Origin of the sequence: Enterobacter cloacae complex sp. XAL002 (genome assembly GCF_049236805.1) — a bacterium.
In the GTDB taxonomy this organism is placed as follows: Bacteria; Pseudomonadota; Gammaproteobacteria; order Enterobacterales; family Enterobacteriaceae; genus Enterobacter; species Enterobacter intestinihominis.
In genome coordinates this window covers 1-51192 of record NZ_JBMKJN010000023.1, presented here as the reverse complement: position 1 = coordinate 51192, position 51192 = coordinate 1, and the positions used below count along the sequence as shown (strand labels likewise).

Genomic DNA, 51192 nt, shown 5'->3' with positions numbered 1-51192 from the left:
AACTCAGAGAGATCCTGCGAAATCAGTGTGACCATCCCGGTATCGTGCGGGCGAGGGGAGACTTCGCTGAAGATCACCTCGTCGCCGCAAACAAACAATTCCACGCCGAACAGGCCGTAGCCGCCCAGCGCCAGCACCGTTTTGCGGGCGATCTCCTGCGCGCGTGCCAGCGCCAGCGCGCTCATTCGCTGCGGCTGCCAGGATTCGCGATAATCGCCGTCTTCCTGGCGATGACCAATCGGGTCGCAGAAATAAACACCGTCCACGGCGCTGACGGTGAGCAGGGTAATTTCAAAATCAAATTTCACCACGCCTTCTACGATGACGCGCCCGGCACCGGCACGGCCGCCCTGCTGGGCATAGTCCCAGGCTTTGTCCAGCGAGCTGCTGTCGCGGATAAAGCTCTGCCCTTTGCCAGAGGAGCTCATTACCGGCTTAATGATGCACGGGTAGCCAATCTCCTCTACGGCCTGGAGAAACGCAGCTTTATCCCCGGCAAAACGGTAGCTGGAGGTCGGGAGCTGTAATTCTTCTGCCGCCAGGCGACGAATGCCTTCCCGGTTCATGGTCAGTTTTGCCGCTGTGGCACAGGGCACCACGCGCTGGCCTTCCTGTTCAAGGGCAACCAACATCTCAGTGGCAATGGCCTCAATTTCAGGTACCACGAAATCCGGTTTTTCGTCGGCAATTAACGCCCGCAGGGCATTACCGTCAAGCATATCGATGACGTGCGAGCGATGCGCGACGTGCATGGCGGGCGCATTCGCATAACGGTCCACCGCAATCACTTCCACACCCAAACGCTGGCATTCAATGGCCACTTCTTTACCCAGTTCACCCGATCCCAACAGCATGACGCGCGTCGCGGCAGGACGCAGAGCGGTTCCTAAACGAGTCATAAAAATCCCCCTGAAAAAGATGCGGGCAGTATAAACGAAAACGTTTGCGTCTGTCTTGTATAGGGATAACCCGGACAGGGGAGAAATTTGCGCTTCTTTAGCACTGACAGACATTTCCTGACACCCGCTCGCTTAGGCTGTGAAGGTTACGCACTGTTACGTGAGGAAAAATATGTCAGGCTGGATGAATCAACTGCAATCCCTGTTGGGACAAAAAGGCTCGTCGTCCGGCGAGCAGGGTCTGAGCAAGCTGCTTGTGCCGGGTGCGCTCGGCGGGCTGGCCGGTTTGCTGGTTGCTAATAAATCATCGCGGAAACTGCTTACCAAATACGGTACCGGCGCGCTGCTGGCGGGCGGAGGGGCTATTGCAGGCTCCGTCTTATGGAACAAATACAAAGACAAGGTGCGCAACGCGCATCAGGATGAACCGCAGTACGGGAAGCAGGTATCGCCGTTAGATTTACGCACCGAGCGTCTGATCCTCGCCCTGGTCTTTGCAGCCAAGAGCGACGGGCATATTGATGCCAGTGAACGTGCCGCAATTGAACAGCAGATGCGGGAAGCGGGCGTTGAGGAGCAGGGCAGGGCGCTGGTGGCGCAGGCCATCGAACAGCCGCTCGATCCGCAGCGTCTGGCGCAAAGCGTGAAAAACGAAGAAGAGGCACTGGAACTCTATTTTCTGAGCTGTGCTGCCATCGATATCGATCACTTTATGGAGCGCAGCTACCTGAACGCCCTGGGTGATGCGCTGAAGATCCCACAGGACGTTCGTGAGGGAATTGAGCAGGATATTCAGCAGCAGAAGCAGACCCTCGCGGGCTAGAAGGCCATGTTTCGCTTGCATCATACGCGTGTTTTGCCAACCTTATAGGATGTAAAACGAAAAAGTAAGAATGCCATGCCTCCAAAAGCCCGACGTACTCCTTATGCGATCACCACGCATGGCGATACGCGTATCGATAACTACTACTGGCTGCGGGACGATTCTCGTTCCCGGCCAGAGGTGCTCGACTATCTGCACGAGGAAAACGACTATGGCCGCCAGGTCATGGCCAGCCAGCAGGCGCTTCAGGATCAGCTCCTGAACGAAATGGTGCAGCGTATCCCCCAGCGTGATGTCTCTGCCCCGTGGTGCAAAAACGGTTATCGCTATCGCCATATTTATGAGCCGGGAAACGAATATCCCATCTACCAGCGCCAGTCTGTGCTAAGCGCCGAGTGGGACGAATGGGAGATCCTGCTGGATGCTAACAAACGTGCTGCCCACAGTGAGTTTTATACGCTGGGCGGCATGTCCATTTCCCCCGATAACGCCATTATGGCGCTGGCTGAGGATTACCTCTCCCGCCGCCAGTACGGTTTGCGTTTCCGCAATCTTGAAACGGGAAACTGGTATCCCGAAATGCTGGATAATGTCTCCCCCGATTTCGTCTGGGGTAACGATTCAGAAACGGTCTACTACGTTAAAAAGCATGCCTCAACGCTGCTGCCTTATCAGGTCTGGCGTCATACGGTGGGGACCGATTCCGCCGACGATGAGCTTGTGTATGAAGAAAAAGACGAGACGTTCTACGTCAGCCTGCATAAAACCTCGTCTCGCCACTACGTGATTATCTTCCTTGCCAGCGCCACCACCTCTGAGGTGCTGCTGCTGGATGCCGAACTGCCGGATGCCCAGCCGCTGTGCTTCCTGCCGCGCCGTAAAGATCATGAGTACAGTCTGGATCACTTCCAGCACAGCTTTTACCTGCGTTCGAACCGCGAGGGCAAAAACTTTGGCCTTTATAAAACCAAAGTGCGCGATGAACGGAAGTGGGAAGTGTTAATTCCTGCGCGCGATCAGGTGATGCTGGAGGGGTTCACCCTGTTTACCGACTGGCTGGTGGTGGAAGAGCGTCAGCGCGGACTGACCAGTATCCGCCAAATCAACCGCAAAACCCGCGAAGTGGTGGGCATTGCGTTCGATGACCCGGCTTACGTGACGTGGATCGGCTTTAACCCGGAACCGGAATCGTCCCGCCTGCGGTACGGCTATTCGTCAATGACTACCCCGGACACGTTGTTTGAGCTGGATATGGACACCGGGCAGCGTCAGGTGATTAAACAGGCTGAGGTCCGGGGATTTGAGTCGGAAAATTATCGCAGTGAACACCTGTGGGTGACCGCGCGCGACGGCGTTGAAGTCCCCGTGTCTCTCGTCTACCACAAGGATCACTTCAACAAAGGTAAAAACCCCATCCTTGTCTACGGTTACGGCTCCTACGGATCCAGCATGGACGCCGATTTCAGCAGCAGCAGGCTGAGCCTGCTCGACCGCGGTTTTGTTTATGCGATTGCCCATATTCGCGGCGGCGGCGAGCTGGGTCAGCACTGGTATGAAGACGGAAAATTTCTCAAAAAGAAAAATACCTTCAATGACTACCTTGATGTCTGCGATGCGCTGATCGCGCAGGGTTATGGCGATCCGCAACTCTGCTTTGGCATGGGGGGCAGCGCCGGAGGCATGTTAATGGGAGCCGTGGTAAACCAGCGGCCTGAACTGTTTAAAGGCGTTATCGCTCAGGTGCCGTTTGTGGACGTGGTGACGACCATGCTGGACGAAACCATTCCGCTGACCACCGGGGAGTTTGAGGAGTGGGGGAACCCGCAGGATGAAACCTATTACCGCTACATGAAAGAGTACAGCCCGTACGATAACGTCGAGGCGAAAGCCTATCCGCATATGCTGGTGACCACCGGCCTGCACGATTCCCAGGTGCAGTACTGGGAGCCCGCGAAATGGGTGGCGAAGCTGCGTGAGCTAAAAACTGACGATAATCTGCTGCTGCTGTGTACCGATATGGACTCGGGGCACGGAGGGAAATCAGGGCGATTTAAATCCTCTGAAGGGGTGGCGCTGGAGTACGCCTTTTTGATTGGCCTGGCGCAGGATACGCTGCCAGGCCGCGCGGGAACTCAGGCTTCGCCTAAATAATGCTTCAGCGTCAGGCGCAGTTCCGGGCTCATTCTGTCGAGGTTGTTGTACAGCCAGCGCAGATAGCCCGGATCGTTGTCCGCCACTTCCGATACCGGTTTTCCACGATATTTACCGAACGTGAAGGTGGTCAGTAGGGCGGGGCGGCCGGTAATGGTCGCCATATCGTCCGGCGTCCAGCCGGAAATATTCATGATATCAATCAGGAGCGCTGCGGTGATGTAGCAGTCATAGAGGGCGCGGTGATGATGCAGCCCTTCCGGCGTCCGCACGCTTAGTTTGCGCGACTTATACAGCGCCATATTGCTGTATTTGATCCCCGGCCACAGACGGCGCGCCAGCTTCATGGTGCAAATCCATTCACCGGGCATCTCCGGCAGCACGCGGCGGTCAAAGCTGGCGTTATGGGCGACATACCACTGGCTACCGTGGTAAAGAGGGATGATCTCTTCAATCCACGGCTTATCCGCCACCATCGATTCCGTAATGCGATGAATTGCCATCGCCTGCGCACTGATAGGACGGTCCGGGCGCACCAGGTGGCTCATTGGATTGACTATCTTTCCGTCAACCACGTCGACAGAGGCGACTTCCACAATTCCACCCTGCAAATCGCAGGTTTCGGTATCGATAACGCGCAGCATTGATCGCTCCTGATCCTAAAATGCCTAGCCTAATGGAATGATATCCCCTTGCCAACCCTGTCGGCCCAAAGAACCGGTTAACAGCAACTCTCCCTTATCGGCACGCACGATCAACTGACCTTTTTCATCCCATAACGCGCTACCGCTGCGCGCGTTCGCCATTAATACCGCGATGGCGTACTTATGCGCGAAGCGTTGTAACGAACTGATGGATTGCCGCCAGCGTTGCTCACCCACCGCCAGGCTGCTGGTGAACAGCGTTGCCTCTGGGTCCAGTTCCGGGGCGTCAGCCTGATTATCAACGATGGTTAACCGTTTATTGCCAGGAATAACACCCGCACCGTTACCCTGGGGATAACGCCGGATGGTCGACAGGTTAGGGGTGAAAAGCGCGAGTCCTTTCTGTTGCTGGAGCGTAATACCGGCAATCACCGTGATGAAACGTGACTGCGCCGCGTGAAGGAGGGGGGCAAGCTGCAAATCGTCAGGGGGTGGGGGTAAGGTTGTTCCGCCAGGGCCAGTAAGCGAAAGCTCCGGAAAGACGACTAAATCGCACCCATGTGAGGCAGCCTCGTCAATAAAGTGCAGGTGATGTTTTACGTGCTCATCAACACAGTTGTGCCGCGGAGCATACTGAGCCGCGGCAATAGTCCATCGTGACATCGTGACTTCCTTATACACTAAGTCGCTGGGATTTTAAGATTACACCTAAATTTATCAGGGTTTTCTTATCCTGCCACATAACGCGTAAGGAAGTGTAACGGGACGTTAAGCTTATTTAACTTTAGGTTCGTACGGCAGGCGCGAGAGATTAACGGAGGCGAGGCGATGCGCAATAAGACGTTCGCGGAACCAGTCGCGCAGATGCGCGGGTTGTTCACGCTCTACCACTTCAGCCACGACGGGCATGTTGTAACGCTCTTTGAATGCGACCCCCGCGGCGGCGAGATCGACATTCACTTTGTCCATCTCGTCCTGAGGAAGGGCGGCCAGGTTAACGTTCATTTCCTTCTCCTTTTTCTGCGGCGGCAACGTTACCGCGATTGTTCAACGATGACAAGGGAGCAAAGGATGTTCCTCGACTCGTTAATTATACAGAGTTATTCTTTAGCATTCAGGCATAACGAAAAGGAATGATTGTGATGCACTTTACCCCTTCCCGCGTCGCGTGTGCGCTGGTGTTTCTGCTCTCTTCGGCAATCGCGCCATCAGCTCTGGCCCATGCGCACCTTAAGCAACAATCCCCGCAGGAAAATACCGTCGCGACGGCACCCGACGTCATTACCCTGAATTTCTCGGAAGGCATTGAACCTGCCTTCAGCGGCGTCGTGGTGACGGACGCGCAGCAGCACAAAATCCAGACCGGCGCGGTGAAGCGTGACGAGAAGGATAACGCAAAGCTGATTGTTCCTCTTGAGAAACCGTTGACGACCGGCACCTATACGGTGGACTGGCATGTGGTCTCCGTGGACGGCCACAAAACCAAGGGCAGCTATCACTTTAGCGTGAAATAGTATGCTGGCCCTGAGCTACGTAGCGTTTCGCTTTATCCATTTTGTTGCGCTGATACTACTGTTCGGCAACGCGCTATACAGTGTCTGGTTTGCACCGTCTTCGTTGCAGCGCCTCATGACGCAGCGTTTCCAGCGCCAGCAGAATATCGCGGCCTTAATCAGCCTGATGGCTGCTCTGCTGATGTTCGGCCTGCAAAGTGGGTTAATGGGCAACGGCTGGGGTGATGTCATTCGCCCGGCGGTCTGGCGCAGCGTGCTGGGCACGCAGTTTGGTGGCGTCTGGCTGTGGCACATGGTGCTGGCCGCTGTGACCGCGGGCGCTGCATGGCTTACCCCGCAAAAGGGCTCACGGCTGTTACTGCTCGCGATGGGGCAACTGGTGCTGCTGGCGGGCGTGGGACATGCCGCGATGAACGGTGGCGCGCCGGGTGCGTTGCATCGTCTGAACCATGCGCTTCACCTGCTCTGCGCCGCCACCTGGGTGGGCGGTTTACTGCCGCTGCTGTTCTGTATGCGGCTGGCGAAAGGCCGCTGGCAGCCAGCCGCTATCTTTACCATGATGCGCTTCTCCCGCGTGGGGCATTATGCCGTGGCGGGCGTGCTGCTGACCGGGATAATCAATACTCTCTTTATTGTAGGCATAGACGTGCCGTGGGAAGCGCCTTATGTACGGCTGTTGTTGTTCAAATGTGCGCTGGTCATCATGATGGTGGCAATTGCGCTGGCGAATCGGTATTTTCTTGTGCCACGCTTTCGCCCTGATGCCGGGCGGGAACAACAGATTTTTATCAGGATGACACAGGCAGAAGTGGTGCTGGGCGCGCTGGTACTGGCGGCCGTCAGCCTGTTCGCGACCTGGGAACCCTTCTGACAAGGTTTAATAACTTATGAAAAAGACACTGCTTTCTCTTTTACTTCTCACCTGTGCCAGCAGTGCGCTGGCCGCGCCGCAGGTCATCACCGTCAGCCGGTTTGAAGTGGGTAAGGACAACTGGGCATTTAATCGTGAAGAGGTCATGCTCACCTGCCGTCCCGGTAACGCGCTGTATGTCATCAATCCCAGTACGCTCGTGCAGTATCCGTTAAATGACGTAGCGGAGCAGCAGGTTGCCAGCGGGAAAAGTAACGGACAGCCTGTCAGCGTGATCCAGGTGGATGACCCGGCAAACCCCGGGCAGAAGAAGAGTCTGGCACCGTTTATTGAGCGCGCTAAAAAGCTCTGCTAGCCGTCAGGTTTCCAGTAAAAAAAAACCGCAGGTGCTTGTAAAAGCTCTGCGGTTTTTCACATTTAGTGATGTTCTGACGCTTTTTTTCAGACCACTTTTACTGTGGACTGGAAAACCTGACGTCGTCATCTATTCTTAAAGGGCAAGGCGATTGAGCCTGCATTAATGCCAACTTTTAGCGCACGGCTCTCTCCCAAGAGCCATTTCCCTGGACCGAATACAGGAATCGTATTCGGTCTCTTTTTATCTATTTGTTTTTCAAAGGTTTTTTCGGCCTTAACACGAAATCCCCCGAAAATTACTCGAATATTCCATATCCTGTCTAAACCATAACATACTCTGCACTGCGTGCGTCCAGGTATTTTTTGGTCATTGTTAAATTTTTGTGGCCGAGTAAACGCTGAGCAAATTCTTCTCCGCGCTCCTTTTCATAGAGCCTGCTCGCCAGACTTCTGATCTCATGGAAAGGAGGTGGGTTAGGTCCGAATTTTAATCCGGTCGAATCCCTTATCTCTGCAAAGGCCTGGGTGAGTCCGTCAGGAGTCAGCGGCCCCGGCTTTCTTCCCCCGCGGCGGACCGGAGAGTAAAGCATGAAGTCGGAGGGGTTGTTTATCCGGCATCGATCAATGACATCCTGCAACACAAGCCCGGCGACGTCCAGCCTCAAATCAAGGGGGAGCGCCAGTTTATGTCCTGTTTTCTCCTGCGTAACGAAAAGCCTCCCGTCTTTAATGTCACTGAACCTGAACATTGAGATATCCTCCCGCCGCTGGCCGGTGACCAGTGCTAGATCGCATGCGTTTGGCGCCCATTCAGAATGAGTTAACGCAGCCTGGCGGATGACCGTGAACTGTTCGAGCAGCAAGCGTTCTCGCTTAACTTTCGGTGTCGGCGTTCGCGTCGGTTCTGCCGGGTTCCTGTCGACATGTCCTTCCACAATCGCCTCCCTGAAGATGTCCATCAGAACAGACCGTAGCCCGGAAGCCATGCTCTTTTTATCGCAGAGAATGTACGCTTCAAGAAATGAGGCGATGTCCTTGGTCGTGACAGAAGCGAGGGGGATTTTGCCGAACTCTTCCTTAATGGTGGCGATCTGGTTTCGCCTGACCTTCATCGTGTTTGGTTTCAGCTCACGCCGTTCGAGAATTACCTCGTAACGCTCCAGCCATGCGGCCACTGTGAAAGTGGGCACGTCTTTTATGCGATCCAGGAGAGAAGAGGGAAGGTAATTCTGGTCGATGTAGTTGTTGGCCTCAATGGCCTGGGCAACAGCATCCTTGCGATCAATCCGGCCAAGAGAAATCTCCTGCCCGGTCACCGGATTGCGCCAGCTGTAAAGTCTGTCTCTTTTACGATAGGTCAGGTTACGGGGCAGGTTAGCGTCGTAACGTACTGGCCTTTTCGCCATGAGTCAGTCTCTCCAGTAAGGTGCCGCCGGACGGCAGTTTGGTGTGTTTCGGTTTAGCGCGCAGATTCTTCTTGCGCGGATCCACGTAGATAGCGTCAGGCTGAACCTTATATTCCTTTCCGTGCAGCTCCGGCGCGGGATAAATTCGCCCCTCCCGCGTCCATCGACGCAGAGTAGAAAGGGAGGGCGGAGTCGTGTAGACCTCAGCAGCCCATTCCTGCAAGTTGAGAAGCTTAGCCATGAGAACTCCTTAGCCACCTGGCATTATATGCGAGGCCGCGTTGACGTGTTGATTAATCGAAATCAGGTAAAAAGAAGCCCGGCGCGGGGCCGGGCAAAAGGGATCACGAGGTGGCGCTTTCGCACCCAATAGCCAGCTCATAACTGGCTATCAGTTGCGTCATGGTTTGATGTGAAGGCGCGACTCGCCGTCTTTCGGCTCCGGCCACTGGCGAGCCATATTCACCTTCAGCTTTTCTTCAAGCGCCGCGGTGATTTGCTCATCGGTGATACCGGCGCGCCGCTGTGCGTCCCACAGCAGGAACTGCATATCAGCCCATTCGCTGAGGTCGCCGGGATCGGCAGCAGCTTCCAGCGCCTCTTTCGACAGATGCTTCAGCGGCCCGACGGGGCCGACGTTGCCGAAGGTCTTTTCTGACCATTCAGCGTGGCGCCGCCGGATCAGGTTTCTGGTGAACTGCGATTTCTTCGATTCGTAAAATTTCACGCTCTCTCCTCACGCCGCACGCTGGGCGCGCAGCTTCTTCAGGTGTTCTGCTGTTTCTATTTCTTCGGCGATCCGCTCGGCCTGTGCTTTGGTCAGCGGTTCAAATTCGTGCTGAAAGCGGCCCATGCTGGCGATGCAGGTGCGACCGTTGCGGATGTAGTGGATGACTTCGTGAGTAGCGCGGAGGATTTTGCAGGGCGCGCCGTGGGGATCGGCGTACCAGGTATTAGGCTGGATTATCCTGAACATTGGCTGACCCCTGTAGAGTAAGGAATACGACCATCGCTGCTCTAAGTGGGTTGGCGTGAACATGCCCATCGCCGGAATAAATCATCTGAACATCGTCGCCAGTGGTCCCATCAACCGCGGTATCATCAGGAACGCAAAGCCACTCGTTGTCCGCATTGATCAGGCTTAGCTTGTGACCAACAATGATCGGCCATGCGTCAGCTACGTTGTTGCACGGGTCGAAGAAGAATTTGTTACCTGATTTATTCTTTGGCTTCTCGAATTCATATCGGCGCTCATCGCTCATGAAAATATCAGGAACGACTTCTTTGCAGCCTAATGCGAATGCCACAAGCTTATTAATATCTTTGTCAGTCAACTTGCTGTAATCCATCATATCCCCCTCTGCTTATTCTTCAACTCGATGACGCCCTGGCACTCCGCGCACGTCTGGCATCCGGGAACGGCAGCGCGCCGCGGCTCGGGTATTGGTTCGTCGCATTCTTCACAACGTTCAGCTGATACGGCGTTACGGTCGATGCGGTGGGCGGAAAGGGCAGCGTTACGCTGAAGCTCTTCAATCTCTGCTGCGGTATCGATGATATCGGCCATGGTCAATGCTCCCGGAACTGTCGGTTAATTCGGGCGAAGGTAAACGCCAGCAATAAAAAAGGCCGCTTTAGCGACCTGGTGATTAGTGCCTTCATGCTGCACCGCCTTCATTCTTCTCGGCTTCGACCGCCATCTGCTCAAGCCGTCGCGATAACTCGGCGGCCAGCGTCTGGAATTCTTCCTCGGTCGCCACAGGGATCGGCACAAAGCGAATCCCGATGTGCGCGAGGTGGTTGGCTATTTCGAGGCTTTTCCTCAAATCAACTGGTGATGCTCTGTTCATGCTGCACCGCCAACGTTTCGCAGCCAGATGCAGACGGCGCCATCTTCCGTTTCGTGAATTGAACCGACAAACCAACCATCACCGGCTGGGGGTTCGGGCTGCCACGCTGAGATGTCATAACCGTCCACATCGGGATCGACATCATCCTCATCGCGGTACTCCACTTTCCACTCAAGGGCGCTCTTATCCAACCAGGCGTTAAATTCATCAGGTGAGATAGACTCGCGCCCATCGCAAAATTCATCGTAAAGCGGGTGAGTCCAGTAGCCGTATTGGTCGCGTTCGACGGGTAGGGCTTTAAATTCTGTTGTCATGATTAACTCCGTGGTTAGCAAATTCACCGTGATAGTGTTCTCTGTAAACTCTCAGGCTTTCTTCTGCCTCCTCTACGGAGTCAAACCAGCCTATAACAACCCTTTTACCGCCAACCTGACAGCGAGCTCTCCAGCTTTGCATTTTCTTATCCCACCCAACCCCCTTTACCCCTGAAATGCTGTCCTTTCTGACATACTGATTCATCATGTTCTGTGAACGAGAGGCGAGCCTAAGATTTGATATTCTGTTATCCGATCTGTTGTTGTTTACATGGTCAATTTGTTCTTCCGGCATAGAGCCATGAACATAAAGCCACGCCAGTCTGTGAGCTGAATATTTAACCCTATCTACCTTTATGTAGGCATAGCCTGTGTAATCTACAAACCCAGCAACATCACCTGGATGCATGCAATAGGCGGTAGGGTTTAGCCAATAAAAAACCCCTGTTAAGGGGTCGTATCGAAGCACTTCTTTTAGCCTGTTTTGCGTAAGGGTCATTGCTCAACTCCAAACCTTTTGTTCAAGCGGCCAGTTTTGACGACGAACTCCAGGAGGCTAACTCCCAGAGCTTCAATTTTCTTGTGGTGCTTGTTGATGATGGGAGGCACCGTTTCGTTCCAGTTAGGCTTTGGCTTCTTGCGCATGGCCTGCTGGATTTCCTCGGTGCAGCGGCGGCAGGCGGCGCGGATGGCGTTTTCATTTGCTGGCGTCATGCGGCCTCCCGGCGGGCGAGAAGTTTCGCCCCGAAAGCCATCAACTCGTCCCGGTCCACAGTTGCGAAGTGGCAGTGTGTACGCGGGTACGGTCGCCAGATGATTAGCATGCTACCTTTGTTATTTCCCGATACTGGCTTACCGGTGACCGGGTTGATAAATGCCAGCCGCCCGGCGGTGATGAAGCGAACCTCGCTGGCGGTCTGGATAGCCTCCTTAAACCAGCCAACCGATGTGTCTGCCGGAACCAGCATGACCGTGCCGATCTGATTTGCGCTTTCGGTAGCGGCCTTCTTAACGAACGGTGTGATGTCGCTGTATGGCGGGTTCATCCAGACGTAGCCAGGTACATTCAGGTAATCAGCCCAGGGAGTCTCCAGTGTATTCTGCTCGGCGGTGATGAACTTCCGGCACAGTGCGTTATGAGGCGCCGCGGCGGCATCCAGTTGGAAGCAGAACTCAGCATCAAGGGAAGCGAAGAGGGCTGGTGGAGTGCGCCAGAGGTCGCGCTGATCCGCTGGCGTGTTGCTGCCGGTGTAATCGGTCATATCAAACCTCGAAAGCAAGTTGTGGCGTGAACCGATCGCGTTCAGCGTCGTAATTCAAAGAACTTGCAGAGTTAAAGGCTTCAATGCGTTCGACCAGCACCGCAGCGCGTGTTTCTTTGCTTGCCGGCGCGTAGGCTGATTTATCCCACGCTTTGTCGATTCCGATATTGCGCGCCACATTAGTACTGTCGGCTGACGACAGTGGGATGTGTCGGAATATATCGGCGTTCAGCATGCGCAGGCCGTGAAGCTTTGTTATCGGATACCCGTTTATGTCGACAACGTGACGGATGAGATCGCGTAACTTTGCCCGACATGAGCGCGGGCGCTTTGCGTCGTATTCACCCATGCTACCGATGCATACGCGCGGAAATTCCCGACACAGGCGGAAGAAACGTTCATCTGGCTCGTTCATGTGCCACACCGGCGCGCCGACTACTTTGCCGTGCGGCCACTCGGCGATTAACGCGTCGTTCTCTTCACTGGTCCCGCCGATCACGTCAGGGATAACAGCAAAAGCAAAGCGTGGGTGATTCATCCAGCGACCTACAAACGCGTAGTAGTCATTCCAGTTAACAACGCGCTTTTTCGTCCAGAAGCTGAATGCACCGTTATCCAGCGCGAAAGACTGGGTGACTTCGCTGGCCAGGGCTAATTGGCCGGGGTTAGCGAAGGAGATGAAAGCGTGCCTGCCTTTCCATGCCTTCAGGGCGCATGTGTCCGGCGTAATAGGGCCGCCGTGAAAATGAATCATGCCGCCTCCTGCCTTTCCCGATATTCCTCAGCGAGCCGCTGCGCCTTTAATGGATTGCTGACCACTTCACCCCATGGCATTAGCCAGCCGTTACCAATGAAGGGAAGGCACAGTGTGCCAACCCTGATGTCGTCGTGAGCGTGAGTCATAGGATGGACTCCATTTCGTCGATGTAGAGGCCCTGAGCAATCAGGCGGCTACGGCGGGCGGCACGTTCAATGCACTCCTGCCGTCGGCCTTCCTGTGACTGCTCTATAGCGCGCCGGGTGAGCAGGCGCGATTTACCTTGTGGCGTTACGACCTTTGGCTTCGTGACCAGGTCGAATGTCCGGTCGCAGATTCCGTCGTCGTTGATCCATTTTTCCGACTCAACGATCTGCGCTATCTGCCCTGAGCCGCGGGTAATGCCGTTGGCTACCCGGTTAAACTCGATGAGCGTTACGCCAAACTTCTCAGCGATTTCACTACCGGTGACCGGGCGGCCGCGCGTCTGAATCATCCAGATAACGCGCTCACGGAGGCCGGAGAATTGCCCGGTTCGCCCGGGCCGGCGGTAAAAGGGTGTGCGTTTCATGCTGCACGCTCTGTGATTTTCTGAATTTCAGATTCCAGATCTGCAAGGAAGCTCTTAACCTCAGACTCGATTTCGCGCGCCAGCTCTTCATCGAAATTAATGCGCTTCTTGAAATAGGCGAGGTCAGGCGGCAGGCGATCATCGAAACTAACGAAATCACACCATTTCCGCCCGGTGCACATCATCTGCGCATGCATTTGCAGCATGTACTGGCGCTTTGGCTCGCCAGTTTTCAGCGTTTCAAGATGGGTCCAGGTGTTGGGGCATTTGATTTCGATAAGCCCGTCGTCGTTGACAAGTCCGTCCGGGCTGGCTGCGAATCCGGGTATGGTTGGGTGATCGATGAGCCCAACTTCAGTGATTGCCGCATCGAACTCATTCAGGGCGTACATTTCGCGCGCCACTGGCTCAAGTTCAGTGCCGCGCATCATCGCGGCATTCGAGAACCCTTCCTCCAGCTTCCCGGTCAGCCGTTGGCAAATCAGCTCGGCCATGTAGTTCTGGCGGCTGGTGGAGTAGCCCGACTTAGTCCGGGCCATGACATCAGCCAGGCGACTCGCTGTGACCTTGCCGCAGCGCGCAGCAAACCATTCAGGGGTGCGTTGCTCCATCATTCAGCCTCCGTCTTTGCGACATTGACAGGTTCGGCGTTGTCGACAGCAAGACTCATGTCATACATGCGTCGCTTCTCAACTGCGCCGATCACCTGCTTCTCTTCAGCGCTCAGCGCCACCCAGAACTCCTGGTACTTAACGGTTCCAAGGCGCGCGGCGGACTCACCTTTTGCGATCAGTTCCGGGCGGCGGCTATCTGATTCATGGCCCGCATGAACCTCTGCCGTTGTTCCTTCAATTACTCGCTCTGCCTCGTCCTGGTCGAAGATGCCAGCGAAACCAAAGGCCAGACGCGCGCACTGGATCAGCGTCTTGTGGCGAAGCATGCGGGTAGGGTGGGACTGCCATGGCTGAGTGTTGCGTTTGCACTCTCCCATGTACTCGGTGACGATGGTCGGGTGTTTACGGTCTTTGCGGTAAATCTTGCAGGTGCACGCGCCTTCCTCCTTGTCGTAAGAGAACTCCATGCCGTCAAACTGAGGATGCTCGTTGATAATGCGAGCCCATCCATCAACGCCGACGACCGGGACAATCCCGCCTTTATCTGGGAAGGCATAAATCTCTTTTGTCCATGGGTTCAGGCCGTACTGGTTGGCGACGATCAACAGGGCTGTAAACTGCTCGTCCGTGACGTTGCCACCTTTGAACGCTGTATTCTTAAGCGTATTCATCAGGTCTGTACCGGCATCCATGCCGAGGCGTGCGGCAAGTTTCCCGGCCATGGTGGAAAGTGCAGTACTCATTGTTAAATCCCTCAAAAATTAAAACGGGCAGCCGGTACGGTGTTCCCAGTCGTATTCCGCCTGGGCGTAAGCAACTGCCGAAATGAAATCGTTGTAGGCTTCGCCAGCTTTATCGCTGCGAAGTCCTTCGTATGGGCTGGAGTCAATCGGGATCGTGAAATGGAAGAGGCCGGACGGCTCTTTCGGCATCATGTCGATGATTTGCTGCGCCCGGTCGTCGATCCACTTATCTTTCTCGTCGTCGAGCTGCTGCTCAACCCAGCGCCGATCTTCGATTCGGTCGTAAGTGAGATATGCGTTCATGGCTGAACTCCTGAAATTTGGATGTGCAAAGCCCGGTACAAATTGGCTACCAAAGCGCGTGAATTTGATGATTTATTGCTGATTGGCTAAATTCATGACTCCACCATTAAAGAGGTTGCGATCATGGAATTTATTGCTTTCAGTGAAGGGGACGTGGTTGCAATATCAGGTGATGATGATGAATGGCTTGTGGAGCAATTCCATCCTGATTCTCCCGATACTGACGTTACTATCTATAACCTGAGGACTGGTGACTATATTTCTCAGAATTACAAGGATATGCGGCGAAGGATAGTCAGGGTAATCAGGCATGAGGAGTAATTACTGCGTCGAAACCTGACGTCCGCGATACCACGGCATGCCAGCAGCTCTTTTCATCTCTTCGTTGGCTTCCATCCATTTGGCGCCATTGCGCTGCGCTTTGGCGTCACGAGCTTTCTGCTGCGCAAGCCGCAGCAACTGATGATTGATAGTCATACCTTCACCTCAACCTGTTTCAGGAGGCCAGCAACATGCATCTGCCAGCGGTTCAGAGTCAGCTTATCGCGCGGTGCCGATAGCGACGTCAGTTGCCACTCGTTCTCGTTGATCTTTTTGGCTGTGTACTGCTTGCCGTTGTGGGTGACTGTCATGATGCCTCCCGGGCGCGAAGCATTGCGTCGGCAATTAAAAATGACTGTTTAACTATTTCAGGCGCAGCTAATCCCCAAGTGTCAGGGTGAGAGCAGATTCCAGCCAAAGCCTTTGCTGCGAAGTAGTCCCGCACGGTTAAACCTCGCCCTCCAAAATCTTCGCTATCCCATGAGTTAATTTCAGGAGTGCATACGCCTGATTGTGGAAACGCTGGACCGCCAGTTTTGTTGCTCATAAATCCTCTTGGCCTTATCGCGGCGAACGGAACGGTTAATACAAGACCTCTGCGCAAGCGAACATTCAAACAATATTGGCGGTGGATGGCCGCCGGTTGTCATAACGAAACAGGCTCTTTGAACCCGTTTGGGTATGAAAAAAGCCGCTGGTTAGGCGGCTTGATATCTGCGAATGGAAAGAACCGGGCATCGCGTAATTCCGTCTACCCTTTCCCATTTCAAAAGTGGAAGGCGAAAAACCTCAAACGTAACCTTTCCAACATAATCGTTCTGAAAATCCTTTGTTCCCACAGCCCATACCTTTTCGAATCTGCGCTCGATGCAAAAAGCTGAGGACCAACCGAATTTTGAGCCAGCACTGATGGCTTCTTTTTTTGTACGAAATGTGGGGATAATGGAAACAACCTCATCAACCTTAAGGCTAAGGCGATGATTTTCTTTGAAGCTTATGTATATAGAGCCCACAGCCTTACCCTCTGTCGTTATCCGCTGATGCGGGAGAAATGCTTTGGCGCTGGCTCCCCACAATGAAGCAGGGAAGGCCGTCGTCGCCTTGGTGAGCCATTACCTCACCAACTAGCTGATAACCATCTGCCAGCCCAAAGCACTTCGCCACACTCTCGCAGTGGCCGCGCTCATGCCCTTGAGACCTTGTCGCTCATCGCCGCTTATAACCGGTGCGCTTCTGGCGTTCGCGCTGCTTTACCGGCATACTCTTTTCCTCGATTAACCCTGACCAGCGGTATGTCGCAGTTCGGACCTGCGTCTGGCTCTCATAGAGACTCGGGGCCACATCATTACTGCGGCTTGGAAGTGCGGTCTGTCCGCTTTAGTGCTTCATTTGAGTTTCTCCTCTAATTTTTTTATTCAAATTTCAGCTGGTCACACCGGCTCTCCATTGCCCGTTACACCCCTCGCACTCCCCGTCACCTGCTGAAATTCAAGTGGCGGCTCTAAGCGGTCCTCTAACTCCACTTCGCCGCTGGCTAACTTCGCTCAGCTGTCGATGTTTCGTTTCGATGGGGTAAATTTAGCGTGATGCTAAATTATGCGCAATAGCAAAATGCTAAATTCTTGGTGGGTTTTATTTAGCGTATTGATTAATAAGCGATTAAAAATTTACAGCTCAGGGATTTTGGACGTAAAAAAGCCCGCGCGATGGCGGGCTTGAGGGGGTTTGCGTGAGGTTATGGGATGTTTAGTATTTTGGCATCAACCACAACGCCGATAATTTTGCAGTTTCCATTAACCTCTAGCATTGGATATGCGGGGTTAAGTGGCTTAAGGAAGCGTCTGCCGGCATCGATTACAAGCTTCTTAAAGGTCGCTTCGTTATCGCCTTCTAGCTTCGCGACAACCAGCTTTCCGTTGCGCGGCTCGACTTCAGGATCAACAAGTATCGCTGCTCCCTCGGGTATGCTCAGTCCGGCCGGGGAGGTCATAGAATCCCCTTTAACGTCCAGCCAGAATGAATCTTCTGAGCAGTCAACAGTCGTGTCATACCAGCGATCTATCGCTCTTCGGTGATAAGGTTCTACAGCTTCCATCCATTGCCCCGCGCTAACCCAGCTGATAACAGGATAACTTCCTTTTGTCTCGTTCAGTCCTCGAAATGCAACGTTCGAAGGTTCTTCACTGGCGTGTAAAACATCCATCCAGCCAAAAGGCAGATCAAGCGCAGTTTCAATTTTGCGAGCCATCTTATCGCCGATATTGCGGTGAGGGTGTGGTCCCAGTAGCTGGCTAAGCGCAGCCGGACTTGTCTCGATGAGCTCGGCGAACTGCGCCTTGGTCATTCCAGACTCGTGCTGACGCTTCTCGTACAGCGCTTCCAGGTTGGCTTTTCTGATTTCTTTATTTTCCATACCTGCATTGTTACTGCTTTTAGCAAAATGATAAATGCGCAAATTGCTAAATGATGCTTGCGTAGTATTTAGCATAACGCTAAACTCCAAATCAAACGACTCACCCGGAGACACCAATGAGCACTGAACTACACCGCTGGCGCAAGGCCGCCACTACCGACGAATGGGCGCAGCTCGCAAAGTTGGCTAACACGACGCCAGGTTACCTGGACCAGATCGCCTACGGAAATCGCCGGGCATCTCCAGAAATGGCATCTGCTATCGAGAAAGGCACGAAGAATTTTCACCGCCAGGCTCCGGTCCTAAAAGAAAGCCTGGTATTCGCATCGCCGCGTGATACTGCGGCCTAACCACGAAAGGGAAAGCAATGCATTCATTTGCGTATCAACACAATACCGGAATACACCCGGGAGCGGTGATAAACCGCGCTCAACCTAAGGCGGCGCCAGACCACGAAAAGATCCGCGATGCGGTCCGGGCATGGTCGTCGGCGCTGGACAATCAGGACGTCGTTTCGGCGCTGATCATCAACGAATACCGGGAGCAGGGCGGGACCGCCATCAGCTTCCCGGAAGACATTAGCAGGGCGCGCCAGAAGCTGTTCCGCTTTCTGGATAACCGTTTCGACTCTGAGCAGTACCGCGAGAACGTGCGCCAGTTGACGCCCGCAATCATGTCCGTATTGCCGCTGGAGTACCGCAACCGCCTGGCGCCGCAGAACGACACGATGTCGCTGATCGCCTCTGCGATGAAAGAGTGTGCCGAGGCTAAACAGGCCGTGCTGCTGGACGCTCCAGAGCATCAGAAGCTGAAAGAGGTAAGCGAAGGTATAGCGTCGCTGTTCCGCCTCATGCCTGAGCAGGTAGGGCCGTTGATGACGATGGTTACATCGATGCTGGGGGTTATGTGAGAACTACAGAAATGGCGAAAGCCGGTCTGCGCGAACAGAACCGACTTTCTGGTGCAAAAACGAGAGTAGTTGCAGGAGGAATAATGGCAAAAAATCCACGCTATTACCATACCGCTGTACATAAAAACATAACCCGCGACCGCTTCATCCGCTCGGTTAATCCGATTGTGGCAGAGAAGATGCGCGCCATTCTGGAAGAACTGAAACGTAAGGAGAGTGGCCGTGGGTAACGTATCCAATTTAGCCGAAGCCAGAGAGGCCAGAAGGCTCCAGAAACCGCGTACGAATGGCGGTAAGGGGTTTGCCTTGCTGCACCGTAAAATTATGGATGTGCCGTTCTACAAGGACGCTGAGGCGGCTCATTTATGGGTTCATCTGCTCCTGCGCGCTAATCACGAACAGACAATGGTATCGACTGATGTCGGCGATGTGATCTGCGAACGCGGAGAGTTCATTACCGGGCGCAACACACTGGCAATGGAAACCGGTTTAACCGCTGATCGCGTTAAATCACTGCTCCGTAAATTCCAGAATCTGGGCATGATCACCACAAAATCGAACAACCGGTTTACTGTTCTAAAAGTGGTCAAATATGACGAATATCAGTCAAATTTTTGTCCAGCCGATGTCCAGCCAGTGTCCACCCAAAACTCAGTCGTACCAATGCCTGTGGAGGATGTGTGTCCAGCAGATGTCCAGCCAGTGTCCACAGATAACAATATATTAAATAACTCTCTTACTAACGTAAGAGAGTGTGCATCAGCAGCAGAAAAACCAGAGCAGAAAAAACCGTCTCTCAGCTGTGAGCAGGTAGTCGAGGTTTACCATCGCGTACTGCCTGAAGCGCAGAGCATCAGGATCCTGACTGACAAACGCCGGGCTCTGATTCGCTCGTTCTGGCAGAAGGCCGGGAAAGTAACTCAGCAGCTGGATGGCCATAAATTCACCTTGAGTGACTGGGAATCCTATCTGAGCTACATCGCCACCAACTGCCGCTGGATGCTGGAAAACCGCCCAGACCAGCGCACGGGACGCACATGGCGCCGCAAGGCTCTCGAATACTTCCTGAACGTGGATGTGTATGCCAAGACGCGCGAGGGGGCCTGTGATGACCTCTGAAATCCTGACCGTACCTCACAACGTCGAAGCAGAGCAGAGCGTCATCGGCGGACTCCTGCTGGACGACGACAACAGCGAGCGTGTTCAAAAAGTGCTGGCAATGCTCAAGCCTGAGTCGTTTTACAGCCGACCTCACCAGCTGATCTTTGCCGAGATGCGCCAGATGTTCCGCGACAACAAGCCAGTCGATGGTCTGACATTGTTCGACGCGCTCGAAGGCAAAGGGCTCGCGGAGCAGGTAGGTGGCTTTGCTTACCTGGCGGAGATCGCCAAGAACACTCCAAGCGCTGCAAACATCGTGGCATACGCAGCATCAGTCCGGGAAGCCGCAATGGAGCGCTACGGTATCAACCGCCTGACCGAAGCTACTGAGCTGCTGTATTCCCGCAACGGCATGAGCGCTACGCAGAAGTACGAGGCCATTCAGGGGATTTTCACCCAGCTCGCAGACCATTCAAAAACCGGAAGTCGCCGTGGGTTGCGGTCGTTCGGGGATGTTATGGATGACTGGGTAGCGGATCTGGAGAAACGATTTGACCCCTCAGGCGAACAGCGCGGGATGAGTACCGGTATCCCGTCACTCGACCGGCTGCTGGCGCCGAAAGGTCTGGTTAAAGGCTCTCTGTTCGTGATTGGCGCAAGGCCAAAGATGGGCAAGACAACCCTGTACGGGCAGATGGCGATCAACTGCGCAGTTCGTGAGAAAAAGCCTGCGCTGATGTTCAGTCTGGAAATGCCAGGCGACCAGATCCTCGAGAAACTGGTTGGTCAGAAGTCCGGCATTAACCCGAGCATTTTTTACATGCCCGCTACGGATGACGCCGATGACCAGTACCAGGGCGACTACGACGGCGACTTTAAGAAGGCGATCTCCACGGCCGGGAGACTGAGTGAAATCGACATGCTGTACATCGACGACACTCCTGGCCTGTCACTGGCGCATATCGTTACCGAATGCCGTCGAATTAAGCGCGAGAAAGGCTGCGTAGGCATGATTCTGGTTGACTACCTGACGCTGATGACCGCCGAAAAAGCCGACCGTAATGACCTGGCCTACGGGATGATCACCAAAGGTCTGAAGAATCTCGCCAAAGAGCTTGGCTGCGTCGTCGTACTGCTGACCCAGCTCAACCGCGAACTGGAGAAGCGTGTGAATAAACGCCCGTTGCCGAGCGATTCCCGCGACACAGGGCAGATTGAGCAGGACTGCGACTACTGGGTTGGTATCCACCGGGAAGGTGCTTTCGATGACAGCGTGCCGCCGGGAGAAACCGAGTTAATCCTGCGACTCAACCGCCACGGCAGTACCGGAACGGTTTATTGCAATCAGATCAACGGGGCAATTTACGACACAGACCAGCATGCAGCCGCCGCAGAACGCCGCGGGCGTGAGCAGCAGCCGAAAAAGAAAGGGGGGTTCTGATGACCATAACAATCCGTGGGCAGATTCTTGCAGCCCTGCGTAATAACCCGGGCCTGAACAGTGCTCGTATTGCCATCATGATCGGCATGACCACCAAAAAGATTTCCGGCCCGCTAAGCACGTTGTTTGCAGACGGCCTGATCGAGTTCGAAGGCAAGCACGGCCAGCAGCTGTATCGGCTGACCAGCTACGGCATGAAGTACGCACCGGAAATCATACCTGCCATGCCGAAGGGTAATTCGAAGCTGGTGCAGCGCACAGAGACAAACGTGATCTGCCAGGAGTGCCGGAACAGTCCGGCGATGAGAAGGGTATTGATGGTTTGGGGGAGGGTGGGGGTATGAAAATCGAAGATATCAAAAACGTTGCGGTGTTCTTCAATATGAACGGCAAGACAGTAGCGTTACGAATGGATGCTGAGCAGAAGCGGATCGTCGCATTAATGGCGCTGAACACGGCTGATGCTCGGGCAGAACTGATTGAAGTGCCGCACATGACTTTACCAGCAGACCCAGCCATGCAGGAGGCCGCCCAATGAGCAACATCGACAAACAGGCGCTGCGTCAATTAGCCGTGGACGCCAAAGAATTGGCAATCATAAAGCGTTACACGAAAGGTATCGAAGCGCATAAGAAATTCATCGCTGTAATGACTCCCGCAACTGTGCTGGCGCTGCTGGATGAGCTGGAAGCCGCAGAGAAGCGGATTGCTGATCTGGAGGCGAGCCACGGCAACCTTCGTGAGGCAATGGCTGGTATTCACAACACAATCACTGGCGGAGGTGCTCATACGCCGCTGGCAGCCATTCTGAATGCATCCAAACGCGCCTATGAAGAGTCGGCCGCCGCAGCCGGAGGTGACGGTTGATCTGAACTATATTTAATCTGCATTTCTTAGACAGAGGGTAAAGCATGAGGAAAAGGTATCATGTTGAATTTGAGTATGACGATAATCCACATGAGTTTATTGCATTAGTAGATATTGACGATGGAGATTCTGAGCCTGTTATTCTCGGCAAGATTCTCGCAGAAGTTACTAAGGAAGCAGATAGAATTTATGGTCTTGGTGGCCGAGGTGCATTTAGATCACTAAAGGTCTATGAGGAAATTTCAGAGTAGCTATAATCCCCTCAAATCATCGAGGGGATTTTAATGTCTGACTGGAACATAGCAGCAAAGCCGCAAGAAGAGCGCGTCAAGGTTAACGTTGACCTTGCTGCCTCCGGCGTGGCGTACAAAGAGCGCCTGAACATGCCTGTTATCGCTGAGGTGGTAATGCGCGAGCAGCCTAACGAGTATCAGGAGTACTTCCTCGAGAGGCTGCACCATTACCGCGAGCTCAGCTTGCAGTTGCCCAAGGTAAGCGACACGCGTTATGTAGAGATGGCTGATAAGAGTTCGAAGATATAATTTTATGTCCATTGATTTTGTGAGCGAGCCATGAACACAAAATATACCGATGATGTTTTGCTCTCGGCCCTTAGAAAATGTATTGCGTTACGTGATGAATTGAACTCTCTTGGTTTTACCGATAATGGTGGGGCCATTCACTCAGTGGAGCGAGTGCTGGAGTTATTGTGCGTAAGACGAAAATATTCCCTCACACATATTAATAGCCTTAAAAAGTCACTCATTGCTGAACGTACTTTAGGGGCTTCTATGGCCTTATCTGAAGGTCAAAGTGTCCGAATAGAGCACGTTCACCCGATAAGGGAATGGACCAGAAGCGTCATTGATAAGGTTAATGCCAATTGCTCTGATGACGAATTACTGTCGTACATTGATGAGAATTACCGATTAGTTCTTGTTTCAAAGGACGAAGCTAGGTCTCTCGACAGAAAAAACAGAAGCAAGATAGAAGTTAACCGGCTAGAAAACGCGGGATTGGTTTTGGATCCAAAATACCCGCCTATGCGACAGAGATAAAAAATAACAATTTTTGATTTTCTGAAATCAACCCGCCATAATCATGTCATCGGAGCCTGAACAACTCCGGTGACTTCTGCGCATTTAAGGGGACTTAAATGCGACCACAATCTGAACTCCTCACTTTGTCACAGATGCAGAAATGCACCTGCGATATTCTGCATTCTGCGGTTTCCGTTAAGGAGGCCGTATGATTCTGCCAGTAGACGGTATCAAACTCCATCGCGGTAACTTCGCAGCCATCGGCCAGCAGATTCAGCCATTACTGGATGCCGGGCAATGCTTCCGCCTTCAGGTTAAGCCGTGGAGCGAGAAGCGCAGCCTGTCGCAGAACGCGCTCAGCCACATGTGGTACACGGAAATTAGCGAGTACCTCATCGCCCGCGGCAAGACCTTCGCTACTCCTGAGTGGGTCAAAGACGCGATGAAGCACACCTATCTCGGCTACGAAAGCAAAGACCGGGTAGACGTCGTATCCGGCGAAGTTACTACCGTGCAATCCCTCCGCCATACGTCAGAGCTGGAAACCGGCGAGATGTACATTTTCCTGTGCAAAGTCGAAGCCTGGGCGATGAACATCGGCTGCCACCTGACTATTCCGCAGAGCTGCGAGTACCAGCAGTTGCGCGATAAACAGGAGGCATGATGTCTACTCCGCTTTCCCGCGTCATCACCAACGAAATCTTCCGCGTTCCGGCGCGCCGCAAGCGTAAGCCCGCGGTTAATCCGTCCGACATCCCGACGATGAAAGACTACACCGCCCGCCTGGTGGATCAGAAATGGCTGCGTCTCGCGGCACGGAGGGCGCATGGCTAATTTATGCAAAGCGGCACGCGGCCGCGAATGTCAGGTGCGGATCCCCGGCGTATGCAACGGCAATCCTGAAACCTCAGTACTGGCTCACATACGTCTTGCTGGTCTATGCGGGACCGGAATCAAGCCGCCTGACCTGATCGCCACCATCGCATGCAGCAGTTGCCACGACGAGGTTGATCGCCGCACCCGTCTGGTCGATGCGGAATTTGTAAAGGAGTACGCGCTGGAAGGCATGGCTCGCACGCAGGTCATCTGGCTTAAAGAGGGGCTCGTAAAAGCATGAATGAATACCGCATCAGCCTCCCGTGGCCGCCAAGCAACAACCGCTACTACCGACATAACCGCGGGCGCACGCACATCAGCGCAGAAGGGCAGGCGTACCGCGACAGTGTCGCCAGAATCATCAAAGACTCAATGTTGGATATCGGCCTGGCTACACCCGTGAAAATCCGCATTGAGTGCCATATGCCGGATCGCCGCCGCCGCGACCTGGACAATCTGCAAAAGGCCGCGTTCGACGCCCTGACGAAATCTGGGTTCTGGCTCGATGACCAGCAGGTCGACTACTACAGCGTGAAGAGGATGCCAATCGTCAAAGGCGGCAGGCTTGAACTGTTCATCACCGAACTGGAGGCCGAATGAACCACACAGACTTCCTGCGGTACCAGGCAGAAAGCGTTAAGCGCGCCAGCATGCCGCCAGTAGCAAAGTACAGCCAGACCAAAACCAATCAGCCACAGAAGGAAGCCGCATGAACAGTCAGCAACTGGAATACATACGTCAGCAGCTCATTGTGGCGACCGCAGATCTGAGCGGGGCGACGAAAGGGCAGCTGGTAGCTTTCGCCGAAAACGCGCAGTTCACCGCGACGGCGCGCAGCCGGGGGCGGAAGAAAATAACCAACCCGGTCACCGGCCGGAAGGTTAACCCCGACGGCCCGGCGATGAGTGGCAGCCAGTCACGCGCTAAGGGATCATCCATCGCGCTGGTCAGCCCGGTGGAGTTCGGTACCGCGTCGTGGCGCCGGGCTGTGCTGTCGTTGGAAGACCACCAGAAAGCTTGGCTGTTGTGGAACTACAGCGAGAACGTTAGCTTTGAGCATCAGGTGGCGATCACTCAGTGGGCGTGGGCAGATTTCCGGGAGCAACTGGGCGCGAAGAAGGTGGCCGGCAAGACGATGGAGCGACTGAAGAAGCTTATCTGGCTTGCGGCGCAGGACGTCAAAGCGGAGCTGGCGGGTAAGAATGTGTATCAGCACCAGGACTTGGCGGCTCTCTGCGGCGTTAAACCTGATAACTGGTGCCATAACTATGCCTACTACTGGCGGGATATGTGTGTCATCTTTAAGCGGCTTGATGAAGATTCCCTTCGTTGTACTGTGAGAACACGTTCACAACAAAAAGCGACTTTTTCGCAGCAGGGTATTGCAAAAGTCAATTAAATAGCATACATTTCATGTAAATCTGATATCGTTGCCATAGCTTTGATTGAACACTAAATTTTTAACCTCGCTCCGGCGGGGTTTTTTGATATGATACTCCAAAAATAAGGAGAACATCATGTCTTGGCTGGGAATACCTTTTAATTACTTTAACGATTCAATTATCGAATCCACTGCCATAAGTATTAGTAAGTTGCCCGCAATCATTGTAGAAAGTGGCTTCGGTTGGGATTCGGTGTTGGGGTCACTAATTGCAGGGGCCATTCCAGCCTGGATTGCATGGCGGGCCATAAAACATAGTCAAATTTCGCTTAGATACCAAATAGAGATAAGCAATTTTAATTTGTGGGCGCATGAGTTGCGCGATGCGATTAGCAATTTGGTGTCTCGCATCATCAATATATCAAATATCGTTCAGGAAATAGAAGATTGTCCTAATAACTCTGACGGTGAGCGTCGTATTGCTGAGTTGAGGAAAATATTATTTGATATTGGACGTGATATAACTTACCAGTCATCTAAGTTATCTCTTTTAATTCTTCAAGACTTCCCGGACTCTGATCCAGACTATTTGAAGATAAAATCGGTGATTGAAGAGGCTAGGAAAGCCGCTAAAGAAGGTGATCTGCATATCTTATTTGGAGAGAAACTTAATGATAGATGCGACGAAGTTCTGGCTGCAGCAGGTTCCCTCATAACAAAAAAAGCCCTCAACATTTAATTACTAATTAATAGGCTCGCCTCAGCGGGCCTTTCTCTATTTCAGGCCCCGGAAATCACCCTCATCACGCCTTGATGTAAAATTTCAGCCAGAAGGCCTGACCCTTTCAAACACACAGCACCCGCTAACTACGCGAGGTGAGAGCATGTATCGCATGGAAAAAATAACCACTGGTGCTGCCTATGGCGCTTCAGCCGGGAGCATCCTCAACGGCATGCTGAATGCCTACAGCCCCGAGCAGTGGAACGCTATCGGCGTGCTGGTGGGTATCATCATTGCCGTACTGACGTATCTGACAAATCTCTATTTCAAGATCCGCGAAGACAACCGCCGCAGCAGGAGCCGAGATGAACCCGACACTCAGGAATAAGCTGGTGGGTGCCATTGTTGGCGGATCCGGAGCAATCACCATTGCTGCAGTAATGCTGGGTAATGCGGATGGCCTAGAGGGGCGGCGCTATTACGCCTATCAGGATGTGGTCGGCGTCTGGACTGTTTGCGATGGGCACACCGGTGCCGACGTTCGCCGCGGTCACCGCTACACCGACAAAGAGTGCGACAACCTGCTTAAGGCAGATCTGCGAAAGGTGGCAAATTCCATCGACCCGATGATTAAGGTTCTCATCCCTGAGCCTACTCGCGCCGCGCTTTACTCTTTCACTTATAACGTTGGTTCTGGTGCCTTCGCCAGTTCCACGCTGTTGAAAAAGCTGAACGCCGGAGACGTGCCTGGGGCATGCAAGGAACTGCAGCGCTGGACGTATGCCGGTGGCAAGCAGTGGAAGGGGCTGATCACCCGGCGCGAGATTGAGCGTGAAGTTTGCGAGTGGGGCCAGAAATGAGCCGATTAACCGCCATCATCTGCGCTGTCGTTATCTGCCTGCTAGTTTCCATGGCCTGGGCGATTAATCACTACCGCGGCAACGCCATAACCTACAAAGACCAGCGCGATAAGGCGACGGTCCTGGCAAACACATCGGAGGCGATCGCCAGCAACGTGATCACCACGATGAACCTCGTCCGTGACATTTCACAGGCTACCCAGAATGCAAAGAACGAACTGGCCCAAAAAGGCGAGACGCGCATTGTCTACATCAGGCAGGCGCTTGAAGGCGATCCGTGCGCTAACCAGCTTGTTCCTTCTGCAGCTGCTGACAGCCTGCGGGAATACGCAGACAGTTTACGTTCCAGCCCCGGTGGTGCCAATAAGCGCTGACCTGACAGCAGACACGCCGATTCCCGGAATGGCCGTGCCATTCACTTGGCAGGCAAGTCTGGAGTTAAACGCTCAGCTCTATACGGCGCTTGGGCAGTGCAATCTGGATAAAAGCGCAATTCGTACAATAGAATCAGAAAGAGCTAAGGAGCAAGAACTCCAATCTCAACGCCAGTCCAAGTGAAGATGGCTGCGAGGATGATCATTAGCTTTATCCTATTTGGAGTATCCGGTGACCCATACGTGTAATTTTCGGCAATACTACCGTCATCATTGTAACGCTGCGCAACATGTTTCTTGATTTCGTCAGGTTCTCTTTTGCCTATTGAATTTGCAAAGTTCTTAAAGCTGTTGATGAAATCCGAAGTCAAAAGTTCGTTGTTAATGTGATGGGCTGCATGGTTTCTTATTTTATTCATTAACATGAAACCTTTATACGCACCCTCAGGCATACCAAGCTTGAATGCCAGTTGTGCCTTTGATGCGTAATTCATCTGCAGTTTCACTTTGTCGACTGGCTCGTCTGAAAAGAGATCTTTTGAATTCAGTGCACCCGCAAGAAACGCCTCTAGGTAGGTTTCAGAAATCAGGTGTAACCTAAGAAAACAGCCCAAATCATCCTGAGAAGAAAAAGTAGCAATCATTGCTTCTCGTACAGATATGTCATCGAAAATAGTGCGAAAAATTATAGCGTTCACTTTTGCCTCATGCCGCGGAGAAATCATTATTATGCCTCAGGGCTTAAGGCACGTGCATCACTATATTTGGATAATCCCCAACAGTGGAGAAAAAGGCCCTCAATGTCTGATACCTACCAAATCACGTTAACCACCCAAACAGGCGAAACCTTCACGGGCAAGATGTCACGACGTCAGCCTGAGCTGGTAAACGGGTTTGTGCCGCTGGCGACGGAAACTGGACAGTGGCTGTATTTCGCGCCTGCCGATGTGAAGCGCGTGGAGTTCACGCCAGTACTGGCTGACGAGACCGAACAGCCGGAAGAAACGGAGTAACTAAGCCACGCGACGTCCGATAGAGACTGGCAGGGGTATCAATATCTCCCAGAATGGCTGTTGTGAAAATGTCGTGCCAGACCAGTAATGTTCAATCTGGTAGGTATAGACGAGGCACGAATTATCTCTAATCAATAGCGACATATCGCCTCTGTGAACTAAGTTTTCGTCTGCGTCAACTTCGTAAATTGGAGAGCTTGGATTTCGAAATTTAGCCCTGAAATCCTTTGCATTCTCTAGTTTTTCACATGCAAAGAGACACTCGTAGCGAGAAGGGGTGTTAGGTCGCATAGCTCTTCTGTAAAATTCAAGACCCCAATCGATGGAGAAATTTATATCCCCAGCAATGGCAGAGGCAGATAGGAAATAGCCATTACCATGATGTGAAACCCCACGCGGGAACAGCGCTGTTACCATGGCTTGCAACTCTACAGGCTGAATAGATGGCTTCACTGGATTAATAAGCATGCCTTGTGAATAGTAATTTCCTGCATCAACTGTGTAATACGTAGTCATAAGTTACCCAAGGAAAAATTAATGGCACTCACCGACAAGCAAGAAATGTTCTGTCGCGAGTACCTCATCGATTTAAACGCCACGCAAGCGGCTATTCGGGCGGGGTACAGTGCAAAGACAGCTAACCGCACTGCGTCCGAAAACCTGTCAAAACCTGACATCCATTCCAGAATTGCCGAACTTAAAGCGCAACGCAATGATCTGGTTGGCATAAATGCGACATACGTCCTGAATCGTCTCGTCGAAATTGACCAGATGGATGTGCTCGACATCCTCAAAGACGACATGAGTCTGAAGCCAGTAAGCGAGTGGCCTTCATCCTGGCGGAGATATCTTATCGGCTTCGATGTGGCTGAGATGTTTGAAGGCCGCGGGGAAGATCGTGAAATGGTCGGGCTTCTCAAGAAAATTAAGTGGCCGGATAAAGTTAAAAACCTCGAGCTGCTCGGGAAGCACGTTGATGTGATGGCCTTCAAAGAACAGGCGACGCATGAGCATACGGGTAAGAACGGCGGCCCTATCGAAATGGTGACTCTGACTAAAGAAGAGTACAAGGCTGCACGGCAGGAGATGATGGAGGATGACGACTGCTGAGCAAAAGGCTTACGCCCGTAAGGTTGAATGCGAAGAGGATGGGCTTTACTTCGCGCGTTACTTCTTCAAGCAGCGCACCGGCGGCAAGATGATAGTCGCGCCTCACCACAAGGTGATTCAGCAGACACTGGACCGCGTTATTGACGGTGAGATTACGCGCTTAATCATCAACGTCCCCCCTGGCTACACGAAAACAGAACTGGCGACCATCAATATGATGGGGCGAGGGCTGGCACTCAATAACCGCGCTCGCTTCATGCACCTGTCCTATTCGCACAATCTGGCCCTGCTGAACTCCTCGACAGCACGCGGTATGATTAAGTCACAGGCCTATCAGGCTATGTGGCCTATGGCGCTGCGTGACGATGCTGACAGCAAGGCGATGTGGTGGACCGAACACGGCGGCGGCGTTTATGCGTCATCTGCTGCCGGACAGGTTACAGGCTTCCGTGCCGGACACATGGAACCAGGCTGGCAGGGCGCGCTGATTATCGATGACCCGGTTAAGCCGGATGACGCCTATTCTGATACTGTGCGAAACGGCGTCAACAACCGTTTCAACGAGACAATCAAATCACGACTGGCGATCGAGACGACGCCGATGATTGTCATCATGCAGCGGATCCATTACCACGACCTGAGCGGGTATCTACTGCGTGGCGGGAGCGGCGAGAAGTGGCATCACCTGAACTTGCCTGTTCTCATCGATAACAGTTGCAGCTACGAAGAAACTTATCCGGAAAACACCCACGCTATCCCTATTGACCACGGCTTGCCTGATGGCTGGCTGTGGCCGTTTAAGCACAACGAATCGCACCGCTTATCGCTGTTTTCTCACCGGCGCACCGCGGAAGCCCAGTACATGCAGAACCCTAAACGCTTCAACGCGGAGGGGGCGCTGTGGAACGAGGAGATGATCAGCGCCGCCAGGGCGCTCAACATCACTGAAGAGTTGTCGCGAACGGTAATCGCGATTGACCCGCAGGCTACGAACAGCGAAGAAAGTGATGAAACGGGTATCGTGGCCGCCAGTGTTTATGGCACCGGAGATCGCAGGCAATACTCTGCTGATGGAGATTACAGTGGAAAATATTCACCCAACGGCTGGGCGACGAAGGCGATGGAGGCTTACGACATTCATGAGGCTGATGCGATCGTCATTGAGACCAACCAGGGCGGCGACATGGCTGAGGACACTCTTAGAAACGCCGGGTTTAAGGGCCGGATTATCCGCGTCCACGCCAGTAAGGGTAAATTTGCCCGCGCGGAGCCAATTTCAGCACTCTATTCGCAGGGGCGGGTTGCCCATCATGGCAATCTCTACAACCTCGAAAATCAGCAGATGGAATACATCCCAACCACTGCCAAAAAATCACCCGATCGGCTTGATGCTCTCGTGTGGGCAATGACCGAGCTGAGCGGGCAGACAGTCGGCGCAGTTTTCTTCTAAGGAGCATCGCCAGTGAGCGAACAAGATAACGGCCTTCAACTGGCTGTGAACAACCTCGCCACTGAAATGCGGCGAGCGAATTACCTGAATGCCATCGGTATCGGTGGCGGAAACACAAAGCGACCGACGCTTTACCAGGAATTTGGCTACCCACGCACGATCACCTTCAGCGACTTCTACAACATGTACCGCCGCAACGCCGCCGGGTTCGCAGTTGTGCACCGTCTGCTGGAAGGTTGCTGGCAGGACTATCCTGTCATTGTTGACGGTGATGAAGCGCAGGAGGCTGAGGAAACAAACTCCTGGGAAAAGAAAGTCACCAAGTATATGAAGAGGCTGTGGCCGAGGGTGAAGGACGCCGATCGCCGCAATATGGTAGGGCGCTACTCCGCGCTTCTGCTGCAGGTGAAAGATAACCGGAACTGGGATCAGGAAGTCGACACGGCTTTAGTAAAACGACTCGGCGAGTCAGCGCTGGTAAAACTTATCCCGGTATGGGAGCCGCAGTTAACTGTAGCCGAATGGGATAACGACCGTCAGTCTGAAACTTTCGGCCAGCCGAAGATGTTCAACTTCAACGAGCAGCCAGTTGGTGATGAGCCTTTTGTCGGTCCGATGCGCGGAGAACCGGTACACCCGAGCCGCGTTATCCTGTTCTGCGAAGGATCTGAAGACGACAACGTGCTGTCCGGCATCCCGCTGCTGGAGGCTGGATTCAACAAAGTCCTCGATATTGAGAAGATTTCTGGTGGTGGTGCTGAAGGATTCCTGAAGAACGCCAGTCGTCAGATGGTAGCAGAGTTCGATAAAGAGACCGATATCGCCACGCTGAATCAGCAGGCAAAAGATTCTGGATATAAAGACCTCGGGGAAGCGTTTGAGGATAAATTCAAACGTATGAACAGAGGTACCGATGCGGCGGCTGTCATGCAAGCCGGGAGGCTTAACGTCCTCTCGGTTACGCCAGGTGATCCGGGACCAACCTGGGAAGTCACTGCGAACGAACTGGCCGCCTCCGTGCAAATCCCTTTCACAATCCTGTTCGGTCAGCAGACAGGGCGACTGGCGAGCGACGAGGATAAAACGGACTGGGCTATTCGACGCAACACGCGGCGCAATGGCTTCCTGACAGACCGCATCACCGCGCTGCTTGAACGCTTCTGGACGCTTGGAATTATCGACCCGCCAACCAAAGGCGAGGTCACCATCTCCTGGAGCGACCTGCTGGCGCCAGGCGAGAAAGAGAAGATCGAGAACGCGTCTAAGCTGGCCGACATTGTGCAGAAAACCACTGGCTTCTATGGCGGTGAGCCGCCGATTACAGCCAATGAACTGCGCGAAGTTGTTGGGCTTGACCCGCTGCCGGAGCCAAAAGAACCACCAAAACCGGACGAGAAGGTGACTACCGATGATCCACTGGCCGATGACACCAGAACAGACGGCAAAGGTGGGGCTGCCGATAGTTCCGCGCAGCAAGGTTGACCCGACCCGATCGGCAAAGCAGGTGACCGCGATGTTCCGGGATATCGAAGAGCGGTATCTCGGCATCAAGCGAGAACTGAAAGCTCTGTTAGACCAGCGCCTGACCGGGCGAGAGCGCGAGGTAAACAGCCATAACTGGCACTTCCTGTGCCACGACCACGGCGCGGACATGCGGCTCTACCAGGTCAACGCCGGCAAGTTCATCTACGACATGTCGGCGCAGGAACTGGCTGACCTGCTGGAAGCAGTGCAGGGCATTCTCGATGATTACCTGCTGGATGGCGGCGAGCAAAACCTCTGGGCGATGGATTACGTCGTCGCAGAAGCACAGCGCGGCACGCTGGAGGCCTTCAACAACCTCTCGCAGCAGTCGCAGATATACGCCAGCCAGACGTCGCTACAGCAACTTCTAAACAGTCCCGGCTATCTGAATCAGATAGCGGCGGCCAGACTGACAACGTTCAGTGACTGGAAGGTTATCAGTGACACCGCCCGCGGCGACCTGACCAACATCATCACCGATGCAGTAGCGCGCGGCGTGAATCCTCGCGAGACGGCCAGTGTCATCAGCAAGCGCCTCGATGTGTCTATGTCGAAGGCAAAGACCATCGCTCAGACTGAGCAGGTCGGTGCACTGCGGCAGGCACAATGGAGCGAAACCGACTGGGCTGCTGACCGGCTGGGGCTTAACACCGGCCTGCTGTGGCTATCAGCACTCAAGCCCACTACGCGCAGCTGGCACGCCAGCCGTCACGGCAAGGTCTACACCACAGAAGAGGTGCGGGACTTCTACGCAGAGAACGGCAACCGGTACAACTGCTACTGCAGCCAGATTCCGGTGCTGCTCAACGACGACGGCAGCATTTTCAACGAAGGGCTGGAGGATAAGCTGGCGAAAGAGCGCAAGCAGTGGACGAAAGCGGAGGCGGCTTGATGTATATTTATTTGCAGTTTTCTCATTGAGGGTATCGCAATGGCAGTTGCTCCAGAGTCCGGCATGAAAGTTAAGTGGCGCAGCGTCTACTGGCCGATTGGCGAGTGGGTAAATGAAGAGGGTGATATTGTAGAAATCACTAAAAACTTCAGAGCGAAAAGCGACGATGGTGAAATATTGGTTGTAATGAATAATGAAACATCAGGTGGTGGACATGGTGAGCCGGCTATTACATCACCAACGCCATCATTCATTCATGCTGACACGTTAGATTCACTGCCACATCCGCCAGGTTTTATTGAAATCAAATAAATTACAGGTCGCTCAGGCGGCCTTTTTTATTGCCTGAAATCCACCAATGAGGACGCTATGTGGCAATTATCCTATGACCTTAACTTCCCAATCCGTGGCTGGGTTTATTCAAAACCTTTAGAAGTGCGCTGGGATAATGGAAGCGTTGAGGATGTGCGTTTATGCCATTTCTTCCCAGTAAAGCCAACTAAGAAGCAACTCCGCCAGGCTCGCAAAAACAAAATCCATTAAGAGGACACAACGTGAAGCTATCCAGCATCCACGTTAAATCCCTCGCCATCAACGCCTCCAACATCTCAACGACCACCATCAACGGCCAGGAACACTACGTCATTCGTGGTGCGGTCCCGATCGTCGATGACATCGTGATGAATGGCGGCCTGTACCCGGCGGAGGAGATTAACAACAGCTACCAGACGATGGAGCGCAAGTTAATGCCGATCGGCCACCCGATGGTGAACGGCAAATACGTCAGCGCCAACGACCCGCAAGCGGTCAACGATTACTACGCCGGTGCATGGGCTCAGAACGTCAGCAAGGCCAACGACAAAGTCGTGATGGACGTTTACGTCAATAAGGCTGTGGCAGATACCAAGCCTGACGGGAAGCGCCTTATTCAGCGCCTGGACGACATGATTTCCGGCAATAACGCCGACCCGATTCATGTCTCTACCGGTCTGCTGCTGAACAAAGAGCAAAAGGCAGGTGAGTCGAAGCAGAAGAAATACTCCTGGGTCGCTCACAACATGCAGTTCGACCACATCGCGATCCTGCTCGACGAGCCAGGCGCCGGTACGCCGGATGAAGGTGTCGGCATGTTCGTCAACGCTGACGGGCAAGAGGCCGATGTTGAAGCGACGAGCCTCATCGATGCAGCCAACAGCATGAAAGACGGCTGGTGGAACAAGGTGAAGTTCTTCATTAGCAACGCTTCAGAGATGTCCTTCGACGACATCTACCAGGCGCTGCGCATGTCCATCAGGCAGGACGACAAAAAGTGGCGCTACGTCGTCAGTGTCTGGCCTGACCATTTCGTTTACGAAGAGGATGTCGAAAACGCCAAGCCGAAGCTCTTCGACCAGAAGTACCTCATCTCTGACAAAGTCGTAACGCTTGTCGGCGATCCAGTAGAAGTCGTGCGCAAACCAACTGAGTACGAAGTCAAAACCAACGGAGAAACAAACCCGATGAAAGAGAAGATGATCGCCGCGCTCAATGCCGCAGGCGTTAAAACCGAAGGGCTGACCGACGATCAGGTCTGGGATGCCTACAACCAGCAGATGCAGAAGAAAGCCGGTGGCGGCGACCCGGCAGGCACTCCGATGAATGCTGAAGCCATCACCGCAGCAGTAAACATGGCGATCGGGCCACTGACCGACAAAATCAGCCACCTGGAAACTCAGCTGCAGGCCAACGCGGAGAAAGACACCGCCGAGAAGCGCCAGGCAGTGAAAGCCAAGTTCCCGTTCATGACCGAAGCGGCGATCAACTCACTGGCTCCCGAAGCGCTGAACGACATGTTCTCTCAGTGCCAGACGAGTACCGGGCTCAACCCTGCATTCCAGGGTAACGGCGCACAAAGCGAAATCCTTACCATGGAGGCACCTGAATAATGGCTCTCGCTCCTCGTTCCCATACCGTAATCGCGGGCCCGGCCCGTAAGAATGACCCGCAGGTCATTGAAGCGCTCTGCAAAGTTGCAATCCTGCCAGGTTCACTGGTCGAACTCGATGCGACCGGTCAGTGGATTTACCACGCAACAGCAGGCGGCACTGGCGTACCTCTGGTGATGCAGCACAACTACATCGGTGGTGGTGATATCCGTGACGCAGTGCCAGCCGGTGATACTGGCGCGGCCATCATGTGTGAAGACGACGTTGATTACCACATGCGCGTCAAAGCCGGTGAAGTGCTGCTGGAAAATGAAGGCCTGGTGTCTGCAGGTGACGGCACCCTGGCTAAATCGACCGCCCCTACCACTGACCACATCCTCTTCTACTCACGCGAGAAATACACCGTTGGCGCTGAAGCCCAGCTAGTGAAAGTTCGCAAATCAGGGAAAGCAACCGCATGAGCATGATCGTATTTAACAAGAAACTGGTTACCGACTATAACCAGGTAAAACAGGCGTGGAACCAACTGCTGATGCAGCGTGAGTCCTTCAACATCAACCAGAACACTATTTCCGCCCAGTATGGCGGTGCGCTGGAAGTTAACCAGGCAGCGCTTATCTCCAAAGACTACTGGCGTGAAGTGGACAACATCACCACCCGAGTCTTCCGTAATGACGAAGGCAATGGCCTGCTGGATGATCTGCTCGGTCTAGGTACGCCGATTTCTATCGGCAAGACGGCTGCGCTGTATCGCGTTTCCAGTGATGCTGGCAAGGTTCATCGCACACTGACGGGCCACGTTCCGGAAGAACTGGATAAAGTCATCTACGACGAAGTTGGTGACCCAATCCCGATCTTCAACACCGGCTACAGCCGTGAATGGCGTGAGTGGAACGGCATGCAGTCAGAAAACCTCGACGCGATGGCTGATGATCAGGAAGCGCACGTTGCGGCTATTCGTGAAGACATGGCTGACTACATGCTGTCAGGCGATGCGAAGGTGAAGGTGAAAGGGTATGTCGGCGCAGGTATCACCAACCACGCCAACACCAACCAGGTGGATCTGAGTGCGTCTGGTCTGAATATCGACCTGACCACTGCTACCCCTGACGAGATGGTAGCTTTCTTCACCGGCCCGTTCGCGAAGCTTCTGGATGATAACTACGTGCAAGAGAAGGTGAAGGTTTGGGTATCGCCTGACATCATGCGCAACATGAGCAAGCCGTACTCCTCCGCTGCCGGCTTCAAAGAAGGCACCGTGCTGGAGTACATCCTGCGCTACGGCCGCATCGAGTCTGTTAACCAGACCTTTAAGCTGACCGGTAACCACTTCATCTCGTACGTGCGCAACTCGCAGTACATCAAGACGCGCATCGCCGCGCCGGTGGGTACCTTCATGATCCCGCGCCAGAATCCGTTCGACAACTACAACACTCTGGTCTGGAGTGCTGTCGGTCTTCAAATCAAGCGCGATTTCAACGGTCGCTCTAAAGTGTTCAACGCACAGGGTTAAGGGGCTTCGGCCCCTTCTCTACGGGAGAGAGCATGAAAAAGTTAAAGGTCGAGAAGACTGGCTGCTGGGGAACAATTAACGGCGTATTCCAGCAACTGCCAGTAGGTCATGAGTTTGTTGCGATTGACGTTCCACCGGCTTTCGCTGGTCGCGTATCGGTGGTGGGCGAAGTCGAAGAGCAAGAGCTTGAAGTTGCCACGCCTAGCGCTGACGATAAAACCGCAGAGCAGGCTGACCCCTCCGCTAAATCGAAAAAGGCGAAATAACCATGGCTGACCCAATCACAGCGGCAGACGTGCAGGCGTTCCTCGGTGAATTGGGTTACTCCATCCCGGGCGTGCTGCTGGAGCCGATTCTCTGCGTGGTAAACAAGATCATCCCGTGCCTCGATGGCGCGGGGTATGACGAGTGCACCGCGAAGCTGATCCTGATGTATGCCGCCGCGCTTATGGCTACTTCGTCCGGCGCGCGCCGCATCAAATCGCAGGGGGCGCCGTCTGGCGCGTCCCGCTCGTTTGAATATGGTGACGACAGCATTACCTGGCTGCGCGACTCGCTGGCCCGGCTTGATACCAGCGGTTGCACCGGTGAGTTACCGATCAGCGCTGGTAATGGCGTCGGCCTGTTCATGGTGGTCGGGGACTGCTGATGACGTACAAATCAGTTAAGCACGGCCTGCCGCGTTCGTTCACGCGCGTCTGGGTGATGACCGACACCGGGCGGGAGACTACCGGCTACGTCAAATCGGACGGCGAGTGGTTCATTAACTGCCCTCGCATCCGGGCGACTGGCGCGAAAGTGCTGAGGTGGAAAGATGGCTGAACGATATGAAGTGCATGCGTTTAAATGCGATGGCTCTACGCACTTGTTTGTCTGGGTTAATTCAACGGGAGTGAAGTTTTATTCATTTGTCGGAGAGTCATACGGCATCTGCAAAGACATGTTTATGAAAAGAGCTAGCGCTGAACTGATGGGGCGGCATTCAGGATATTTGCGAGGGCTGGTCGGATTAAATGATTCAATCATTGCGAAAGTGGAGACTTTTACCATATGAGCAGCGTTGCGAGCTGGAGTTACACCGCCACGGCGACCATCTGGCGCAAGCTTGAAGGCAATGACGAATACGGCGATCCGCTTGGCTATGCCGAGCCTGAGCAAATCCTCTGTGATTACGAAGGCGGGCTCAGCAAGAAGTTAGCCAGCCTGGGCGCTGAAATCGTCGTTAAGAACACCGTCTGGACAGAGTTCGCGCTGGCGTCCGTCGGTGATTACCTGCTGATTGGCGAGTCAACCGAAGCTGACCCGGTTGTGGCCGGTGCCGACGAGGTGCGTCAGGTTATTCGCTATGCCGATACGTTTGAGCGCCTTGCGGATGATTACGCCATCCTGACGGGAGTGTAGCCATGGGCATCAAAGTACGCGGCGTTAAGCAGTCGAAAGCCGGGCTCAACCGCATCATTAATGACGTCAAAGGGCGAAAGGTCGTCAGGGCGCTACAGTCAGCAATGATAATCGGCAGCTCCCAAGCCGCGCTTTATACGCCGATCGACACCTCAACGCTGCTTAATAGCCAGTATCGGGAGTTGATTAACAACGGCGTTCGACTCACCGGGCGAGTTGGATACACCGCTAACTACGCCGTATTCGTTCACGATCCTAATGTGCCGCAAACCTTCCGCCGCGCCACCGCTCAGAAAGAGTTCCTCACTAAAGGATTTGAAGACACCCGCAGCCAGATTGATGCCGTAATGCGCAAGGAGCTTTCAGTATGACACCTGCCATGTATGAGCGCGTGCGTAACTACTTCGTTGATGCCGGGCTTACCACTGGCTTCATAGTTCAGTTGCTGGCTTGGGACGACACAACGAAGTTAACCGACGCATTCATCGTGTTCCGTCCTAACGGCGGTACCGACATTCGAAATGACCTCGGATCGGACCACTACGTGCTGGTGGATGTCATTTCCGCCAAGGATAAGCGTCGAGCAGCCGCTGAGAAGGCTCAGGAAATCATCAATTATGTTGAACAGAACGACATTACCGACGAATGCCTTGGGCTGATTCAAAACCTCGGCAATGTGCCCGCACCTATCCTGACTGAAGAGGGCCGCCTGGTATTCCGACTCCAGTTCATGTGCGTTTACGGCGAATAAACCCATCACCAACCCATCAGGCTGCCATCCGGCGGCCTTTTTTAATTGAGAGGTACACATGCAAGGCTGTGCTAATGATTTTGGCAAGCTGATCGGGAAAGTAGCTGTGCTACGCATGGCCTTTGGCTGCCCCGATGCAGTGCCAGCGCTTTCCGAGTGGAAGCGTCTCGGCGCTATGACGACCAAGGGCATCGACTATTCGATGAATACCATCAACTCCGAGGCAGATGATGCCAAAGGGCTGGTGGAGAACCTGGTCAACAACATGGATCTGACGATCTCTGGTGAAGGTGAGTTTCGCAAGTCTGATAAAGATAACGAGATCGGCGCGTGGCGTCTGTCGAAGTATATCTTTGACGAAGTCCAGGCCGGTCGTCAGCCCAACCTGTGGGTGCGGTTCGACTTTGCGGGTGAGAACGCCGGTACTTACATCCAGGGTTACATGAACACCACGTCATGGTCTGGTGATTTCGGTACCAACGATATCTCCACCTTCTCCGGCGAGTGGAAGGTCTACGACGCTGACACCGTTGTGTTTGAAGTGGCTGACTCTATCGATGTCACCGGCGTTGAAGTTACCCCTGCAACTGCTTCTCTGGCCGTTGGCGCAACCCAGCAACTTAGCGGCTCTGTTCAGCCAACCGATGCGACTAACAAAGCGATCACTTGGACGACTTCGGCGGCATCTATTGCCACTGTCAGTTCAACCGGCCTGGTAACGGCAGTCTCCGCTGGCACCGCGACCATTACAGCTACAACCGCAGATGGTGATTTTACCGACACCTGCGCTGTTACCGTGACCGCCGCACCGTAATCACTACAAAGGGCGGCGTGCTGCCCTTGATACTGGTTATGGAGAGCGATATGACCCCTTTGAAAGAAATTGGCGAGTGCCTGATTGGTGCTGGCGGCCGTGAATACTTCTTCCGTCCATCGTTCCGTAACATGACTCGGATCGGCGAACCAGAACATATCGTCCGCACTTTCTATGCGCTGTTCAATGAAGATGTAGCAAAGATGCTTGAGGCGGCGCGCGAAATTCACAGTGCGATACCAGAGCATCAACGCAGATTTTACGCCCACTATTTCGGTGACGTTTCGCTGCCACGCTGGGCACTTGATGCAGCAGGCTCTGCCGCGTTTGTGCGTGAGGCATTGCTCTCGGCTATTAACGTCATTCAGTCATGCTGTGACGAGGACGTTTCTGAATTGACAGGCTGGCACGAGCCATCACGCACTGGAAGGCGTACGTTTGTATGGCGCCGTGGCGCTCTCCCGCCTGAGAACCTGATTCTGATAGCTCAGTCGCTGATCATGCATGGCGTTATCGGACGGGCGAAGGTTCGTAAGTTGCAGAAGCACGAAAGCAAGGAATCGACGCCGGAGTTTCATGCGACTGAATACATCATGGCGGCGCGCAACCATTTCGGGATAAGCAGGGAAGAGGCTGAAAACCTTACCATGACCGAATTCGCCATGATGCTTAACGCCAAATACCCTGACCAGAAAGGCTTCACCAGGGAAGAGTACGACGCTGTTATGGAAGATGACGATCGCCGTTGGCAGGAAATGATTGAGCGTGAAAAATCAGCAAAGAAGGCGGCCTGAGTTAATAATGGATGTACCAGCCCCGCCCGACCGGGCGTATGATGGCATGACAAAAATACTCAGGGGATAAGAGTGAAGAAAATACTTTTGGCTTTGGCGATTCCATTGGTTCTGGCTGGCTGTAAGCCGGGCGAGGAAAAGGCAATTTCTCTGGCACAATCTGAAGTTTCAGCCAATCTACTGGATCCTGGCAGCGCGCAATTCCGCAACGTGAAAGTTGTGAAGATGACAGATGCCGATGATGGCCGTGTTAACGCAGTTGTTTGCGGGGAAATTAACGGAAAGAACGGTTTCGGTGCCTATGCAGGGTTCCATCCTTTCTTTGTTGAGCTGAAAATGAAATCGAAGGGGATGCTCTCAAAAGGCGTCGACTACACCCTTGGTGATCACTTCCTCAGCTCGAAAGATACGCCTCCACCGCCGGCCTACACAGAACGATGCCAATAAACGACACGAATAACTAACCCACCACTCGGTGGGTTTTTTTATGCCCGGAGAAAACTGATGTCTGAGAAAGCAGGCGAGATTTATTACGACATCGAGGCCGATGTATCTGGCTTGCTCAAGGCCCAGGGAAAGGCCAATAAGTCGCTCGACTCCATCGGCAACTCGGCGACCAATGCAGCCAAAAAGATGGATGAGTTGCAGACGAACATCAACCGCGTCGCCGGGGCAATTGCCGCCTCACTCGTAGTTGACTGGGGTAAGGCGTTTCTCGTTGCTGCTGACAACATGAGCCAGCTCAACGCGCGTATAGAGAGGCTCACTGGTAGCGCAGCGACAGCCTCGCAGACTATGCAGAGTCTGATGCGCATCAGTTCGGCAACGGGTGGTTCGCTACAGGATACAGCAAAGCTGTGGGAGACTCTCAGCACGGCGTTGCGTGATACTGGAGCGACGAACGGCCAGGTCATCCAGCTCACCGAAACCCTTCAGAAAATAGGTCGCATTGGCGGATCCTCATCAGAGGAAATGGCGAATGCGCTGCGCCAGTTCGGGCAGTCAATTTCCTCCGGTACGGTTCGGGCGGAGGAGTTCAACTCCATCCTTGAGCAAATGCCGGAACTGGCGCGCCAGATTGCCGCCGGGATGGGTGTAAGCATCGGAGAGCTTCGTCAGCTGATGCTGGACGGGAAACTGACGGCAGAAGATGCTCTTAACGCCATTCAGAAGCAAACCGGCTCAGTCAATGCAGAGTTCGAGAAACTCCCGCGCACGCTTTCACAGGCCAATACCGCGCTGACAAACTCATTCCTGTCGATGATCGACTCTGTTAACCAGGCAACAGGTGCGAGTAACGGCCTGGTGGCAGTCATCGATTCAATGACTGCTGCACTCGACCGGCTGGTGGGTAAAGCGGCGTCGGCAGATGCTCAGATATCGGATCTGAACAGCACCGCTGAAATGTTTACTCGCCGCGCGCGCACCTGGTCATGGCTTGGGCTTGATGGCTGGGAGGCGCAAAACAAAGCGCTGGCCGGGCTGAGTAATAAAGCCGCAATGCTGGTTGGCGACCTGGCCGCTGTTTCCAAAGCATCACAGACCGCGGCTAACACAAAGCCGATCGAGATTAAAACGACCGCCTCAGCTACTGGCAGCAAAGCGAAAGGCGGAAAGTCTGCGGCACAGAAAGAAGCTGAGCAATACGCCAAAGCTCAAGAATCTGTTAATCAAAAGCTGGATGAACTGAGGCAGAAGGCCGAGCTGTCAGCTGGCAGTGTTGGTGAACTGTCCAGAGCGCAGGCCGTGCTTAATGCGCAACAGTCTCTCGGTAACACAGCCACGCAGGAACAAGTTCTGCTGGCTGGGCAACTGGCAGGAAAAGCCTGGGACAATGCCAACGCATTGCGTGAGCAGGCCAAGGCTGAACGGGAGCGCACAGAGGCTGCAAATAAGTTCAGTACCATCCAGGGTAAAACCAGCAAAACTGCCGGGCTGGATAGCCAGTACCAGAAAGACATCGCTGATATCCAACAATACGCCCAGCTTTACCCGCAGAAGATCGGTGAGGCTGAGGCCGCGCGTGCAGCCATCGAGCAGCAGTATCGTGATCAGCGTAACGCTGCGATGTGGGAAGAATGGGCGCAACAGAACGCGGCCACTCAGGCAGCAGCGGCGGCATTTACCGCATTCGGCAATAATGCCTCTAACACTCTGACTGGTCTTATCACCAAAAGCATGGACGCTGAAGAGGCAGCTAAATCTTTAGGAAGAACTGTTTTAAATAGCCTAGTAAACACATTTGTGCAGATGGGCGTCGAGTGGGTTAAGTCGGCCATTATGGGCCAGACGGCCACTACCGCGGCGGTTGCAGCATCCACCACCGCACAGGTGGCAGGCATCGCAACCACGACAGCGACTTCGACGGCTGCGGCTGCGGCTACTACAGCGGCATGGACTCCAGCGGCCATCATGTCCTCCGTGGCTTCATTCGGTGGCGCAGTGGCTATTGGTCTTGGCGCGATGGCTGGCATCCTGGCACTGTCAGGAAAACGTAAAAACGGCGGCCCCGTCTCGGCTGGTGGGATGTATCAGGTCGGCGAAGGTGGCATGCCAGAGATTTACCAGGCCAGCACCGGTAAGCAGTACATGATACCGGGCGACAATGGCAGGGTGATCAGCAACAAGGAGATGACTGCAGGCGGCGGAGGGGTAGTTATCAACATCCAGAACTACACGTCATCGTTCGTTGATGCACAGGCTGGCACTGATGCAAATGGTGGGCTTACCGTTGATGTCATTGTTGCAGACCTGAACAACGGCGGGCCAATCAGCAGCGGTATAACCAGTAACTTCAATGTTAAACGCACGCCAAGGGGGCAGGGCTGATGCCAATTATCGACTATCCCGACTGGCTGCCGCTGGCGCAGAAGGCCAGCAAAAACATGACGCTCGATACCGGGTTCCAGACCGATCAGCCAGCGGTCGGCCCGGCTATCTTCCAGAACCTTACCGACGACCTGAAAGTGACCTGGTCCCTCACGTGGATTTTCACCTTGGCGGAAGACCGAGCATTTCAGCAATGGTTACGTAGTCCCAACTATCTTCACGGCGGTCTTTATTGGTTCAGAATGCCGATAAATCTTGGCGGAAGTGGCTTGCAAGTTCAGGAGCTTCACTTTACGAAAGATGGTTTCCCTGTCCAGACCAATATTTCTGGCGGGGTGGTGACATGGACAGGAACCGTTATTGCCAACCATCTGTACAACGCTGACGACGAGTTTGACGACGTAATTGTTGAGCTGCCGCCGCCGTGGCCTTCAGTGCTTGATATCGTGGTGACTGGCTATCCGGACGGACGCGATCCAGAAAGTCTTCCGAGGGTTCCCTGATGCCTTCATATCGTGAATATAATCAGAAGCGCCCGATTAGCGGCTGTTACAACACCATCACGTTCTATCACCCCTCCTTTGGTTACGTCCGCCTCGTCGACAAACAGTTCTTCCCGAAGACGCTTGGCGGCCAAACGTACACGCCTGCGCGGTTTGAAATCGAAGAGAGCCAGCAGAGCGGAACTCCGGTAATCGACGCATCGGTGAAGCTTGGGCGACTGTCTTCAGATATCAAAACGCTGATGAAGAAGTGGAGTGGTGTTTCCAGGCTGTCGCCTATCACGGCAACTCGTCAGGTTTTCGATAGGGTTGATACCTCTACGCCAATGAAGAATTGGACATTATTTGTAAAAACTGTCGATGTTGTTTCAGATAACGCATCAGTTACTTTATCAATGACAAACCCGCTAAATAACAACATTGGCCAACCATATGATCCAGTCGAATACACGGGACTTCAGTACCTCTGATTTTATCAGCCGGATGATCGGCGTGCCGTGGTCTAACCGCGCCTGCTCATTCGAAAAGACTGATTGCTGGGGGCTGGTGGTGCTGTATTACCGACACGTTCTCGGCATTGAGCTGCACCAGACGCCGGGTTACGAAGCCGGGGAAGATTTCTTCACCTGCTATCTGGGAGACGTCGTTTTCTGGCGCAAGGTCGATAAACCGGTCGAGGGCGGGATATTCGTCGGGTACCGCGGCACGCAACCGGCACACGTTGGCCTGGTACTGAACCGGCAGGCGCTGCACTCGCGTGGAGAGAACGGAAGCGTACGCATGGATTCGTTGCTGGTCATTCAGCGGGCATTCACCAAAGTGGAGTTTTTCGAATATGGCGCTGGTTGAGATATCGAATTTTCCAGGAACGCCTAAGCTGCGTTGCAGGGTGCCAAACGGCACCCTTTTTTATGACTGGCTGGCGGCCAATGACGCTAATTTTCACCGCGATCTGCTGATCGTCCGCAACGGCGTAAAGCTGGGCGACGATGATGAGCTGGCGTTTGAGTTGAGCGAGCTGGACCATATCCAGATATTCGACCAGCCAAAGGGCATTGTCGGCGACATCCTGAGCCCGATCTTTAAAGTGGTTGGTCAGGTATTTTCGTTCCTGGCGCCGAAGCCGGCAATCGCGAACAACGGCGGTAATACCGTCGACTCACCGAACAATAGCCTGACCGGTCAGACAAACACGGCGCGCGTATATAAAGCCAAGCCGGACATCTACGGACAGATCCGTTCGTTCCCGGATTTGATTCAGGAATCGGTGTTCGAATACGTGCACCAGACGTCCACCGACGGCGGCCTGAAGTACGTTACAGAGTGGATGTGCATCGGAATCGGTAAATACGATTATGAGTCCGTTCGCTACTCAGAATCCAGCCTGGGCTCTCTGGCCGGTGCCGAATTCCAGTTCTTCCAGCCTGGCGAAGTAATCCCGCAGATCGTCGAGGGATACGGATTCGATGACGTTGACGGGCAGGAGGTTCCCGGGCAGAACGAAGCCAGCGACTTCCCTATCGAAACAGCAACGGCAAACACGGTGGTCAGCGGCACCTATTCCGGCGGCCAGATAGCGATGAAAATCGTGAAACAAGCTGAGTTCGACTATTTCATGGGGCTGGTTCTGCCGCACGCGGTTACCTTCACCATCAACGTGACGTACAGCACCGCCTCCGGCAACGTTACTACTGATGCAACATTCTCCGGCACGCTGATCTCCGCCGTTGAAACAAACGACGGCGCGGTTGTTGACCCGGTGCGCTGGTACACGTTTACGATGAACCAGCTGGAGGGGCCGCAGGACATCCCGGCGAATGCCACGATCAACACCACGAAATTCATCCTCAACGATAACGAGGCGCTGGTGGTTGGGCCGTTCTTCTCTCCAGTTGAGTCAACCCAGTTGTGGCTTCATACGCAGTCCAGCCTGGGCGGTAAGAAAGAAACGAACTGGAAGGTGGTCATCTGGAAAATCGACGACGACTACAACCAGGTGCCGGGAACGCAGCAGACGTTTACTTACCGGCAGACGACGCCGCACCAGTCGACGAGCGAGGTGTTTTATCGCACTGACAAGATCACTCCGACCGGCGGGCTCGGGAAATACGCGGTCAGCTTCCAGCGCACGGATAACTCCGGTGACGCGTCACTGCTCAAGGTCGAAGAGATCCACAGCATCAACATCAGGACAAACGTCGTTCACCCGACCGACACGCTTGTACGGGTGAAGGTGAGGGCGACAGAGAACGCACTTGGCAGCCGCGAGCGCAAATATAACGCGCTGGTGACCCGCCACACTATCACGTACAGCCTGGACACGCAGACGGTGGATTACACGCTGCGTCCGTCGCGCTCGTTCGCTGATGCGGTGGCGCATACCTGGCTCATTATGGGCGAGCAGCCGGTAAGCAGCATTGACCTGTACGGGCTGTACTCGATTGCCGAAAGCCTGCCTGATGAGCGCCTGGGTTACTTCGACTACACGTTTGACGATGAGAATGACTCTCTCGGTGACCGCGTGCAGGCGATCTGCAACGCGGCTTCAGTGGTGGCGTACTGGGATGACGGCGTGCTGACCTTCACTCGCGATCAGAAGGTTGACTACCCGGCGGCAGTATTCAACCGGGCCAACATGAAGACGGACGAGTACAAAATGACGTACGAAGCTACTCTTCCAGGCGGTTATGACGGCGTGCAGGTGTCCTACGTCCACCCGACCACGAACAATAAGACGTACATCAACTATCGCGTGCTAAACGGCGCCATCGTCGAACAGGAAGCGGAAAATCCGAACAAGCTGGAGATAGTCGGCTTTCGTAATGAGTATCAGGCCCGGGAGCGCGCATTACGAGAAACCAAGCGCCTAATCTACTCGCGCGTGAAGATGAACGCCAAAGTGTTTGAGGACGGCATTATCCAGGTCGGCAGCGTCATACAGATGCCCGACATCTACGACAGCAACCAGCAGCAGGGTTACATCACCGGACGCGCCGGTAATAACTTCGATACCAGCGAGCCGATCGTGTTTACCGGCTCGATGTATGTGCTGGTGACCGACAGTCTGGGCAATCCGACACTGCGCTATCCGGCGACTGCACGCAGCGACACGAAGTACGGTTTCACCGCGGCAATACCCGACATTCAGCTCAATATCTGGAACGGAGACACTGTGCAGCTCCCGTCGCGCTACCTCATTGCGACAGTGGAAGAGCTGAATAGTCAGCTATGGACGGTGAACAGCATCAAACCAAACACAGATAACACTGTTTCACTAACAGTCGCAGAATACAGCGACGCCATCTACGAATAAGCCCCATCCCAACAAACAACACCCGGCCACCGCGCCGGGTTTTTTTATGGAATCAATATGGCTACGACACCAACAAACCTGCCTGTTCCAAGCGAATCACCGCGCGATCTGAAGTTCAACGCCGGGAAAATTGACGAGTTCGTCACTTCGATGGGGTGGACTTATATCGATCGCTTTGGTCAGAAGCACTACACAATCGAGGGAATCAATTACATCGCGCAGCAGGCAATGAACGCCTTCGGTTACGTTATCCTTACAGGGAAAACATTCACCACCGGCGCGACTATCAACAACCCTAATGAGGTGCTGCTGAACACCGCCGACGGCGAATATTACAAATGGACTGGTACGTTTGCATCCGGCCCGAAAGTTGTTCCGGAAAACTCTACCCCTGCCAGCACTGGTGGCGTTGGTCCTGGTTCATGGGTTGGTGTCGGTGATGCATCTCTTCGTGCAGCACTGGCCGCGATGGATGGCGAGAAGTTAATTGGTGAGTGTCCAGACATTGCTACGCTTCGAACTATAGAGCCATCCTATGACAAGCAGCGCATCACCGTACGGGAGCACACCGCAAATACCGGCTATGGTGGTGGTCAGTTCCGGGCCGTAATGTCAGGATCGTCGTACGCTGATAACAACGGGACAATCATCAAAACTAGCGGTGGCGCTGCATGGGTGCGGGTAAACGTCGGTTATATATCACCGTATATGTTCGGAGCGCTACCGAGGGTTGACGCAACTACCCCTACAGCACATACAGCCATTAATGCGGCGGCGGCAGCCGCTGTGTCACAAAACGCCATATTTGATGGGCTCGGAGCTACATTTAATGTAACCGGGGAATGCACAATCAACAACAGCAACTCCATAATTTTTCAGAATATGGGTCTTGTCGTTACTGATGTCGCTGCATCTTTCAATGTTGTGCGCGTGCGCAACGCAGACCACACTATACGACGAATACGTATTGAGGGGAGCAACTCTAAAGTTCTTGGTATTAATGTAGAATCTACCGCAACAGGTACTATTGTTGAGAGCTGTAAAGTAACCAATACTGGGCTAACCGCGATATACAGCACCGCCTCGCGAGTTGTAGCCAGGAATAACCAGACAGACTCTTGCGGTCTTTTAGGAACAGGCAACTACCGTTGCAGTATCTGGTTCAACGAGAACGAACATGCTGTTATGGAGGGGAACATTTGCACCAATTGCGCTTGGGGAATCCTAATGAGAAATACCATAGGAACATCTCAAGGTTACTTTAATACCATGCGTAACAACATTGTAGTTTCCGCTTCAGGTACGACGGCAGACTGCCAGGGGATATCAGCATCTGCCCAGATCCACCTGAGCACCACTGATAATATTGTGCGCGGTTTCCCGAATAACGCAATTGACCACCAGAACTGCTTCGGCATGATTATAACCGGAAATCAGATTCACCAATGTAACGATGGAGTGTTTATCGGAGACAGGTCTTGTGGCCGCATCATCATTTCAAATAACAATATTGAGGCCTGCTTTACAGGCATCCGTTATTACAACCCGTCAAACTCAACCCCTGAGTATCAGAATCAGACTTTTGCCGATGTTCAGATAACAAATAATGTCATCTATACGTCTACATCACGAGCTATCTGGGTGATTATGACTGGAACAACTTCGGCTAATTTCATGACAAATGTCAACGGTAATATAGTTGACGGGAACGGCTCCGCGGGTCTTGGTATTGTTATGGATACTGTGACATACGGAAGTGTTAGCCAGAACCAAGTACGAAGAGTCAGGGGCCATGGTATTGACTTAGCATCCTGTGAGGGGCTGCGGGTTATGGGTAATAGCATTGCGGATGCCGGGTTTACCACAACCGGCACGTACAACGGCATTAATCTAAGCAATTGCAACCGCTGCAATGCATCTGATAACTACGCAGTAGGGCCTTCTATGATTTATTCTGTGGTACTTGGTGGCGGGGCTTATAACATGGCGTATACCAATCACGCGCGCTCAACCTCAGGAGCGACGGCAGTTAGCATTTCCGGTGGTACTGGGAACGTAGAATCATTGAATATTAAGTCATAACTAATGCGCCCCTAATGGGGCGCAACTATTCAGATTGGCATACCATATTTGGCATTCATTTCTCTGTCCGGCTGGATTTTTATCTCAATGTTACGAGGTATCAACCCATTGGACTTAAGAGTTTCTGAAATGGCTTTTCCTCTTGTTACCGGGAACGGCCAGTTGTCATTGTTATCACCCTTGGGCACATGTAGGGTCATTGTGCGTTGGTTTCCATTAACTGCGTTTTGCACCTGCTCAATCATATCTTGACCTATCGCGTAAGCAACTGAAAAAGGAACGTTCCCACTATTTGACTCTCGCAAAGAATGAGACTGGTCCGTGGTCTTGTTAATTAAGAACAGCATAACTATTGGAGCGAAATAGTGAACAGCCTTAAAGCGCTCAATGAAGTACCCCAAGCCCAAACTGGCAGCAACTATCAAGTACATAAAAGAACCCCACATTGCCACAGGTCGAGTGGCATAGTTAGCACTAGCCTTTGCGCACACCAGAATAAGAGCCAATGTAGTGATGGCACCAGAGATAACCGATACCCAGAAAGCGTATCTTTTACCTTCAGTACTTTCATCTGAATTTCTTCTTAGCAAAAACACTGCACCGCAAACCAATCCAACAGTCAGCACAATGAAGAAGGTGCGATCTGTTAATTTAAGCAGTGAGTAAAATGCATTGACTGTACCTGAAATATCCAGATGATCTTTTGCCATTCGGTCCGCTCTTCCTCCGTTCATTTCAAAGAGAGCAGAAATAGCCCACATCGCCAGAGTGATGCAGTGGAAAGGGTAATCCTTAATCGTCTCAACAATTTTAAATCTGTTGCTAATGAGATTCAGAAGAAGTACCACACCGCACATAACTGCAAGCAAAACACTGGCAAAAATGTTCGAAAATACACATAGGTAAATGGAAAATATCAGAACGCCAGAAAAGATCGCTCTTTCGTAAAAGAATGGCTTTAAGGTTGACGACATTCTTAAAACGTAAAGTGCCAGCGTGCCGTTTATTAGGGCTGGAACAATATAGTGATAATAACAGGTAAGATTTTGCTCCCACAACAGGTATGGACTGTTATTATTATTTAGAGTTCTGAATAGGCCGAACAGGCACAGTAAGTAGAAGATCACTAAAACTGAACTTGTGTAAGTTGATAACCCTGCGGTCTTCCTCATCAAAAGATAGAATTGATAAAGGAATAACACAACAAGAACTGCAACTAAAACCGCTGTCAAATAAGCAATAGCTTCAAGGAATGTAAACCCAAGAGGCATAACGACAGATGAGGCAATGTTACCAAATAGTGGGAAAGATACCTCAGGAACTACCTTGATAGGGTTAAAACCGCCCCATTGCGGATATGCTTGCCTACCGGAAGAAAGGTTGATCCACTCATCGCCAGAAGTAATAGTTACCGGATGAATAACCGTAAAAAACACAGCCACAACTGCGAATACAAATGTGAACAACACCCACTTTATTTGAATCTCTTTTCCCAAAGTCTGACTAATCATTTCTCGTCCTTCCGAATATCATTGAAATCTTTTTTGATGATGTATCGAGGCCTTCCTTTAACTTCAACATAAATTCTGCCGATATATTCCCCAAGCACACCTATGCCTATCAACTGAATCCCGCCCAAGAAAAGTATTGAAACCAGCATTGATGGATAGCCGCGAACCGGGTTGCCGAACGCTAACGTGTCGACGATCATCCATGCGCCATAGATGAAGGCCAGGCCAGCAACGAACAAGCCGATATACGTCCACATGCGCAGTGGGAAAGTTGAGAAACTGGTGATACCCTCTAACGCTAGGTTCCACAGTTTCCAGCCATTAAACTTAGAATCCCCGGCAACACGTTCTGCGCGGGCATATTCAACAACATCAGTGCGGCC

80 protein-coding genes and 2 pseudogenes (1 of these 82 only partly in view) are annotated in these 51192 nt (G+C 53.2%); 53 read left to right on the top strand and 29 right to left on the bottom strand.

What is annotated here, in order from left to right; genetic code table 11:
• Positions 1–899 carry the 5' portion of a formate-dependent phosphoribosylglycinamide formyltransferase gene (purT, locus tag ACOT0L_RS19060; RefSeq protein ID WP_126504085.1) on the bottom strand. The gene continues 280 nt to the left of window position 1, outside the view, so only the first 899 of its 1179 coding nucleotides appear in the window; it begins with the start codon at positions 897–899; its stop codon lies off the left edge, out of view.
• A 172-nt stretch (positions 900–1071) separates the two neighbouring features.
• Between purT and ACOT0L_RS19055 the strand changes: the two genes are divergently transcribed.
• Together ACOT0L_RS19055 and ptrB are read left to right on the top strand one after the other, a co-directional pair.
• Positions 1072–1722: a tellurite resistance TerB family protein gene (locus ACOT0L_RS19055; RefSeq protein ID WP_022648470.1), complete on the top strand. Its 651-nt coding sequence runs from the start codon at positions 1072–1074 to the stop codon at positions 1720–1722.
• A 75-nt stretch (positions 1723–1797) separates the two neighbouring features.
• Entirely contained in the window at positions 1798–3873 is a 2076-nt protein-coding gene (ptrB, locus tag ACOT0L_RS19050; protein ID WP_126504083.1) for an oligopeptidase B, read from the top strand.
• Here the strand turns inward: ptrB and exoX are convergent.
• The 3 genes from exoX to ACOT0L_RS19035 all read right to left on the bottom strand — a co-directional run bounded on the left by exoX (position 3855) and on the right by ACOT0L_RS19035 (position 5522).
• Positions 3855–4517, bottom strand: coding sequence for an exodeoxyribonuclease X (exoX, locus tag ACOT0L_RS19045; protein ID WP_126504081.1), 663 nt, complete (start codon positions 4515–4517; stop codon positions 3855–3857). The genes ptrB and exoX overlap by 19 nt on opposite strands.
• A gap of 24 nt (positions 4518–4541) precedes the next feature.
• Complete coding sequence (locus tag ACOT0L_RS19040) at positions 4542–5180, bottom strand: nitrilase-related carbon-nitrogen hydrolase (protein WP_045623249.1); 639 nt, start codon at positions 5178–5180, stop codon at positions 4542–4544.
• 111 nt (positions 5181–5291) lie between these two features.
• Positions 5292–5522 carry a DNA polymerase III subunit theta gene (locus tag ACOT0L_RS19035; protein ID WP_003859784.1) on the bottom strand — a complete coding sequence of 77 codons (231 nt, stop codon included), beginning with the start codon at positions 5520–5522 and terminating at the stop codon, positions 5292–5294.
• Positions 5523–5659: 137 nt separating this feature from the next.
• On the opposite strand from ACOT0L_RS19035, the gene yobA reads away from it, so the two are divergent.
• The 3 genes from yobA to ACOT0L_RS19020 are packed head-to-tail and all read left to right on the top strand — an operon-like array spanning position 5660 to position 7257.
• Positions 5660–6031: a CopC domain-containing protein YobA gene (gene yobA / locus ACOT0L_RS19030; protein ID WP_023300433.1), complete on the top strand. Its 372-nt coding sequence runs from the start codon at positions 5660–5662 to the stop codon at positions 6029–6031.
• Position 6032: 1 nt separating this feature from the next.
• Positions 6033–6902: a copper homeostasis membrane protein CopD gene (gene copD / locus ACOT0L_RS19025; RefSeq protein WP_126504079.1), complete on the top strand. Its 870-nt coding sequence runs from the start codon at positions 6033–6035 to the stop codon at positions 6900–6902.
• Positions 6903–6918: 16 nt separating this feature from the next.
• Entirely contained in the window at positions 6919–7257 is a 339-nt protein-coding gene (locus ACOT0L_RS19020; RefSeq protein ID WP_022648464.1) for a YebY family protein, read from the top strand.
• A 322-nt stretch (positions 7258–7579) separates the two neighbouring features.
• Here ACOT0L_RS19020 and ACOT0L_RS19015 read toward each other — a convergent pair whose 3' ends face one another.
• The 17 genes and pseudogenes from ACOT0L_RS19015 to gamL all read right to left on the bottom strand — a co-directional run bounded on the left by ACOT0L_RS19015 (position 7580) and on the right by gamL (position 15079).
• Positions 7580–8665, bottom strand: coding sequence for a tyrosine-type recombinase/integrase (locus tag ACOT0L_RS19015; RefSeq protein WP_126504077.1), 1086 nt, complete (start codon positions 8663–8665; stop codon positions 7580–7582).
• A complete protein-coding gene (locus ACOT0L_RS19010) occupies positions 8634–8906 on the bottom strand; it encodes an excisionase (RefSeq protein ID WP_023300430.1) in 273 nt (90 codons plus the stop codon). The genes ACOT0L_RS19015 and ACOT0L_RS19010 overlap by 32 nt, the downstream gene beginning before the upstream one ends.
• Before the next feature lie 165 nt (positions 8907–9071).
• Positions 9072–9344 (bottom strand): annotated as a pseudogene (locus ACOT0L_RS19005) (DUF550 domain-containing protein); the annotation flags it as partial.
• A 57-nt stretch (positions 9345–9401) separates the two neighbouring features.
• Entirely contained in the window at positions 9402–9641 is a 240-nt protein-coding gene (locus ACOT0L_RS19000; RefSeq protein ID WP_032103556.1) for a DUF4222 domain-containing protein, read from the bottom strand.
• Positions 9619–10017 carry a phage protein NinX family protein gene (locus ACOT0L_RS18995; RefSeq protein WP_126504073.1) on the bottom strand — a complete coding sequence of 133 codons (399 nt, stop codon included), beginning with the start codon at positions 10015–10017 and terminating at the stop codon, positions 9619–9621. Before ACOT0L_RS18995 ends, ACOT0L_RS19000 begins: the two co-directional genes overlap by 23 nt.
• The gene (locus ACOT0L_RS18990; protein WP_126504071.1) at positions 10014–10232 is read right to left on the bottom strand and encodes a TraR/DksA family transcriptional regulator; all 219 of its coding nucleotides are present in this window, start codon (positions 10230–10232) and stop codon (positions 10014–10016) included. The genes ACOT0L_RS18995 and ACOT0L_RS18990 overlap by 4 nt, the downstream gene beginning before the upstream one ends.
• A gap of 91 nt (positions 10233–10323) precedes the next feature.
• Positions 10324–10515: a DUF1382 family protein gene (locus tag ACOT0L_RS18985; protein WP_022650956.1), complete on the bottom strand. Its 192-nt coding sequence runs from the start codon at positions 10513–10515 to the stop codon at positions 10324–10326.
• Entirely contained in the window at positions 10512–10829 is a 318-nt protein-coding gene (locus ACOT0L_RS18980) for a hypothetical protein (protein ID WP_126504069.1), read from the bottom strand. The genes ACOT0L_RS18985 and ACOT0L_RS18980 overlap by 4 nt, the downstream gene beginning before the upstream one ends.
• Positions 10813–11328 (bottom strand): HNH endonuclease, encoded by a 516-nt coding sequence (locus tag ACOT0L_RS18975; protein ID WP_126504067.1) that lies wholly within the window; start codon positions 11326–11328, stop codon positions 10813–10815. The genes ACOT0L_RS18980 and ACOT0L_RS18975 overlap by 17 nt, the downstream gene beginning before the upstream one ends.
• Complete coding sequence (locus ACOT0L_RS18970; protein WP_094948180.1) at positions 11325–11543, bottom strand: hypothetical protein; 219 nt, start codon at positions 11541–11543, stop codon at positions 11325–11327. Before ACOT0L_RS18970 ends, ACOT0L_RS18975 begins: the two co-directional genes overlap by 4 nt.
• A complete protein-coding gene (locus ACOT0L_RS18965; protein ID WP_126504065.1) occupies positions 11540–12091 on the bottom strand; it encodes a phage N-6-adenine-methyltransferase in 552 nt (183 codons plus the stop codon). Before ACOT0L_RS18965 ends, ACOT0L_RS18970 begins: the two co-directional genes overlap by 4 nt.
• Position 12092: 1 nt before the next feature.
• Positions 12093–12845, bottom strand: coding sequence for a hypothetical protein (locus tag ACOT0L_RS18960; protein ID WP_045418776.1), 753 nt, complete (start codon positions 12843–12845; stop codon positions 12093–12095).
• The gene (locus tag ACOT0L_RS18955) at positions 12842–12994 is read right to left on the bottom strand and encodes a DUF1317 family protein (protein WP_006809793.1); all 153 of its coding nucleotides are present in this window, start codon (positions 12992–12994) and stop codon (positions 12842–12844) included. The genes ACOT0L_RS18960 and ACOT0L_RS18955 overlap by 4 nt, the downstream gene beginning before the upstream one ends.
• Positions 12991–13419 carry a regulator gene (locus ACOT0L_RS18950; protein ID WP_126504063.1) on the bottom strand — a complete coding sequence of 143 codons (429 nt, stop codon included), beginning with the start codon at positions 13417–13419 and terminating at the stop codon, positions 12991–12993. The genes ACOT0L_RS18955 and ACOT0L_RS18950 overlap by 4 nt, the downstream gene beginning before the upstream one ends.
• Positions 13416–14033, bottom strand: a complete 618-nt coding sequence (locus tag ACOT0L_RS18945; RefSeq protein WP_126504061.1) for a lambda exonuclease family protein — start codon at positions 14031–14033, stop codon at positions 13416–13418. Before ACOT0L_RS18945 ends, ACOT0L_RS18950 begins: the two co-directional genes overlap by 4 nt.
• Complete coding sequence (bet, locus tag ACOT0L_RS18940; protein ID WP_126504059.1) at positions 14030–14776, bottom strand: phage recombination protein Bet; 747 nt, start codon at positions 14774–14776, stop codon at positions 14030–14032. Before bet ends, ACOT0L_RS18945 begins: the two co-directional genes overlap by 4 nt.
• An 18-nt stretch (positions 14777–14794) precedes the next feature.
• Positions 14795–15079: a host nuclease inhibitor GamL gene (gene gamL / locus ACOT0L_RS18935; protein WP_126504057.1), complete on the bottom strand. Its 285-nt coding sequence runs from the start codon at positions 15077–15079 to the stop codon at positions 14795–14797.
• A gap of 123 nt (positions 15080–15202) precedes the next feature.
• Here gamL and ACOT0L_RS18930 point away from each other — a divergent pair, with 123 nt between their 5' ends.
• On the top strand, positions 15203–15400 hold the full coding sequence (locus ACOT0L_RS18930) for a hypothetical protein (RefSeq protein ID WP_126504055.1): 198 nt from the start codon (positions 15203–15205) through the stop codon (positions 15398–15400).
• Here ACOT0L_RS18930 and ACOT0L_RS18925 read toward each other — a convergent pair whose 3' ends face one another.
• The 4 genes from ACOT0L_RS18925 to ACOT0L_RS18910 form a co-directional block, all read right to left on the bottom strand.
• Entirely contained in the window at positions 15401–15556 is a 156-nt protein-coding gene (locus ACOT0L_RS18925) for a host cell division inhibitory peptide Kil (RefSeq protein WP_063216521.1), read from the bottom strand.
• Positions 15553–15711, bottom strand: a complete 159-nt coding sequence (locus tag ACOT0L_RS18920; protein ID WP_185817723.1) for a hypothetical protein — start codon at positions 15709–15711, stop codon at positions 15553–15555. Before ACOT0L_RS18920 ends, ACOT0L_RS18925 begins: the two co-directional genes overlap by 4 nt.
• A complete protein-coding gene (locus tag ACOT0L_RS18915) occupies positions 15708–15947 on the bottom strand; it encodes a hypothetical protein (protein ID WP_232936126.1) in 240 nt (79 codons plus the stop codon). Before ACOT0L_RS18915 ends, ACOT0L_RS18920 begins: the two co-directional genes overlap by 4 nt.
• A gap of 1188 nt (positions 15948–17135) precedes the next feature.
• Complete coding sequence (locus tag ACOT0L_RS18910) at positions 17136–17888, bottom strand: LexA family protein (RefSeq protein ID WP_126504054.1); 753 nt, start codon at positions 17886–17888, stop codon at positions 17136–17138.
• Between the two features lie 41 nt (positions 17889–17929).
• Here ACOT0L_RS18910 and ACOT0L_RS18905 point away from each other — a divergent pair, with 41 nt between their 5' ends.
• The 21 genes from ACOT0L_RS18905 to lysC all read left to right on the top strand — a co-directional run bounded on the left by ACOT0L_RS18905 (position 17930) and on the right by lysC (position 27568).
• A complete protein-coding gene (locus tag ACOT0L_RS18905; RefSeq protein WP_000102594.1) occupies positions 17930–18163 on the top strand; it encodes a hypothetical protein in 234 nt (77 codons plus the stop codon).
• Between the two features lie 17 nt (positions 18164–18180).
• Entirely contained in the window at positions 18181–18723 is a 543-nt protein-coding gene (locus tag ACOT0L_RS18900) for a toxin YdaT domain-containing protein (protein WP_126504052.1), read from the top strand.
• Positions 18724–18806: 83 nt separating this feature from the next.
• Complete coding sequence (locus ACOT0L_RS18895; protein ID WP_015571544.1) at positions 18807–18953, top strand: hypothetical protein; 147 nt, start codon at positions 18807–18809, stop codon at positions 18951–18953.
• On the top strand, positions 18946–19842 hold the full coding sequence (locus ACOT0L_RS18890; RefSeq protein ID WP_126504050.1) for a DNA replication protein: 897 nt from the start codon (positions 18946–18948) through the stop codon (positions 19840–19842). The genes ACOT0L_RS18895 and ACOT0L_RS18890 overlap by 8 nt, the downstream gene beginning before the upstream one ends.
• The gene (locus ACOT0L_RS18885; protein ID WP_126504048.1) at positions 19832–21265 is read left to right on the top strand and encodes a DnaB-like helicase C-terminal domain-containing protein; all 1434 of its coding nucleotides are present in this window, start codon (positions 19832–19834) and stop codon (positions 21263–21265) included. Before ACOT0L_RS18890 ends, ACOT0L_RS18885 begins: the two co-directional genes overlap by 11 nt.
• A complete protein-coding gene (locus ACOT0L_RS18880; RefSeq protein ID WP_126504046.1) occupies positions 21265–21609 on the top strand; it encodes an ArsR/SmtB family transcription factor in 345 nt (114 codons plus the stop codon). The genes ACOT0L_RS18885 and ACOT0L_RS18880 overlap by 1 nt, the downstream gene beginning before the upstream one ends.
• The gene (locus ACOT0L_RS18875; protein ID WP_001752692.1) at positions 21606–21803 is read left to right on the top strand and encodes a hypothetical protein; all 198 of its coding nucleotides are present in this window, start codon (positions 21606–21608) and stop codon (positions 21801–21803) included. Before ACOT0L_RS18880 ends, ACOT0L_RS18875 begins: the two co-directional genes overlap by 4 nt.
• Entirely contained in the window at positions 21800–22132 is a 333-nt protein-coding gene (locus ACOT0L_RS18870; protein WP_126504044.1) for an ead/Ea22-like family protein, read from the top strand. Before ACOT0L_RS18875 ends, ACOT0L_RS18870 begins: the two co-directional genes overlap by 4 nt.
• Positions 22133–22176: 44 nt before the next feature.
• On the top strand, positions 22177–22383 hold the full coding sequence (locus ACOT0L_RS18865; RefSeq protein ID WP_126504042.1) for a hypothetical protein: 207 nt from the start codon (positions 22177–22179) through the stop codon (positions 22381–22383).
• Between the two features lie 33 nt (positions 22384–22416).
• Positions 22417–22674: a DNA polymerase III subunit theta gene (locus tag ACOT0L_RS18860; protein ID WP_126504040.1), complete on the top strand. Its 258-nt coding sequence runs from the start codon at positions 22417–22419 to the stop codon at positions 22672–22674.
• Positions 22675–22704: 30 nt separating this feature from the next.
• Positions 22705–23190: a hypothetical protein gene (locus ACOT0L_RS18855; RefSeq protein ID WP_126504038.1), complete on the top strand. Its 486-nt coding sequence runs from the start codon at positions 22705–22707 to the stop codon at positions 23188–23190.
• Positions 23191–23380: 190 nt separating this feature from the next.
• The gene (locus ACOT0L_RS18850) at positions 23381–23836 is read left to right on the top strand and encodes a YbcN family protein (protein ID WP_126504036.1); all 456 of its coding nucleotides are present in this window, start codon (positions 23381–23383) and stop codon (positions 23834–23836) included.
• Positions 23836–24006 carry a NinE family protein gene (locus ACOT0L_RS18845; protein WP_126504034.1) on the top strand — a complete coding sequence of 57 codons (171 nt, stop codon included), beginning with the start codon at positions 23836–23838 and terminating at the stop codon, positions 24004–24006. Before ACOT0L_RS18850 ends, ACOT0L_RS18845 begins: the two co-directional genes overlap by 1 nt.
• A complete protein-coding gene (locus ACOT0L_RS18840) occupies positions 23999–24289 on the top strand; it encodes a DUF1364 domain-containing protein (protein ID WP_126504032.1) in 291 nt (96 codons plus the stop codon). Before ACOT0L_RS18845 ends, ACOT0L_RS18840 begins: the two co-directional genes overlap by 8 nt.
• Entirely contained in the window at positions 24286–24648 is a 363-nt protein-coding gene (rusA, locus tag ACOT0L_RS18835; RefSeq protein WP_126504030.1) for a crossover junction endodeoxyribonuclease RusA, read from the top strand. Before ACOT0L_RS18840 ends, rusA begins: the two co-directional genes overlap by 4 nt.
• Positions 24649–24757: 109 nt before the next feature.
• Positions 24758–25447 (top strand): bacteriophage antitermination protein Q, encoded by a 690-nt coding sequence (locus tag ACOT0L_RS18830; RefSeq protein WP_126504026.1) that lies wholly within the window; start codon positions 24758–24760, stop codon positions 25445–25447.
• Between the two features lie 118 nt (positions 25448–25565).
• Positions 25566–26168: a hypothetical protein gene (locus ACOT0L_RS18825; protein WP_063927038.1), complete on the top strand. Its 603-nt coding sequence runs from the start codon at positions 25566–25568 to the stop codon at positions 26166–26168.
• 145 nt (positions 26169–26313) lie between these two features.
• The gene (locus tag ACOT0L_RS18820) at positions 26314–26538 is read left to right on the top strand and encodes a class II holin family protein (RefSeq protein ID WP_001752682.1); all 225 of its coding nucleotides are present in this window, start codon (positions 26314–26316) and stop codon (positions 26536–26538) included.
• Complete coding sequence (locus ACOT0L_RS18815) at positions 26516–27010, top strand: lysozyme (RefSeq protein WP_126504024.1); 495 nt, start codon at positions 26516–26518, stop codon at positions 27008–27010. Before ACOT0L_RS18820 ends, ACOT0L_RS18815 begins: the two co-directional genes overlap by 23 nt.
• Positions 27007–27384, top strand: a complete 378-nt coding sequence (locus tag ACOT0L_RS18810) for a DUF2570 domain-containing protein (protein ID WP_126504022.1) — start codon at positions 27007–27009, stop codon at positions 27382–27384. Before ACOT0L_RS18815 ends, ACOT0L_RS18810 begins: the two co-directional genes overlap by 4 nt.
• Positions 27365–27568 (top strand): Rz1-like lysis system protein LysC, encoded by a 204-nt coding sequence (lysC, locus tag ACOT0L_RS18805; RefSeq protein WP_126504020.1) that lies wholly within the window; start codon positions 27365–27367, stop codon positions 27566–27568. Before ACOT0L_RS18810 ends, lysC begins: the two co-directional genes overlap by 20 nt.
• Here lysC and ACOT0L_RS18800 read toward each other — a convergent pair.
• Complete coding sequence (locus ACOT0L_RS18800) at positions 27528–28082, bottom strand: hypothetical protein (RefSeq protein WP_126504018.1); 555 nt, start codon at positions 28080–28082, stop codon at positions 27528–27530. The two genes, lysC and ACOT0L_RS18800, sit on opposite strands and share 41 nt — an antisense overlap.
• Positions 28083–28184: 102 nt before the next feature.
• Here ACOT0L_RS18800 and ACOT0L_RS18795 point away from each other — a divergent pair, with 102 nt between their 5' ends.
• On the top strand, positions 28185–28397 hold the full coding sequence (locus tag ACOT0L_RS18795; protein WP_126504016.1) for a hypothetical protein: 213 nt from the start codon (positions 28185–28187) through the stop codon (positions 28395–28397).
• Here the strand turns inward: ACOT0L_RS18795 and ACOT0L_RS18790 are convergent, their stop codons facing one another.
• Entirely contained in the window at positions 28398–28913 is a 516-nt protein-coding gene (locus ACOT0L_RS18790; RefSeq protein WP_126504014.1) for a DUF2441 domain-containing protein, read from the bottom strand.
• Between the two features lie 21 nt (positions 28914–28934).
• Here ACOT0L_RS18790 and ACOT0L_RS18785 point away from each other — a divergent pair, with 21 nt between their 5' ends.
• From ACOT0L_RS18785 to ACOT0L_RS18665, 25 genes are all read left to right on the top strand, one after another.
• A complete protein-coding gene (locus ACOT0L_RS18785) occupies positions 28935–29507 on the top strand; it encodes a terminase small subunit (RefSeq protein WP_126504012.1) in 573 nt (190 codons plus the stop codon).
• Positions 29494–30957 (top strand): DNA-packaging protein, encoded by a 1464-nt coding sequence (locus ACOT0L_RS18780; protein ID WP_126504010.1) that lies wholly within the window; start codon positions 29494–29496, stop codon positions 30955–30957. Before ACOT0L_RS18785 ends, ACOT0L_RS18780 begins: the two co-directional genes overlap by 14 nt.
• A 12-nt stretch (positions 30958–30969) precedes the next feature.
• Positions 30970–32439, top strand: a complete 1470-nt coding sequence (locus ACOT0L_RS18775) for a DUF1073 domain-containing protein (protein WP_126504008.1) — start codon at positions 30970–30972, stop codon at positions 32437–32439.
• A complete protein-coding gene (locus ACOT0L_RS18770) occupies positions 32366–33373 on the top strand; it encodes a phage minor head protein (protein WP_126504006.1) in 1008 nt (335 codons plus the stop codon). Before ACOT0L_RS18775 ends, ACOT0L_RS18770 begins: the two co-directional genes overlap by 74 nt.
• A gap of 39 nt (positions 33374–33412) precedes the next feature.
• Positions 33413–33685 (top strand): hypothetical protein, encoded by a 273-nt coding sequence (locus ACOT0L_RS18765; protein ID WP_063135720.1) that lies wholly within the window; start codon positions 33413–33415, stop codon positions 33683–33685.
• A 57-nt stretch (positions 33686–33742) separates the two neighbouring features.
• Positions 33743–33916 (top strand): DUF7279 family protein, encoded by a 174-nt coding sequence (locus ACOT0L_RS18760; protein ID WP_185817722.1) that lies wholly within the window; start codon positions 33743–33745, stop codon positions 33914–33916.
• 11 nt (positions 33917–33927) lie between these two features.
• A complete protein-coding gene (locus ACOT0L_RS18755) occupies positions 33928–35298 on the top strand; it encodes a DUF2213 domain-containing protein (protein WP_126504004.1) in 1371 nt (456 codons plus the stop codon).
• Entirely contained in the window at positions 35298–35759 is a 462-nt protein-coding gene (locus tag ACOT0L_RS18750) for a hypothetical protein (protein ID WP_126504002.1), read from the top strand. Before ACOT0L_RS18755 ends, ACOT0L_RS18750 begins: the two co-directional genes overlap by 1 nt.
• A complete protein-coding gene (locus ACOT0L_RS18745) occupies positions 35756–36811 on the top strand; it encodes a major capsid protein (RefSeq protein ID WP_126504000.1) in 1056 nt (351 codons plus the stop codon). Before ACOT0L_RS18750 ends, ACOT0L_RS18745 begins: the two co-directional genes overlap by 4 nt.
• A 32-nt stretch (positions 36812–36843) precedes the next feature.
• Complete coding sequence (locus ACOT0L_RS18740; RefSeq protein WP_126503998.1) at positions 36844–37077, top strand: hypothetical protein; 234 nt, start codon at positions 36844–36846, stop codon at positions 37075–37077.
• Between the two features lie 2 nt (positions 37078–37079).
• Positions 37080–37460, top strand: a complete 381-nt coding sequence (locus tag ACOT0L_RS18735) for a DUF7370 family protein (RefSeq protein ID WP_126503996.1) — start codon at positions 37080–37082, stop codon at positions 37458–37460.
• Entirely contained in the window at positions 37460–37633 is a 174-nt protein-coding gene (locus ACOT0L_RS18730) for a hypothetical protein (protein ID WP_045335910.1), read from the top strand. Before ACOT0L_RS18735 ends, ACOT0L_RS18730 begins: the two co-directional genes overlap by 1 nt.
• Positions 37626–37865 carry a hypothetical protein gene (locus ACOT0L_RS18725; RefSeq protein ID WP_126503994.1) on the top strand — a complete coding sequence of 80 codons (240 nt, stop codon included), beginning with the start codon at positions 37626–37628 and terminating at the stop codon, positions 37863–37865. Before ACOT0L_RS18730 ends, ACOT0L_RS18725 begins: the two co-directional genes overlap by 8 nt.
• A complete protein-coding gene (locus ACOT0L_RS18720) occupies positions 37862–38212 on the top strand; it encodes a hypothetical protein (RefSeq protein WP_126503992.1) in 351 nt (116 codons plus the stop codon). The genes ACOT0L_RS18725 and ACOT0L_RS18720 overlap by 4 nt, the downstream gene beginning before the upstream one ends.
• Positions 38213–38214: 2 nt before the next feature.
• Positions 38215–38583, top strand: a complete 369-nt coding sequence (locus ACOT0L_RS18715; RefSeq protein ID WP_014883994.1) for a hypothetical protein — start codon at positions 38215–38217, stop codon at positions 38581–38583.
• Positions 38580–38963 (top strand): phage tail termination protein, encoded by a 384-nt coding sequence (locus tag ACOT0L_RS18710; RefSeq protein ID WP_058648026.1) that lies wholly within the window; start codon positions 38580–38582, stop codon positions 38961–38963. Before ACOT0L_RS18715 ends, ACOT0L_RS18710 begins: the two co-directional genes overlap by 4 nt.
• Positions 38964–39021: 58 nt before the next feature.
• Entirely contained in the window at positions 39022–39777 is a 756-nt protein-coding gene (locus ACOT0L_RS18705) for an Ig-like domain-containing protein (RefSeq protein ID WP_126503990.1), read from the top strand.
• Between the two features lie 50 nt (positions 39778–39827).
• A complete protein-coding gene (locus ACOT0L_RS18700) occupies positions 39828–40571 on the top strand; it encodes a DUF6246 family protein (RefSeq protein WP_126503988.1) in 744 nt (247 codons plus the stop codon).
• Positions 40572–40643: 72 nt separating this feature from the next.
• Positions 40644–41018, top strand: a complete 375-nt coding sequence (locus ACOT0L_RS18695; RefSeq protein ID WP_126503986.1) for a hypothetical protein — start codon at positions 40644–40646, stop codon at positions 41016–41018.
• Positions 41019–41075: 57 nt separating this feature from the next.
• Entirely contained in the window at positions 41076–43400 is a 2325-nt protein-coding gene (locus ACOT0L_RS18690) for a tape measure protein (RefSeq protein WP_126503984.1), read from the top strand.
• Positions 43400–43903: a hypothetical protein gene (locus ACOT0L_RS18685; RefSeq protein WP_045333321.1), complete on the top strand. Its 504-nt coding sequence runs from the start codon at positions 43400–43402 to the stop codon at positions 43901–43903. The genes ACOT0L_RS18690 and ACOT0L_RS18685 overlap by 1 nt, the downstream gene beginning before the upstream one ends.
• A complete protein-coding gene (locus tag ACOT0L_RS18680; RefSeq protein ID WP_126503982.1) occupies positions 43903–44373 on the top strand; it encodes a hypothetical protein in 471 nt (156 codons plus the stop codon). The genes ACOT0L_RS18685 and ACOT0L_RS18680 overlap by 1 nt, the downstream gene beginning before the upstream one ends.
• A gap of 13 nt (positions 44374–44386) precedes the next feature.
• On the top strand, positions 44387–44752 hold the full coding sequence (locus ACOT0L_RS18675) for an NlpC/P60 family protein (protein WP_126504097.1): 366 nt from the start codon (positions 44387–44389) through the stop codon (positions 44750–44752).
• Positions 44739–47216 (top strand): host specificity factor TipJ family phage tail protein, encoded by a 2478-nt coding sequence (locus ACOT0L_RS18670; RefSeq protein WP_126503980.1) that lies wholly within the window; start codon positions 44739–44741, stop codon positions 47214–47216. Before ACOT0L_RS18675 ends, ACOT0L_RS18670 begins: the two co-directional genes overlap by 14 nt.
• Before the next feature lie 57 nt (positions 47217–47273).
• Entirely contained in the window at positions 47274–49298 is a 2025-nt protein-coding gene (locus ACOT0L_RS18665) for a NosD domain-containing protein (protein ID WP_126503978.1), read from the top strand.
• Positions 49299–49327: 29 nt separating this feature from the next.
• On the opposite strand, the gene ACOT0L_RS18660 is transcribed toward ACOT0L_RS18665, so the two are convergent.
• Together ACOT0L_RS18660 and ACOT0L_RS18655 are read right to left on the bottom strand one after the other, a co-directional pair.
• Positions 49328–50809 (bottom strand): hypothetical protein, encoded by a 1482-nt coding sequence (locus tag ACOT0L_RS18660; protein ID WP_032104988.1) that lies wholly within the window; start codon positions 50807–50809, stop codon positions 49328–49330.
• A pseudogene (locus ACOT0L_RS18655) lies at positions 50806–51192 on the bottom strand (glycosyltransferase); the annotation flags it as partial. The pseudogene ACOT0L_RS18655 and the gene ACOT0L_RS18660, both read right to left, overlap by 4 nt.

Coding starts and splice junctions, on each gene's coding strand:
- ACOT0L_RS18980 (WP_126504069.1), bottom strand. CDS start 10,829: ATGACAACAGAATTTAAAGCCCTACCCGTCGAACGCGACCAATACGGC.
- ACOT0L_RS18745 (WP_126504000.1), top strand. CDS start 35,756: ATGAGCATGATCGTATTTAACAAGAAACTGGTTACCGACTATAACCAG.
- ACOT0L_RS18710 (WP_058648026.1), top strand. CDS start 38,580: ATGACACCTGCCATGTATGAGCGCGTGCGTAACTACTTCGTTGATGCC.
- ACOT0L_RS18680 (WP_126503982.1), top strand. CDS start 43,903: ATGCCTTCATATCGTGAATATAATCAGAAGCGCCCGATTAGCGGCTGT.
- yobA (WP_023300433.1), top strand. CDS start 5,660: ATGCACTTTACCCCTTCCCGCGTCGCGTGTGCGCTGGTGTTTCTGCTC.
- ACOT0L_RS18905 (WP_000102594.1), top strand. CDS start 17,930: ATGAGCACTGAACTACACCGCTGGCGCAAGGCCGCCACTACCGACGAA.
- ACOT0L_RS19010 (WP_023300430.1), bottom strand. CDS start 8,906: ATGGCTAAGCTTCTCAACTTGCAGGAATGGGCTGCTGAGGTCTACACG.
- bet (WP_126504059.1), bottom strand. CDS start 14,776: ATGAGTACTGCACTTTCCACCATGGCCGGGAAACTTGCCGCACGCCTC.
- ACOT0L_RS18895 (WP_015571544.1), top strand. CDS start 18,807: ATGGCAAAAAATCCACGCTATTACCATACCGCTGTACATAAAAACATA.
- gamL (WP_126504057.1), bottom strand. CDS start 15,079: ATGAACGCATATCTCACTTACGACCGAATCGAAGATCGGCGCTGGGTT.
- ACOT0L_RS18955 (WP_006809793.1), bottom strand. CDS start 12,994: ATGACTCACGCTCACGACGACATCAGGGTTGGCACACTGTGCCTTCCC.
- ACOT0L_RS18885 (WP_126504048.1), top strand. CDS start 19,832: ATGACCTCTGAAATCCTGACCGTACCTCACAACGTCGAAGCAGAGCAG.
- ACOT0L_RS18855 (WP_126504038.1), top strand. CDS start 22,705: ATGAACACAAAATATACCGATGATGTTTTGCTCTCGGCCCTTAGAAAA.
- exoX (WP_126504081.1), bottom strand. CDS start 4,517: ATGCTGCGCGTTATCGATACCGAAACCTGCGATTTGCAGGGTGGAATT.
- ACOT0L_RS18850 (WP_126504036.1), top strand. CDS start 23,381: ATGATTCTGCCAGTAGACGGTATCAAACTCCATCGCGGTAACTTCGCA.
- ACOT0L_RS19020 (WP_022648464.1), top strand. CDS start 6,919: ATGAAAAAGACACTGCTTTCTCTTTTACTTCTCACCTGTGCCAGCAGT.
- ACOT0L_RS18970 (WP_094948180.1), bottom strand. CDS start 11,543: ATGACGCCAGCAAATGAAAACGCCATCCGCGCCGCCTGCCGCCGCTGC.
- ACOT0L_RS18785 (WP_126504012.1), top strand. CDS start 28,935: ATGGCACTCACCGACAAGCAAGAAATGTTCTGTCGCGAGTACCTCATC.
- ACOT0L_RS18660 (WP_032104988.1), bottom strand. CDS start 50,809: ATGATTAGTCAGACTTTGGGAAAAGAGATTCAAATAAAGTGGGTGTTG.
- ACOT0L_RS18915 (WP_232936126.1), bottom strand. CDS start 15,947: ATGAGCAACAAAACTGGCGGTCCAGCGTTTCCACAATCAGGCGTATGC.
- ACOT0L_RS18975 (WP_126504067.1), bottom strand. CDS start 11,328: ATGACCCTTACGCAAAACAGGCTAAAAGAAGTGCTTCGATACGACCCC.
- ACOT0L_RS18985 (WP_022650956.1), bottom strand. CDS start 10,515: ATGAACAGAGCATCACCAGTTGATTTGAGGAAAAGCCTCGAAATAGCC.
- ACOT0L_RS18910 (WP_126504054.1), bottom strand. CDS start 17,888: ATGCTAAATACTACGCAAGCATCATTTAGCAATTTGCGCATTTATCAT.
- ACOT0L_RS18690 (WP_126503984.1), top strand. CDS start 41,076: ATGTCTGAGAAAGCAGGCGAGATTTATTACGACATCGAGGCCGATGTA.
- ACOT0L_RS18860 (WP_126504040.1), top strand. CDS start 22,417: ATGTCTGACTGGAACATAGCAGCAAAGCCGCAAGAAGAGCGCGTCAAG.
- ACOT0L_RS18840 (WP_126504032.1), top strand. CDS start 23,999: ATGGCTAATTTATGCAAAGCGGCACGCGGCCGCGAATGTCAGGTGCGG.
- ACOT0L_RS18925 (WP_063216521.1), bottom strand. CDS start 15,556: ATGACTATCAATCATCAGTTGCTGCGGCTTGCGCAGCAGAAAGCTCGT.
- ACOT0L_RS18795 (WP_126504016.1), top strand. CDS start 28,185: ATGTCTGATACCTACCAAATCACGTTAACCACCCAAACAGGCGAAACC.
- ACOT0L_RS18770 (WP_126504006.1), top strand. CDS start 32,366: ATGATCCACTGGCCGATGACACCAGAACAGACGGCAAAGGTGGGGCTG.
- ACOT0L_RS18715 (WP_014883994.1), top strand. CDS start 38,215: ATGGGCATCAAAGTACGCGGCGTTAAGCAGTCGAAAGCCGGGCTCAAC.
- ACOT0L_RS18735 (WP_126503996.1), top strand. CDS start 37,080: ATGGCTGACCCAATCACAGCGGCAGACGTGCAGGCGTTCCTCGGTGAA.
- ACOT0L_RS18950 (WP_126504063.1), bottom strand. CDS start 13,419: ATGAAACGCACACCCTTTTACCGCCGGCCCGGGCGAACCGGGCAATTC.
- ACOT0L_RS18720 (WP_126503992.1), top strand. CDS start 37,862: ATGAGCAGCGTTGCGAGCTGGAGTTACACCGCCACGGCGACCATCTGG.
- ACOT0L_RS18945 (WP_126504061.1), bottom strand. CDS start 14,033: ATGATGGAGCAACGCACCCCTGAATGGTTTGCTGCGCGCTGCGGCAAG.
- ACOT0L_RS18780 (WP_126504010.1), top strand. CDS start 29,494: ATGACGACTGCTGAGCAAAAGGCTTACGCCCGTAAGGTTGAATGCGAA.
- ACOT0L_RS18705 (WP_126503990.1), top strand. CDS start 39,022: ATGCAAGGCTGTGCTAATGATTTTGGCAAGCTGATCGGGAAAGTAGCT.
- ptrB (WP_126504083.1), top strand. CDS start 1,798: ATGCCTCCAAAAGCCCGACGTACTCCTTATGCGATCACCACGCATGGC.
- ACOT0L_RS18830 (WP_126504026.1), top strand. CDS start 24,758: ATGAACAGTCAGCAACTGGAATACATACGTCAGCAGCTCATTGTGGCG.
- ACOT0L_RS19055 (WP_022648470.1), top strand. CDS start 1,072: ATGTCAGGCTGGATGAATCAACTGCAATCCCTGTTGGGACAAAAAGGC.
- ACOT0L_RS18845 (WP_126504034.1), top strand. CDS start 23,836: ATGTCTACTCCGCTTTCCCGCGTCATCACCAACGAAATCTTCCGCGTT.
- ACOT0L_RS18875 (WP_001752692.1), top strand. CDS start 21,606: ATGAAAATCGAAGATATCAAAAACGTTGCGGTGTTCTTCAATATGAAC.
- ACOT0L_RS18930 (WP_126504055.1), top strand. CDS start 15,203: ATGGAATTTATTGCTTTCAGTGAAGGGGACGTGGTTGCAATATCAGGT.
- ACOT0L_RS18965 (WP_126504065.1), bottom strand. CDS start 12,091: ATGACCGATTACACCGGCAGCAACACGCCAGCGGATCAGCGCGACCTC.
- ACOT0L_RS18685 (WP_045333321.1), top strand. CDS start 43,400: ATGCCAATTATCGACTATCCCGACTGGCTGCCGCTGGCGCAGAAGGCC.
- ACOT0L_RS18750 (WP_126504002.1), top strand. CDS start 35,298: ATGGCTCTCGCTCCTCGTTCCCATACCGTAATCGCGGGCCCGGCCCGT.
- ACOT0L_RS19000 (WP_032103556.1), bottom strand. CDS start 9,641: ATGTTCAGGATAATCCAGCCTAATACCTGGTACGCCGATCCCCACGGC.
- ACOT0L_RS18825 (WP_063927038.1), top strand. CDS start 25,566: ATGTCTTGGCTGGGAATACCTTTTAATTACTTTAACGATTCAATTATC.
- ACOT0L_RS18900 (WP_126504052.1), top strand. CDS start 18,181: ATGCATTCATTTGCGTATCAACACAATACCGGAATACACCCGGGAGCG.
- ACOT0L_RS18810 (WP_126504022.1), top strand. CDS start 27,007: ATGAGCCGATTAACCGCCATCATCTGCGCTGTCGTTATCTGCCTGCTA.
- ACOT0L_RS18920 (WP_185817723.1), bottom strand. CDS start 15,711: ATGACAGTCACCCACAACGGCAAGCAGTACACAGCCAAAAAGATCAAC.
- ACOT0L_RS18995 (WP_126504073.1), bottom strand. CDS start 10,017: ATGATGGATTACAGCAAGTTGACTGACAAAGATATTAATAAGCTTGTG.
- copD (WP_126504079.1), top strand. CDS start 6,033: ATGCTGGCCCTGAGCTACGTAGCGTTTCGCTTTATCCATTTTGTTGCG.
- ACOT0L_RS18725 (WP_126503994.1), top strand. CDS start 37,626: ATGGCTGAACGATATGAAGTGCATGCGTTTAAATGCGATGGCTCTACG.
- ACOT0L_RS19035 (WP_003859784.1), bottom strand. CDS start 5,522: ATGAACGTTAACCTGGCCGCCCTTCCTCAGGACGAGATGGACAAAGTG.
- ACOT0L_RS18815 (WP_126504024.1), top strand. CDS start 26,516: ATGAACCCGACACTCAGGAATAAGCTGGTGGGTGCCATTGTTGGCGGA.
- ACOT0L_RS18730 (WP_045335910.1), top strand. CDS start 37,460: ATGACGTACAAATCAGTTAAGCACGGCCTGCCGCGTTCGTTCACGCGC.
- ACOT0L_RS18960 (WP_045418776.1), bottom strand. CDS start 12,845: ATGATTCATTTTCACGGCGGCCCTATTACGCCGGACACATGCGCCCTG.
- ACOT0L_RS18665 (WP_126503978.1), top strand. CDS start 47,274: ATGGCTACGACACCAACAAACCTGCCTGTTCCAAGCGAATCACCGCGC.
- ACOT0L_RS18675 (WP_126504097.1), top strand. CDS start 44,387: ATGATCGGCGTGCCGTGGTCTAACCGCGCCTGCTCATTCGAAAAGACT.
- ACOT0L_RS18990 (WP_126504071.1), bottom strand. CDS start 10,232: ATGGCCGATATCATCGATACCGCAGCAGAGATTGAAGAGCTTCAGCGT.
- ACOT0L_RS18790 (WP_126504014.1), bottom strand. CDS start 28,913: ATGACTACGTATTACACAGTTGATGCAGGAAATTACTATTCACAAGGC.
- ACOT0L_RS19040 (WP_045623249.1), bottom strand. CDS start 5,180: ATGTCACGATGGACTATTGCCGCGGCTCAGTATGCTCCGCGGCACAAC.
- ACOT0L_RS18740 (WP_126503998.1), top strand. CDS start 36,844: ATGAAAAAGTTAAAGGTCGAGAAGACTGGCTGCTGGGGAACAATTAAC.
- ACOT0L_RS18870 (WP_126504044.1), top strand. CDS start 21,800: ATGAGCAACATCGACAAACAGGCGCTGCGTCAATTAGCCGTGGACGCC.
- ACOT0L_RS19015 (WP_126504077.1), bottom strand. CDS start 8,665: ATGGCGAAAAGGCCAGTACGTTACGACGCTAACCTGCCCCGTAACCTG.
- ACOT0L_RS18700 (WP_126503988.1), top strand. CDS start 39,828: ATGACCCCTTTGAAAGAAATTGGCGAGTGCCTGATTGGTGCTGGCGGC.
- rusA (WP_126504030.1), top strand. CDS start 24,286: ATGAATGAATACCGCATCAGCCTCCCGTGGCCGCCAAGCAACAACCGC.
- ACOT0L_RS18820 (WP_001752682.1), top strand. CDS start 26,314: ATGTATCGCATGGAAAAAATAACCACTGGTGCTGCCTATGGCGCTTCA.
- ACOT0L_RS18670 (WP_126503980.1), top strand. CDS start 44,739: ATGGCGCTGGTTGAGATATCGAATTTTCCAGGAACGCCTAAGCTGCGT.
- ACOT0L_RS18880 (WP_126504046.1), top strand. CDS start 21,265: ATGACCATAACAATCCGTGGGCAGATTCTTGCAGCCCTGCGTAATAAC.
- ACOT0L_RS18865 (WP_126504042.1), top strand. CDS start 22,177: ATGAGGAAAAGGTATCATGTTGAATTTGAGTATGACGATAATCCACAT.
- ACOT0L_RS18765 (WP_063135720.1), top strand. CDS start 33,413: ATGGCAGTTGCTCCAGAGTCCGGCATGAAAGTTAAGTGGCGCAGCGTC.
- ACOT0L_RS18760 (WP_185817722.1), top strand. CDS start 33,743: ATGTGGCAATTATCCTATGACCTTAACTTCCCAATCCGTGGCTGGGTT.